Raw genomic sequence first — 56,684 nt, 5'->3', positions numbered from 1 at the left:
CGCAGCAGGTCGGGCGTGGTCGCGCGCAGCGAATGGGGCGCGATGCCGAGACGGCAGTCGGCCGGCAGGGCGGCGATCGCCCGCGCCGCCGAGGCCATCAGGCGCTCGAAGCGCGGCAGGTCGCAGCCGAAGCGGCCCTGCGCCGGCTCCAGCGGCTTTCCGCCCGCGCCACCATGGGCATAGAGCACCGGCAGATGGGTGAGGCCGATGCCGGTCTCCGCCGCCGCTTCGGCCACCCGGGCCGACATCTCGCCGATGTCGGCATAATCGGCGCCGTCGGGCGCATGGTGCAGGTAGTGGAATTCGGCGACGGCGGCATAGCCCGCCTCCAGCATCTCCATCTGGACCTGGGCGGCGATCGCTTGCACGTCGTCCGGCGTCAGATGGGCCGTGAAGCGATACATCAGGTCGCGCCAGGTCCAGAAACTGTCGCGTCCCCGGCCGCGATGTTCCGTCAGGCCGGCCATGGCGCGCTGGAACGCGTGGCTGTGCAGATTGGCGGGGGCGGGCAGCAAGATCGCGACGCGCAGGTCGCCGGGCTCGGCCCGGCCCCCGGCCTCTACCGTGCCGATCCCGCCATCCGGGCGTAGGATGATCCGAACCCCTGTCGCCCAGCCCGCGGGCAGCAGGGCCTGATCCGCGAAAATCACCGTCATCGGCCTGCCTTTTATTGACTAGACAATAATGTTGCCTCTACGATGAAAGGCAAGCGGTTTCTCCGCAGGGATTGAGGGAACCGAGTATGTCCGCCGCATCATTTGTCTTGATAAAAGCGCGCATCGCGACCATGGCCGAACCTTCCGGCTATGGCCTTCTGGACGATGGCGCCATCGTCGTCGCCGATGGTCGCATCCAATTCGTCGGCGGGCGAGGGGATCTGCCGCGGCAATTCGCGGCCTGGCCCCATATCGATCTGGGCGGCCGGCTGGTGACGCCGGCACTGATCGACTGCCACACCCATCTCGTCCATGGCGGCAGCCGGGCGCGGGAATTCGAGATGCGGCTCGAAGGCGCCAGCTATGCCGAGATCGCGGCGGCCGGCGGCGGCATCATGTCGACCGTGCGGGCCACCCGTGCCGCCGCGGCGGACCAGCTTCTGGCCGGCGCGCTCGGCCGCCTCGACGCCCTGCTGGCGGAAGGGACGGGGACGGTCGAGGTGAAATCGGGCTATGGCCTCGACCTCGAGAATGAATTGAAGATGCTGCGGGTGGCACGCGATCTGGCCCGGCACCGCAAGGTGCGGATCCGCACCACCTTTCTCGGGGCCCATGCCCTGCCGCCCGAATTCGCCGGCCGACCGGACGATTTCATCGATTTCCTGTGCCATGAGGTGCTGCCCGCCGCCCATGCCCAGGGACTGGTCGACGCGGTCGATGCCTTCTGCGAGGGGATCGCCTTCTCGGTGGCGCAGACCCGGCGCATGTTCGAGGCGGCGACGGTCCTGGGCCTGCCCGTGAAGATCCATGCCGAACAGCTCTCCAACCTCGGCGGGGCGGCGCTGGCCGCGCAGTTCGACGGTCTTTCGGCGGATCACATCGAATATCTGGACGAGGCAGGCGTGGCCGCCATGGCGCGGGCGGGCACCGTCGCCACCCTGCTGCCCGGTGCCTTCTACTGCCTGCGCGAAACCCAGATGCCGCCGATCGGGCGGCTGAAGGGGGCCGGGGTGCCGATCGCGCTTTCGACCGACTGCAACCCGGGCACTTCCCCCCTGACCTCCCTGCTGCTGACCATGAACATGGGCTGCACCCTGTTCCGCCTGACCCCGGCGGAGGCGCTGGCGGGGGTCACCGTCAATGCGGCCAGGGCGCTCGGCCTTGGCGACGAGACGGGTTCCATCGAAGTCGGCAAGGCCGCGGATCTCGCCGTCTTCGACGTGGCGGATCCGGCCGAGCTTTCCTATCGGATCGGTTTCAATCCCCTGCACGCGCGTTTCCTCGAAGGGGTCGAGGCATGACGCCGGTCGGCGTGATCCGGGGCGACGGCCCCGTCATCCTGGGCCAGCCCCATGGCGGCACCTTCGTGCCCAACGATATCGCCGCCGCCCTCAATGCGACCGGGCGGGCCTTGGCGGATACGGACTGGCATATCGACCGGCTCTATGACGGGCTCCTTCCCGGCGCCACGGTCGTGCACGCCAATTTCCATCGCTATGTGATCGACGCCAATCGCGATCCTTCCGGCCGATCGCTCTATCCCGGGCAGAACACGACGGGTCTCGTGCCCGAGACGGATTTCGACGGCCGGCCGATCTGGAAACCGGGCCAGGCGCCCGATGCCGCGGAAGTGGAGCGCCGGCGCCTTGCCTTCCACGCGCCCTATCACGCGGCGCTGGCGGCGGAGGTCGAGCGCCTGCGGACAATCCATCCCATGGTGGTGCTCTACGACTGCCATTCGATCCGCTCCGACATCCCGTTTCTGTTCGAGGGGCGTCTGCCGGTCTTCAACATCGGCAACAACGCGGGCGCCACCTGTTCGGACGAGATTCTGACGGCGGTCGCCGAGGTCGCGAAGGCGGCCGGGCGCGATGGCTTCGATCACGTGGTCAACGGCCGCTTCAAGGGCGGCTGGACCACGCGGCATTACGGCCGGCCGGAGACGGGCGTGCACGCGATCCAGATGGAACTCGGCCAGCGCGCCTATCTGAGCGCGGAAGCCGCCCCCTGGTCCTTTGATCCGGCCGTGGCCGGCCAACTTCGACCCTATCTGCGCGACATGCTTCAGGCGATCGAGGCGATCGCCCGCCGCGCCGCCTGACCCCGAGGAGTGATGAGATGAGCAACCCCCGCCACAACACCCGCGAAGTGCGGGCCCCGCGCGGCACCGAACTGAACGCCAAGAGTTGGCTGACCGAAGCGCCGCTGCGCATGCTCATGAACAATCTCGACGCCGAAGTGGCGGAGAATCCGAACGAACTGGTGGTCTATGGCGGCATCGGCCGCGCGGCGCGCACCTGGGACGATTTCGACCGCATCGTCGCCAGCCTGAAGACGCTGGAGAACGACGAGACCCTGCTGGTTCAGTCCGGCAAGCCGGTCGGCGTGTTCAAGACCCACGCCGACGCGCCCCGGGTGCTGATCGCCAATTCCAACCTGGTGCCGAACTGGGCGACCTGGGACCATTTCAACGAACTCGACCGCAAGGGCCTGATGATGTACGGCCAGATGACGGCCGGCTCGTGGATCTATATCGGCACCCAGGGCATCGTCCAGGGCACCTATGAAACCTTCGTCGAGGCGGGGCGCCAGCATTTCGACGGCAATCTGAAGGGCAAATGGATCTTGACCGGCGGCCTCGGCGGCATGGGCGGGGCGCAGCCCCTGGCGGCGACCATGGCCGGCGCCTCCTGCATCGCGGTCGAATGCGATCCCGACCATATCGATTTCCGCCTGCGCACCCGTTACGTCGACGTGAAGGCCGAGACCATCGACGAGGCCGTGGCCATCGTCGAGAAGGCCCATGCCGAGGGCAAGGCGATCTCCGTCGGTCTGCTCGGCAATGCCGCCGACGTCTTCCCCGAAATGGTGAGGCGCGGCATTCGCCCCGACATCGTCACCGACCAGACTTCCGCGCATGATCCGATCAACGGCTACCTGCCGGCGGGCTGGACCCTGGCCGAATGGAAGGCCGCGCGTGAGAGCGATCCGAAGCGGGTCGAGGCGGCGGCCAAGGCGTCGATGAAGGTCCATGTCGAGGCCATGCTGGATTTCTGGCGCATGGGCATCCCGACGCTGGACTACGGCAACAACATCCGCCAGCGCGCCTTCGACGAGGGGCTGACGGATGCCTTCGATTTCCCCGGCTTCGTGCCGGCCTATATCCGCCCGCAATTCTGCCGGGGCATCGGCCCGTTCCGCTGGGCCGCCCTCTCGGGCGATCCGGAGGACATCTACAGGACCGACGCCAAGGTGAAGGAACTGCTGCCGGACAATGCCCATCTCCACAATTGGCTGGACATGGCGCGGGAACGCATCGCCTTCCAGGGCCTGCCGGCGCGGATCTGCTGGGTTGGTCTCGGCGACCGTCATCGCCTCGGCCTCGCCTTCAACGAGATGGTGCGGAACGGCGAATTGAAGGCGCCGATCGTGATCGGCCGCGATCATCTCGACTCGGGGTCCGTCGCCTCGCCCAACCGCGAGACGGAAGCGATGAAGGACGGGTCCGACGCCGTCTCCGACTGGCCGCTGCTCAATGCCCTGCTGAATTGCGCCTCCGGCGCCACCTGGGTCTCGCTGCATCATGGCGGCGGCGTCGGCATGGGCTTCAGCCAGCATTCGGGCATGGTCGTCTGCTGCGACGGCACGGCCGAAGCGGACGCGCGCATCGGCCGCGTGCTGTGGAACGATCCGGCGACCGGCGTCATGCGCCATGCCGACGCCGGCTACGACATCGCCCTCGACTGCGCCCGCGACAAGGGCCTGCGCCTGCCCGGCATCCTGGGCAACTGAGGGCAGGGCGGATGGCGGCCCCGGTCCATCGCCTGCTGCCGGCGGCCGCCCATCGCACCATGCCCTGGGCCAATGGTGGCGGCACCACGGCGGAGATCGCGATCTTCCCGCCCGATGCCGCCATCGCCGCCCGCGATTTCGACTGGCGGATCAGCATGGCACGGGTCGCGGCGGACGGGCCTTTTTCCGCCCTTGCCGGCTACGACCGCATCCTCACCCTGACCGCCGGCGCGGGCATGACCCTGGAGGGCCCGGACGGCCTGCGCTTCGTTCTCGACCAGGTGGGGGATCAGGCGAGCTTTCCGGGCGACTGGCCGCTCGACGCGCATCTGCATGGCGGCGCGATCGAGGATCTCAACGTCATGGTTCGGCGCGGGGTTCATGCCGCCCGGGCCGACGTGCTGCGTGTCTCCGGCGTCGGCGGTTTTCCGCTGGCGGAGACGAGCGTGGTGGTCGTCCTCGCGGGCGGTTTTCGCCTTGCCGGCGGGCCGGATCTGGCGCCGCGCGACGCCGCCTCGATCACGGGGGGCATCGGGGGATGGCAGAGCCTGACGGGCAGTGGCATGCTGGTCGCCGTACAGCTTTACCGCATCCTCTCCCCGCTTGATGTCTGAACAATAGCGGGCGGCGGTTTTCGCCCTGCGTCGCGCGCTTCGACGCGCGTGCTTGCCTTTTTCCGGGCATCACCTGACCAAAAAAGCGGCACGGCGCCGGCGGCGATCGCCATCTGCCAAGGAAATATTCAATTCCTCGCCTTTATGTCTTTACAAATCACAGGGATGTGGGACGATTTTCGAAGACCGGATGGAGGCCCGCGCGGCGGGCAGGGGATGGAAGAACGAGGAGGCCGAGATGGCGTTTTCCAATGGCATAGGGCGTCGCGATTTTCTCATCGGCTCGGCTGCGGCCGCCGGTGCGATCGGTCTGATGCCGCGCAGGCTCCTGGCGGCGACGCCGAAGAAGGGCGGCACGCTGCGGGTGGGGATCGGCGATTTCGCCGCCGTCGACAGTCTCGACCCCGCGCTCTACTCCACCTATTTCCAGCTCTTCATCTTCCGCCAGCTCTACAACAACCTGATCGAATTCGGCCCCGGCGGCGTGCTGGTGCCGGAACTGGCCGAAAGCTGGGAAGGCTCCGCCGATGCGAAGACCTGGGTCTTCAAGCTGCGCCAGGGCGTCACCTTCCATGACGGCAGCGAATTCACCGCCGAGGACGCGGTCTATTCCCTGAACCGCCACCGCGAGGAAGGCACGACCTCTTCGGCCGCGCCGATCTTGAAGCCGGTCTCCGACGTGAAGGCGACGGGCAAATACGAACTGACCGTCGTGCTGAGCGACGGCAACGTCAGCTTCCCCGACATCATGACCCTCGAGACCCTGGGCATGGTGAAGAACGGCACGACCGATTTCTCGAAGGGCATCGGCACCGGCGGCTACATGCTCGTGTCGCTCGAGCCGGGCGTCAAATCGGTGGTGAAGCGCAATCCCAACTACTGGAAGGAAGGCCGCGCCCATTTCGACGCGGTCGAGATGATCTGCATCAAGGATGCGGCGGCCCGGACCTCCGCCCTCGTTTCGGGCGATATCGACGCCTATAATTTCGTCGACCTGAAGACCGCCGGCCTCCTGAAGCGGAACAAGGACGTGCAGCTCCTCTCGGTCGCGGGCAAGGCGCATTACACCTTCCCCATGCTGATGGATGCCGATCCCTTCACCAACATCGACGTCCGCACGGCGATGAAATACGCCATCGACCGCGAGGAGATGGTGAAGGTGATCGCGGGCGGTTTCGCCTCGGTCGGCAACGATCAGCCGATCACGCCGTCCTACCAGTTCTACAATCCGGACCTGAAGCCCAAGGCCTATGATCCGGACAAGGCCAAGTTCCACCTGAAGAAGGCGGGCCACGACAGCCTGTCGGTCGAGCTCTTCGTCTCCGAGACGCCGTTCACCGGCGCGACCGACGCGGCCGTGCTGTTCCGCGAGCAGGCGCTGAAGGCCGGCATCGACATCAAGGTGACGAAGACGCCGGAAGACGGCTACTGGGACAACATCTGGTTCAAGAAGCCCTTCTGCGCCGCGCGCTGGTCGGGCCGCGCGAACGAGGACGCCATGCTCTCGCTCGCCTATTCGACCGACGGCATCGCCGCCGGCTGGAACGAGACCCATATGTCCGATCCGAAGCTCGACCAGATGATGGTCGCGGCGCGGACCGAGTTCGACCTCGCGAAGCGTCGCCAGCTCTACTACGACATGCAGACCCTGATCTCCGAGACCGGCGGCCAGATCTGCCCGGTGGTGGCGAATTTCGTCGACGCCGCCTCGACCAAGGTGATGTTCGGCGAGCTCGGCTCCGACTTCTCCATGGACGGCGGCCGGTTCGCGGAACGCTGGTGGTTCGCCTGACCGCCATGACCTGAACGGTCCACATAGGGGGAGGGGTGCTTGGCGGCACCCCTCCCTTTTTCTTTGTCTTGCTTCTCATCGGTAAGGGGATTTCGGCGATGGCTGAGCGTGGAAAGATGGCGCTGGCACTTCTGGCGCAGGCCCACGGGCTGCACCCCGCGGGCTGGATGAAGGCCCCGGGCGCCACCGACGGCACCAACGATATCGACTATCACGTCGCCATGGCCCAACTCGCCGAGAAGGGGAAATTCGACCTCTTCTTCATCGCCGACACGCCGGCGGCGCGGACCGACAATCTGGACGCCTGGTCGCGCTACATCCCCTATATGAACTGCCTGGAGCCGATCACCCTGCTGACCGCGCTGGCCGGCCATACCAGCCGCATCGGCCTCGGCGGCACGGCTTCGACCAGTTTCTACGAGCCCTATAACCTCGCCCGTCTCTACGGCTCGCTCGATCATATTTCCCATGGCCGCGCGGCCTGGAACGTCGTCACCTCGGGCAACAATTACGCCGCCCGCAATTTCGGCGAGGACAAGCTGGCGCCCCACGCCCGGCGTTACGCGCGGGCGAAGGAATTCGTCGAGATCGTCAAGGCGCTGTGGGACACCTATGACGACGACGCCGTCGTCTTCGACAAGGCGCGCGGCGTCTATTTCGATCCCGCCAAATTCCACGTCCTCGACCACCAGGGCGAATTCTTCAAGATGCATTCGGCCCTGAACCTCGCCCGCTGCCCCCAGGGGCAGCCGGTGATCATCCAGGCCGGCGCGTCCGACGCGGGCAAGGAGTTGGCGGCCGAGACGGCGGAAGTGGTCTTCAATTCGGACGACACGCCGGAAGCGGCCAAGGCCTATTACGACGACGTGAAGGGCCGCATGGCGAAGTTCGGCCGCACGCCCGACGAGATCAGGGTTCTCGCCGGGCTGACGCCGACGATCGGCGAAAGCCGCTGGGAGGCAGAGGACAAGCACCGCACCCTGCAGGAGATGATCCATCCCCTGGTCGGCAAGATCCGCGTCGCCTCGGATCTCGAGGCGGATGTTTCCGACCTCGATCCGGACCAGCCCATCCCGCTCGACCGGATCCCGAAATCGGCCAATCTGCACACGCGCTATTTCCAGCAGATCGTCGCCATGATCACGGAACAGAAGCTGACGCTCCGCCAGCTCTGGCAGCGCTACGAGCGGGGCAACAAGCGCGTGATCGGCACCCCGGCGGATGTCGCCGACGCGATGGAGGAATGGTTCTCCCTCGGCGCCTGCGACGGTTACATGGTGATCTTCCCGACCCTGCCCGACGGGCTGGAAGCCTTCGTCGCCGGCGTCGTGCCGGAATTGCAGCGCCGGGGTCTCTACAAGCTCGACTACGAAGGCACGACCCTGCGTGAACACCTGGGGTTCAGGCGGCCCGAAAGCCGCTACGCGCGGGCCGGCATGAAGGCGGCCGGCTGAGCCGGAACGACGGAAGGTATCTGACGATGACGAAAAGCGGTAACCAGATGGCGCTCGCCCTGCTCGCCCATGTGACGGGGGCGCATCCGTCCTCCTGGATGGCGTCGGCGCGGACGACCAATCCCTCGAACGACGTCGATTATTTCGCCGACATGGCGGCGCTTGCCGAGGCCGGGCGCTTCGATCTCTTCTTCCTGGCCGATACGCCGGCGGCGCGGACCGAGAACCTGGACGCCTGGTCGCGCTATCCGATGTATATGAACATCCTGGAGCCGGTCACCCTGCTGACCGCGCTCGCCGGGCGGACAAGGCACATCGGCCTCGGCGGCACGGCCTCCACCAGCTTCCACGAGCCCTATAATCTGGCGCGTCTCTTCGGCTCGCTCGATCACATCAGCAAGGGCCGGGCGGCGTGGAACGTCGTCACCTCGTCCAATGATTATGCCGCGCGGAATTTCGGCCTGCACGCCATGCCGCCCCATGCCCGGCGCTACGACCGGGCGCGGGAATTCGTCGATGTGGTGAAGGCGCTGTGGGATACCTATGACGACGACGCCATCGTCTTCGACAGGGAGAACGGCGTCTATTTCGATCCCGCCAGGTTCCATCCCCTCGATCATGACGGCGAATTCATCAAGCTGCATGGCGCCCTCAATCTGGCGCGCAGCCCGCAGGGCCGGCCGGTGATCATCCAGGCCGGCTCGTCCGAAGCGGGCAAGGAACTGGCGGCGGAGACGGCGGAAGTGGTCTTCACCTCCCACGAGACGCTGGCGGCGGCCCAGGCCTTCTATCGCGACCTGAAGGGGCGCATGGCGAAATTCGGCCGCACCCCCGACCAGTTGAAGATTCTGGCCGGCCTGTCCCCGACCGTGGCCGAGAGCAAGGCGGCGGCGGAGGCCAGGCATCAGGCCCTGCAGGACATGATCCATCCCACCGTCGGCTATCAGCGGATCGGCATGGATCTGGAGGCCGATCTCTCCGACCTCGATCCCGATCAGCCCATCCCGCTGGACCGCATTCCGAAGTCGGCCAATCTGTCGACGGTCTATTTCGAACAGATCGTGCGCCTGATCCGGGACGAGCGCCTGACGCCGCGCCAGCTCTGGCAGCGCTACGAGCGCGGCAACGCCCCGGCGCGCGGCACGGCGACAGAGATCGCCGACCGGATGGAGGAATGGTTCACCCAGGGCGCCTGCGACGGCTTCATGCTGACCTTCCCGGTGCTGCCCGCCGGCCTCGCCGATTTCGTCGCCGAGGTGGTACCGGCGTTGCAGGGCCGCGGCCTCCTGCGGCGGGAATACGAGGGGGAGACGCTCCGCGATCACCTCGGCCTGAACCGGCCCGCCAGCCGCTACGCCGCGCCCGCCGTCAGGCCAGCAGGTGTCGCGCGATGATGCCGCGCTGGACTTCCGACGATCCCTCGTAGATCCGCATGATGCGCAGGTCGCGCACCCGGCGTTCCAGGGGCAGGGCGGCGGTATAGCCATAACCGCCGTGGATCTGCAGGGCGAGGTCCGCCACCCGGCCCGCCGCTTCGGAGGCGTGCAGCTTGGCCATGGCGGCGTCGAGGGAATAGCGCTCGCCCGTGCCGCGCTTCCGCGCCGCCGCCTCGGTCAGCAGGCGGGCGGCGCGAAGCTGGGTCGCCATGTCGGCGATCATCCATTGGATGCCCTGATAGTCGGACAGCATCTGTCCGCCGATCGGGCGCTGCCTGGCCCAGGCCACGGCTTCGTCGAGTGAGGCTTGCGCGATGCCGAGGCACATGGCCGCGACCTCGATCCGGCCGTTGTCCAGCACCGTCATGGCCGTCCTGAAGCCGCTGCCTTCCGGCCCGAGGCGCGCCGTGGCCGGCAGGCGGCAGTCGAAGGACAATTCGAAGACATGGCCGCCCTTCATGCCCATGGTCGGCTCCGGCGGGCCGGCGGTGAAGCCCGGCGTGCCCTTCTCTACGACGAAGGCGCTGATCCCCCGGTGGCCGGCATCGGGGTCGGTGACGGCGAAGACGACGATGAAATCGGCGACGCCACCGTTCGAGATGAAGTGCTTCACCCCGCTCAGGCGGTAACCATCGCCGTCCCGGATGGCGCGGCATTTCATGTCGGCCGGGTTGGAACCGGCGCGGGGTTCGGTCAGGGCGAAGGCGCCGAGGATATCGCCCCTCGCGGCGGCGGGCAGCCAGCGCGCGCGGGCGGGATCGTCACCGCCGATCAGGATCGCGTCACTCGCCAGGAAATGAGCGGTCAGGGCGGAGGCGGTGCCGCCGCAGGCACCCGCGACGGCCTCGACCGCCAGCGCCAGCGCAGGCGCCGAAAGCCCGGGCCCGCCCCAGGCTTCCGGCAGATTCATGCCCATGGCGCCCAGCGCCGCCAGTGCCTTCAGTTGCGCGTCGGGAAAACGGGCCTCGGCGTCGCAGGCTTGGGCCGAAGGCGCGATCGCCTCGGCGCAGAGGCGGCGGATCTGGTCGAGGGCGATGGTATCCGTCTCGGCGAGGGGCGTGGTCATGAGCGGTCTTCCCGAGTGATGGTGCCGTCGGCGGCGAGGGTGGCGATCCCTGTGTCGTCCAGCGAAAGCCAGCGCGACAGGACATCGGCATTGTCGGCGCCGAGAGCCGGTGCCGGGCGCTGGCCGCCCCGGGGCAGGCCCGCGAAATGGACCGGCTGTTCCATCGCCGGGATCGGGCCGAGCCGCGGATGCCCGGTCTCGCCGATCAGGCCCCGCGCCCGGACATGCTCGCCCTCGAACACGGCGGCGGCCTCGGCGATCGCCGCGGCGGGAACACCGGCGGCGGACAGGGCGGCGACCGCTTCCGCCACCGTCCAGCGGGCAAGCCCTGCCTCGATCCGCGCGCGCAGGATCGCCTCGTGTTCCGTGCGCCTGGCGTCGCTGGCGAAGCGGGGATCATCCGCCAGATCCGGCTGATCCAGGGTTTCCGCCAGATGGCGGAACTGGGTCTGGTTCAGCACGCAGATGACCAGATGGCCGTCGCGCGCCCGATAGGCGCCGAAGGGCGTCGACAGGGGATGGCGGTTGCCCACCCTCGTCGGCGCGCCGGCGCCGAACATCCATTGCGCCACGGCGGTCGGCAACAGGGCGACCAGGGAATCGACCATGGCGATATCGAGCCGGCGGCCCCGCCCGGTCCGCTCCCGTTCGAGGAGGGCGGCGAGGATCGACCAGGAGGCGAACAGCCCGGCGGCGAGATCACCGATCGACTCGCCGGTCTTCATGGGGCTGCCCGCCGCCTCTCCGGTCAGGGCCATGAAACCCGAGAGCGCCTGGGCGACCAGATCGAAGGCGGGCAGGGCGGCGTTCGGGCCCGACTGCCCGAAGCCCGAGATGCTGGCATAGACGAGGCGGGGATCGGCCGCCATCAGGCGTTCCGCGTCGAGACCGAGGCGGGCGGCGACGCCGGGCCGGAAATTCTCGACGACGACGTCGGCCCGCGCCGCGAGATCCCGCGCCAGGGCTTGTCCCGCCGGCTGTTTCAGGTCGATGGCGATGCCGCGCTTGTTGCGGTTCACCAGTTGGAACAGCGCGCTCTGTCCTTCGCGGAACGGGCCGACGTGACGATAGTCGTCTCCCTGAGGCGCCTCCACCTTCACCACTTCGGCGCCGAGATCGGCGAGCAGGGCGGTGCAATAGGGGCCGGAGAGCACGCGGGTGAAGTCGAGGATGCGGAGGCCGGCGAGGGGGCCGGTCGAAGGGGCGGGATCGGACTGGGTCATCGGCGGTGTTCCCGGACGGCGGGATGCCGTCGACGGGCGCCATTGTCCGCCGGCCGTGATATAACGAAAAATATCGTTTTTTCATTATGGATATAGGGAATGGCTATATCGACGACGGTGCGTCACCTGCGGACCCTGATCGCGGTGGCGGAGGCGGGCAGCACGGCGGGGGCGGCGCGGGCGCTCAACCTGTCCCAGCCCTCGGTCTCGGTCGCGCTGCGCGAACTGGAGGCGATCCTGGGACGGGATCTGTTCCAGCGCCTGCCGGCGCGCGGCCTGGTGCCGACCGAATTCGGCCTGCGCAAACTGGCGGAGGCGCGGCGCCTTTCCGCCCTGCTCGCCGGTTTCGAAGCGCCGGTGGCGACGGACGGCGGCGAGGTCGCGGGCCATGTCGCCTTCGGCTATTTCTCGACCCTTGGCCCGCAATATGTGCCGGCGGTGCTGCGCCGCATGGTGGCGCGCCATCCCGGGGTCTCGGTCTCGATCCACGAGGGCGATCTCGACGGCCTGAACCGGCGCGTCGCCGCCGGGCGGATCGAACTGGCGCTCACCTATGACGTCGAGATCGGGCCGGGCCTCGCGGCGGAGACGGTGGGCGAACTGCGGCCCTATGTCCTGCTGCCGGCTGGCCATCGGCTTGCGGCGCAGGAGGCGGTGACGGTCGGGGATCTGGCGGCGGAACCCTTCGTCCTGGTGGATCTGCCGCTGTCGCGGGAATTCCTGCTCTCGCCGTTTCGCGCGGCGGGGATCGAGCCGCGCATCGCCTATCGCGCGACCTCCCTCGAGATGGTGTTCGGGCTGGTGGCCAACGGGCTCGGCGTGTCCTTGCTGATCACGCGGCGCGAAGGGGCGCGGGCCCATGACGGGTGGCGCGTGATCCGCCGGCCGCTGGCCGGCAGCGCCATGCGTCAGGGCGTGGTGATCGTCGGCCCGGCCGATCAGCCGCGCACCGCGCCGGCCGAGGCGCTGGCCGCCTGCATCCGGGCGGAACTGGCCGGCGCCTGAGGCTCAGATATCGGCCAGGCGATCGGCCATGAAGCGGTAGAAATCGACGATCGTGCCTTCCAGATCGTCCGGCGCCAGCAAGCCCGGGACATAGGCGCGCGAGCGCAGGCCCTTGATCAGGGTTTCCAGCTTCGCCTTGTCCTCGGCGTTGAAGGCGTTGCACAGCGCGACATAGGGCGCCACTTCCGGCGCGTCGACGCTGTCGACATAGCCGGCGACACCCCAATGGATCGCCACCTCGCCCACGCCTTTCGGCCGCAGGCAGAGATAGAGCGTGAAATGGGAGGCATAGGAGACGACGAAACTGGGGAAGACGCAGAACAGCGTCGAATGGCGGCGATGCGTCTCGGGCAGTCGCGGGTGATAGGGCGTGCGCTCCGGCGTGTCCGGCGAATAATGGGATTCATAGGCCGTATAATCGACCGTGCCGGGGATCTTGCGGCACAGGCTGGTCGGCGTGATCGGGTGCAGGGTGCGGGGATGGGTGGGGGTCAGGTGGTACCCCTCCATGAAATTCTCGACCAGGCATTTCCAGTTCGTGGCCCAGACATCGTCCGTCACGAAGACGCTGATCCGGTCCTGATGCTGGAACGGATCGATATGGGGCAGCAGGCCTTCGAGCCGGGGGGCCAGGGGCGCGGCTTTCCCGTCCAGATTGACGAAGACGAAATTCTGCCAAAGCTCGGTCCGGAACGGGATCAGGCCGCAGTCCGCCTTGTCGAAGCCCGGCACCTTGTCCATCAGCGGCGCGGCGACGAGGCCGCCGTCGTCCTTGTAACTCCAGGCGTGATAGGCGCAGGAGAACAGCCTGGCATTGCCCTTGCCCTCGGCGACGACATTGCCCCGGTGGCGGCAGACGTTGGAGAGCACGCGCACCGCGCCGTCCCGGCCCCGGACCACCAGCAGCGGCTCGCCCACCAGGTCGGTGGTGAAATAGTCGCCGGGTTTCGGGATCTCGCCGGCATGGCCGAGGCAGACCCATTCCTTGCGGAACACCGCCTCTTCCTCGAGCGTGAGGAAATCGGCGTCTGTATAGAAGGGCGCCGGCATGGCGCGCGGCACGGCCGGCGGCGCCGTCGCGAAGGGTTCGAGGGCTTCGAGGATCGTCTGGACCGTGGACATGGGAACCTCGCCTCGCGTTTGATCAGGACAATGAGGGGAAGGGGATGTCGCCCACCGCGGCGATCAGGGCGCCGGAGCGGACCAGGGCGGCGGCGGCCTCGATGTCGGGCGCCATCAGGCGATCGTCCTCCAGCGCCGGTACGACGGCGCGGACCGCGGCGACGGCACCGGCCAGCGGTGTCGAGGTCTGCAACGGCGCGCGCAACTCGATGCCCTGCGCCCCGGTCAGGGCCTCGACCCCCAGGATGACGGACAGATTGGCGTTCATCTCCATCAGGCGCCGCGCGCCATGGGCGGCCATCGAGACATGGTCTTCCTGATTGGCGCTGGTCGGCGTCGAGTCGACGGAACAGGGGGCGGCGCGCTGCTTGTTCTCGGACATCAGGGCGGCGGTGGTCACTTCCGCGATCATGAAGCCGGAATTGACCCCCGGGCGCGGGCTGAGAAAAGCGGGCAGGCCGAAGTTCAGGGCGGGATCCACCAGGGTGGCGATGCGGCGCTGGGCGATGGCGCCGATCTCGGCGATGGCGAGCGCGGTCTGGTCGGCGGCGAAGGCCACGGGTTCGGCGTGGAAATTGCCGCCGGAAACGATGACGCCGGCTTCCGTCAGCACCAGGGGATTGTCGGTGACCGCATTCGCCTCGGTCTCCAGGGTGGCGCCGACCTGGCGCAGCAGGTCGATGCAGGCGCCGGTCACCTGGGGCTGGCAGCGCATGCAATAGGGATCCTGCACGCGGGTGTCGCCGGTGAGATGCGAGACGCAGATGCTCGAGGTGGAGACCAGGGCATGCAGCGTGGCACCGGCATCGATCTGGCCCCGATGGCCGCGCAGGGCATGGATCTCCGCCCGGAACGGCGCCATGGAGGCCATGGCGGCATCGACGCTGAGGGCGCCGGTGACGAGGGCCGACTGCGCCAGCACGAAGGCGTCGAACAGGCCGGCCAGCGCCATGGCCGTCGACACCTGGGTGCCGTTGATCATGGCGAGGCCTTCCTTAGGCCCGAGCACCACGGGCGACAGCCCGGCGGCGGCCAGTGCCGCGCCGCCGGTCGTGCGCGTGCCGTCGAAGAAGGCTTCGCCCTCGCCGATCATGACGGCGGTCATATGGGCGAGCGGCGCGAGATCGCCCGACGCCCCGACCGAGCCCTGGCCCGGCACCACCGGGGTCACACCCTTGGCCAGCATGGCCTCGAGCAGTTCGATCAGCTCGAAACGGACACCCGAGGCGCCGCGCCCCAGCGAGACCAGCTTCAGCGCCAGCATCAGGCGCACCACGGGCTCGGGCAGGGGGGCGCCGACGCCGGAGGAATGGGACAGGATCAGGTTGCGCTGGAGCGTGGCGGTCTCGGCCGGGGCGATGCGCGTGCTGGCCAGCTTGCCGAAGCCCGTATTGACGCCATAGACCGCGGGGCCATCGGCCGCGGCGGCGACCATGGCGGCGGCGGCGTCGATCGCCGGACGCATGGCCCGGTCGAGGACGGCGGTACAGTCGCCCCGGTAGATCCGCCGCAGATCGTCCAGGGTGACGGAGCCGGGGGTCAGGGTGATCGCGGACATGACGGGTCTCCAGAACTGCCGGCGCCGGCGGCATCGTCCATCAGCCTCTCGCAGACGTTTGGTTTTGTACAGACAAAAATAAGCGCGAAGAGAACCTTTGTTGATGGAGGCGGCGAATGAGGGGCTTTATGTCGGCTCATTATCGAAACCCCATGGCTTCGCCGAGCAGCCAGTCGAGAAAATCGCGGGCCCCGGGCTTGCGGATCGTGGCATCGTTCCAGGCGACGAAATAGGGCACGGGCATGGGCAGTTCCAGGTCCGACAGGATGGCGAGGCGCCCGCTCGCCACGTCGTCGGCGATGAAGCAGCGCTGGCCGAGGGCGACGCCCTCGCCCCGGACGGCGGCATCCAGGGCGACGCCCGACAGGGAATAGAGCCGTTCCGGTGCCGGCAAGCGCGGCGCGATGCCGGCGGCGGCGAACCAGTCGTCCCAGGTCGGGCCGTTCGGATGGTCCGGGCGCCAGTCGATATGGATCAGGGGCAGACGGGCGATCGCCGCCGGGGACGAGAGTTCCGCCGCCAGGCGCGGGCTCGCCACCGGTACCACGCGGTCGACGAAGAGCTCGGCGGAACGGTGGTGCAGCACGACGCGCGAGCCATAGGTCAGGCGGAAATCCACCGTGCCGTTCTCCAGCCCGTCCTCCCGGTGGTGGCCTTCGAGGCGCAGATCGATGAAGTCGCGCGACTGCTGCCAGCCGTAGACCCGGGGCGCCAGCCATTTCACCATCAGGGAGGGCAGCGCGCTGACGGCGAGCCCGGCGATGCCTCGCTCCAGCAGCTTCTGGGCGTCGCGCAGGCGCTCGAAGCCTTCGAACACCAGTTCGAAATAGGGCTTGCCGGCGGCCGTCAGTTCCAGCCGGCGGCCGGTGCGGCGGAACAGGGCACGGCCCACGTGATCCTCGAGCAGGCGGAGCTGCTGGCTGACCGCGCCGGGCGAGACGCCCAATTCCTCCGCCGCGCGGGCGACGCCGCCGTGGCGGCAGATCGCCTCGAAGGTCTCGAGGGCGCGGAGCGGGGGCAGGCGGCGGGCCACGGCATGTTCCTGACTTTAGTCGATCTAAAGTAATTTAGCATGATTTCTCTATTTTCTGCGGGTTTCGCATTAGCCATCATGAATTTGAAACCGTGATCGCCCAGGCCATGGCCGTCCGATGACGAGGCCGGCCCAACCGTTTCGAGGTTCGACATGTATTTGCGCAATCACACCTGGTACGTCGCGGATTGGGGCCATGCGGTCACGCGGGACCTGCGCCAGATCGAGATCATGGGCGAGAAGATCGTGATCTATCGGACGGAGTCCGGGGCACCCGCGGCGCTGGAGGATGCCTGTCCGCACCGCAAGCTGCCGCTGTCCATGGGCCGGCTGAAGGGCGACCAGGTGGAATGCGGCTATCACGGCCTGACCTTCGATTGCGCCGGCACCTGTGTGCGCGTGCCCGGCCAGTCCCTGATCCCGGCCAAGGCCCATATCCGGTCCTATCCGGTCGTGGAGCGTTATGATCTGGTCTGGATCTGGATGGGCGATCCGGCGCTCGCCGATCCGGACAAGATCCTGGAGATCGAGCATTGGGGCGATCCCGCCTGGGGTTTCAATACCGGGCCGGTGATGGATCTCGACTGCAATTATCTGCTGGTTACCGACAATCTGCTCGACCCCTCCCATGTCTCATGGGTGCATCAGTCGTCCTTCGCGCAATCGGCCTGCGAGGAGACGCCGCTCGACATCGACATCGCGGGCGACGGCGTCACCGTCTCGCGCTGGATGAATGACGTCGAGGTCGCTCCCCTCTATCAGCCGCTGGTGCCGTTCGAGGGCCATTGCGACCGGCTTCAGCACTATGAGGTGCGCTTCCCCAGCCTCGCCGTGATCAAGGCGCTGTTCACGCCGGCCGGCAAGGGCGGCCGGAACAGGCCGGTGCCGGACGATGCCTTCATCATGGAATCCTACAACCTGATGACGCCGGTGAACGAAAAGCGGACGCGCTACTACTGGTTCCAGCTCCGCAACGTGAAGCCCGAATGCGCCGAAACCTCCGCCTTCATGTCGAAAAGCATCAAGGCCGCCTTCGACGAGGACAAGGAGATCCTGAACGCGGTGCAGAAGGGCCTGGATACGGCGCGGACCCGCCCGATCGACCTCGCCATCGACGGCGGCCCGCTGCGCTTCCGCCGTCTGCTGGACCGGATGATCGCGGCGGAGAACGATCCCCCCGGCGCCACCGGCCAGGCGGCGGAGTGAGGGGGCGGCTCGGCTCAGCTTTCCGGGCGGTCGAGGCTGAAGCGGCCCTTGATCGAGAAGCGGTCGCCCGGATAGGTCAGATGCACCACCGTGATGGGCAGGCCACGATGGAATGTCTGGCGATCCACGACCAGAAGCGCCGCGCCGACCTTGACACCCAGCTTGTTGGCGAGATCGGCGCTGGCGTTGGTGGCGCGCACCGTATGCTCGACCTCGGACCAGGGGATGTTGTCCAGCAGCCATTTGCTGGGCGGGACGTCCTGGAATTGCTCGTGTTCCACATGGGGGAAGGCATCGAAATTGATGTAGCGGGTCTCGAGCTGGACCGGCAGATTGTCGGCGAGGTGGATCGCCTCGATGAACAGCAGGCGGGCGCCCGCGGGCAGTGCCGGCCAGGTGACGCCGCCCTTGCCGTTGCGGATCACGCGCCGTTCGAGAATGCGGTATTCGTAGAGCTGCTTGGTCCGCTCGATCTCGTCCGAGACGTCGCGCAGCGGCAGCACGAAGCGTTCCTGGAACTGCCAGGAGACGACGGTGCCGGCGCGCCGGTTGCGTTCGACGAGACCGCTCTTCGCCAGTTCGGTGATCGCCTTGTTCACGGTCTGGCGCGAGGTGTTGAAGATCTCCGTCAGTTCGGCTTCCGACGGCAGTTTCTCACCCTGCTTGTAGCGGCCCTTCAGGATCTGTTCGGTGACCGCGCGCCCGATCTGCTTGAACAGGGGGCCCTGACCGTCGAGGGCGAAGCTGGGCGTTTTCGGCATTTCACAGTTCATGGGCTCGCGTTTTTCCTTCGGCGGCGACGGTTTCATGGTGCCGTTCCCGCGTCTCGACAGAATGGATTGGGTTTCGGGCCCGGATCAAGTCGCGCAAGCGGTTCCGGCTTCAAAGAGGCGGCATGATGATTTCCTTCGGACCGGTACACACGACGCTCGATTTCTCGGCGGCGGGGATCAACGCCGGCAATCTCTACCTCGATCATTCCGACGATCGGCACGCGGCCAGCCTGATCCCCGTGCCCGTGATCGTGCTGCGCCGGGGCGAGGGGCCCACGGTGCTGCTGACCGCCGGCATCCATGGCGACGAATACGAAGGTCAGATCGCGCTGCGCCGGCTGGTCCACGACCTGCCGCTGGCCGAACTGACGGGGCGGATCATCCTGCTGCCCGCCTTCAACGCGCCGGCCGTCCGCGCCGCGCGGCGGGTCTCGCCGCTCGACGGGGTCAATCTCAACCGCGCCTTTCCCGGCGCGCCCGACCGGGGGCCGACGGCGGCGATCGCCGGTTTCGTGATGGAGCATCTGGTGCCCATGGCCGATTTCGTGCTGGACCTTCATTCCGGCGGCACCACGGGCCTCTATGCGGATCAGGCCTTCCTCAGCCTGCCGGCGGAGCCGCGTCTCCGCGCCAAGGGGATCGAGGCGGCGGCCTGGCTGGGCGCGCCGCTGACGGTCACGATCCCGCTCGAGCCCGATTTCGGCGATTTCGACGGTGCCGTCCTGGCGCACGGCGTGCCCTTCCTGTCCTCGGAATTCGGCGGCGGTGCCCTGGTCTCGCCCGGCTCGCTCGCCCGGGCGGTGGCCGGGGTGCGGCGGGTCCTGCATTGGACCGGGGTCTGGCGTGGAGACTGCGCGGCGCCCGGCACGCGCTATGTCGTGCCGGCGCCGGGTGGGCGGCTGCTGGCGCCCCGCGCCGGCCTGTTCGAGCCGGCTTTCGATGTCGGGCAGGAGGTCGCGGCGGATCAGATCGCCGGCCGCCTCCATGATGTCGACGAACCGCTGCGGCCGCCGCTGGACCTGCGCTTCGGTGCTGCCGGCGTCGTCGTCAACCGCTATCGCGCGGCCCTGGTGCCGGCGGGCGCGATCCTTGCCACGGTGGCCGGGACGGTGGCGCCCGAGACGCTCTGACGCGATCCGGCCGGCGGCGCCCGCCACCGCCTCATGCCTCGGCCATGACGGCGTCGAGCGCGGCGAGGAAGGCCTCGTTGTCCGCGCGGGTGCCGATGGAGACGCGGATGAAGCCGGTATAGCCGGGCTCCAGCCAGGGTTTGACCAGAACACCCCGGCGGCGCAGGGCTTCGGCCACGGCGGCGCCGTCGCGCCCGGTGTCGAAGAACAGGGAATTGGCCTCGCTCGGCGCGACCGCGTAACCGCGCAGCGCCAGGGCGCCGCGCAGGGCGGCGCGCAGGGCGCGGATCTCGGCGGTCACCCGGTCCAGATGGGCGGTGTCGGCATAGGCCGCCTCGGCCGCTGCCAGCGCCGCGGCATTGACCGAGAAGGGCGAGCGCACCTTATAGAGATTGCGGACGAAATCCGCGTCATGGGCGATGCCATAGCCGATACGGAGGCCGGCGAGGCCATAAGCCTTGGAAAAGGTCCGCAGCACGACCCAGGGACCATGATGCGCGGCCAGCATGGCGAGCGTGTCGACCCGTGCCTCGGGCGAGACGAATTCGACATAGGCTTCGTCGAGGATCAGCAACGTTTCCGGGCCGCAGGCAGCGAGGATGCGGCCGATGTCCTGCCCGGTCAGCACCGCGCCCACCGGATTGGACGGGGTGGCGAGAATCAGCACCCTCGGCTTTTCGGCCAGCGCCGCCTCGATCGCGGCGACGGGAAAGCGCCATCCCGCCTCGAACGGCAGGAGGCGGGCATGGGCGCCCAGGACGTCGGCCCAGATCTTGTGCAGGCCGAAGCTCGGCATCGTGGTGACGGCGCATTCGCCGGGCCGCATGACCATGCGGTAGATGATGCCGATCAGATCCTCCGAACCGTCGCCGAAGGCGAGGCGGTCGGCATCGACGCCGAGCCGTGCCGCGATCAGGCCGCGCAGCACCGTCTCGTCGCGGTCGGGATAGCGGAACAGGTCGTTCGCGGCGGCGCGCACGGCCTCGATGGCGGCGGGCGAGGGGCCGAGGGGGTTCTCGTTGCTGTCCAGCTTCACGATCCGCTCCAGGCCGAGCTGGCGGCGCAGCTTTTCCGGATGAAGGCCCGCGTTGTAGGTCGGCAGCGACGTCACCTCGTCGCGGATCAGGGGGGTGGATGCGGCCATGGCTTCGATCCTTCGGGACAACGCTGGACGGTTTCATTGTACGGACAATAAATCCGTTGTCGACGGGCTCATGACCCAATTATGAGCCTGTGAGCCTTCAAGTGCGATTTTTATGTGTTTACAAATAAAAAGCACTGGCCGAAGATTTTCCCGATCATGCCGATCGGGGCGTCGACGCCGCCGGGATTGAACCGGCGCGGGTGGCGGTGCGAAGATCGGCCGTGGCCGCCAAAGGCGGCGGGTGTTTCAGGCGGGGTTCGAACGGTCACCATGACGGACGACAGGCAATCGGCGCTCCAGGCGCTCGCGGCGCGCTTCGGGGACCGGGTCAGCACCGCCCGGGCAATCCGGGACCAGCATGGTCACGGCGAATCCTGGCATCCGACGGCGCTGCCCGACGCGGTCTTCTTCGCCGAAAGCGAGGCGGATGTGGTCGAGGCGGTGAAGATCTGCGCCGCGCACGGCATGCCCATCGTACCCTTCGGCGCCGGCACCTCTGTCGAGGGCCAGGTGCAGGCGGTCAGGGGCGGCGTCTCCATCGACCTGTCGCGCATGAAGCGGATCGTCGCCGTCCGTCCGGACGACATGGACTGCACGGTGGAGCCGGGCGTCACCCGGGGCGAGTTGAACGACTACATCCGCGACATGGGGCTGTTCTTTCCCGTCGATCCGGCGGGGGAGGCGACTTTCGGCGGCATGGCCTCCACCCGCGCCTCGGGCACCAATGCGGTGCGTTACGGCACCATGAAGGACATGGTGCTGTCGCTCCGGGCGGTGCTGGCCGACGGTTCGATCCTGCGCACGGGCCAGCGCGCCAAGAAGACCTCGGCGGGCTATGATCTCACCCGTCTCTTCGTCGGCGCCGAAGGCACCCTCGGCATCATCACGGAACTCAATCTGAAGCTGGCGGGGATCCCGGAACAGGTATCGGCCGCCACCTGCTCCTTCCCCGACATGGAACACGCGGTGCGTACCGTGGTCGAGGTCCTGCAATGCGGCATCGCCATGTCGCGGATCGAGGTCGCCGACGAGGTCCAGCTCAAGGCGATCAACCTCTACTGCAAGACCGATTTTCCCGAGCAACCCATGCTGTTCCTCGAATTCGCCGGCAATCCCAAGGGCGTCGCGGCCGAGATCGAGATCGTGCGCGACCTCGCTCAGGCGAACGGCGGCAGCGATTTCCGCTGGGCCGCGAACGAGGAGGAGCGACGCGCCCTCTGGCATGCGCGCTACATGGCGGTGGCGTCGTCGAAACTGCTGAAGCCCGGGGCGCGGGGCATGTCGACCGACGTCTGCGTGCCGATCTCGCGGCTCGTCGAATGCATCACCGAGACCAAGGCCGATCTCGAATGCTGCTCGCTGCCGGCGCCGCTGGTCGGCCATGTCGGCGACGGCAATTTCCACCTCTACATCCTGTTCGATCCCGACGATCCGACCGAGAGCGCCGAAGCCATGCGCATCAGCGAGGATCTGGCGGCGCGCGCCATCGCCATGGAAGGCACCTGTACGGGTGAACACGGCGTCGGCCTCGGCAAGCGGAAGTTCATGGTGGAGGAATTGGGCGATCCCGCCGTCGCTGCGATGCGCGCCATCAAGACCGCCCTCGATCCCCACGGCCTGATGAATCCGGGGAAAATGCTGCCGTGAGCGCGGCCGAGGACGGCAAGGCGGGCGCCGAGACCCGCCGGGCGTTCCGCATGCCGCCGATCCTCGTCATGGTGGCGCGGCGCCTCGCGATCGGCGTCGTCACCCTGTTCGTGGTCTCGCTCATCATCTTCTTCGGGGTCGAACTGCTGCCGGGCGATTTCGCCGCCGCCGTGCTCGGCCAGTCGGGCACGCCCGAGACGGTGGCGGCGCTGCGCAGCCGCCTCGGCCTCGACGTGCCGGCCCATATCCGCTACCTCAACTGGCTCGGCGGGCTCCTGCAGGGCGATCTCGGCTATTCCCTCTCGGGCGAGATCCGTATCGCCGACATTCTCGGCACGCGCCTGTTCAACACCATGTTCCTGGCCGGTTACGCGGCGGTGATCGCGGTGCCCCTGGCGGTCGGCCTCGGCATCGTCGCGGCACTCTATCGCAACAGCATTCTCGACCGGGTGATCAGCACCGCGACCCTCGGCGCGATCTCCTTTCCCGAATTCTTCGTTTCCTATGTCCTCGTTCTCGTCTTCGCGATCGAACTCGGCTGGTTCCCCAGCCTGTCCCAGGTCTCGGCCGGCATGGGGTTCGGCGAAAGGCTCTATGTCCTGTTCCTGCCGGCGATCACCCTCACCATGTGCACGACCGCGCATATGATGCGGATGACGCGGGCGGCGATCATCAATCTCCTGTCGACGCCCTATATCGAGATGGTGCGCCTGAAGGGCATCACGCCCTGGCGCGTCGTCGTGCAGCACGCGCTGCCCAACGCGCTGGCGCCGATCATCAACGTGATCGCGGTGAACATCGCCTATCTCATCGTCGGCGTCGTGCTGGTCGAGGTGGTCTTCGTCTATCCGGGCCTCGGCCAGTTGCTGGTCGATTCCGTCTCCAAGCGGGATCTGCCGGTGGTGCAGGTGGCCAGCATGATCTTCGCGGCCGCCTATATCCTGCTCAATCTGCTGGCGGACGTGCTGTCGATCGTCAGCAACCCCCGCCTGCTGCATCCGCGCTGAGGGGGAGAGAGCCTTGTCCCGCGCCCTTCGCCAGTTCTTCCGCATCCCGCCGACGGCGCTGCTCGGCATGGCGGTGGTTCTCGGCTATGCCGTCGTCGCGCTCTTCGCCCACTGGATCGCCCCCTTCGGCGAATCCGAGATCGTCTCCAGCCAGTATGATCCCTGGGGCGGCGCCTTCCTGCTCGGGACCGACAATATCGGCCGCGACATGTTCAGCCGCCTGATCTACGGCGCGCGCAACACCATCGGCATCGCCCTGCTGATCACGGCGCTGTCCTTTTCCGTCGGCGGCCTGCTGGGCCTGTTCGCGGCGGTGCGCGGCGGCTGGGTCGACATGGTGCTGTCCTGGATCGTCGACATCCTGATGGCGATCCCCCAGCTCATCTACGCGCTTCTGCTGCTCACCATCTTCGGCACCTCGATCCCGGTCCTGATCGCGGTGGTGGCGGTGCTGGATTCGACGCGCGTCTTCCGCCTCGCGCGCTCGGTCGGGATGAATGTCGTCGTGCTCGATTTCGTCGAGGCGGCACGGCTTCGGGGCGAGAGCCTGTGGTGGATCGTCCGGCGCGAGGTGCTGCCCAACGTCCTGCCGCCCCTGATCGCGGAATTCGGCGTGCGCTTCTGCTTCGTCTTCCTCTTCATCTCCGCGCTCTCCTTCCTCGGCATCGGCATCCAGCCGCCGCTGGCCGACTGGGGCTCGATGGTGCGCGACAACGCGACCCTGATCACCTTCGGCGACGTCACGCCCGTGCTGCCGGGGCTCGCCATCGCCATCCTGACGGTGGCGGTGAATTTCGTGGTCGACTGGGTGCTGGGCAAGGCGAGCGGGGCGAAGTCATGACCGATACGGCGCGGCGGAAGGGCGATCGCCTGCTCGAGATCCGGGGGCTGCGCATCGAGGCGCGGAATGCCGCCGGCGACTGGGGCGAGATCGTCCACGGCGTCGATCTCGATCTGAACCGGGGCGAGGTCCTGGGCCTGATCGGCGAGTCCGGGGCCGGCAAATCCACCATCGGGCTGGCCGCCATGGGGTATGCCCGCGAAGGCTGCCGCATCGCCGGCGGCAGCATAATGTTCGACGGCATCGATCTCGCCACCGCGAGCGAGGCGGAGAAGCGCGGCCTGCGCGGGGCCCGCATCGCCTATGTCGCGCAGAGCGCCGCCGCCGCCTTCGATCCCGCCCACCGCCTGATCGACCAATATGCCGAGGCGCCGGTGCGCCACGGCGTGAAGTCCAGGGCCGAGGCCCATGAGGAGGCCAAGGCGCTCTACCGCCGCATGCAGCTGCCGGATCCCGACCGCATCGGCTTTCGCTATCCCCATCAGGTCTCGGGCGGGCAGTTGCAGCGCGCGATGACGGCCATGGCCATGGCCTGTCGGCCCGACCTGATCATCTTCGACGAACCGACCACGGCCCTCGACGTCACCACCCAGATCGAGGTCCTGGCGGCGATCAAGGACGTGGTGCGGCAATATCGGACGGCGGCGATCTACATCACCCACGACCTCGCCGTGGTCGCCCAGATGGCCGACCGCATCAAGGTCCTGCAATACGGCCGCGAGGTCGAGGAGGCGCCGGCGGACGAGATGATGGCCGCCCCGCGCGAGGACTACACGCGCTCGCTCTGGGCCGTGCGCCACATGGAAAAGCCCGAGGCGCCGGCGCCCGCGCTCGATCCCGTGCTGTCGGTGCGGAAGGTCTCGGCCGCCTATGGCCGGGGCATGACCGTGCTCGACGACGTCAGCGTCGATCTCCACCGCGGCCGCACGGTCGCGGTGGTCGGCGAGTCCGGTTCCGGCAAATCGACCCTGGCCCGGGTCATCGCCGGCCTGCTGCCGCCGGTTTCGGGCGACGTGCTGATCGACGGCGGGCCGCTGTCGCCGACGCTCGCCGGGCGCAGCCGCGAGGATCGCCAGCGCATCCAGATGATCTATCAGATGGCCGATACCGCGCTCAATCCGCGCCAGAAGGTCCGCGACATCATCGGCCGGCCCATGCGCTTCTATCTCGGCCTCGACCGTGCCGAGGTGGCGCGCCGGGTCGCCGAGATGCTGGACATGATCGAACTGCCGAAGGCTTTCGCCGACCGCTATCCGGGCGAATTATCGGGCGGCCAGAAGCAGCGCATCGGCATCGCCCGCGCGCTTGCCGCCGAACCCGAGGTGGTGATCTGCGACGAGGTCACCTCCGCCCTCGACCAGCTCGTCGCCGAGGGCATCCTGAAGCTCCTCATGCGGCTCCAGCGCGAGATGCGGCTGTCCTATTTCTTCATCACCCACGAACTGGCGACCGTGAAGGCGATCGCGGACGACGTCGTCGTCATGCGCCACGGCCGGGTGGTGGACCGGGGCACGCGGGCGGAAGTCCTGTTCCCGCCGCGCAAGGACTACACGAAGGTGCTGCTCTCCTCCGTGCCGGAAATGAACACCGGCTGGCTGGACGGCCTGTTGGCCGCGCGGCTCTGACCCGCGCGGCGCCGCGCCTCAAGCCGCCAGATCGGGGAATTCCGGCCCTTCCAGTGCATCGCCGGTCTTCAGGCCGAGGTGGCGGAACGGGGGCGAACCCTTACCGCCGCGGTCGATGAAGACCGCGCCGTCGCCCACCCAGCGGGCGGAGAACACGCGGCGCCGGTTCTGTTTCGAGAGATTGGCGGGCGCGCCGTGGACGGTGGCGAAATGGAAGCAGACCGCATCGCCCGGCTCCACCGCCCAGCCGAGGATGTCGTAGTCCGCGCGGTGGCCGTCGATGTCGGGCATGACCGGCGCCTTGTCGCCGGCATAAAGCTCGGTCCCGTCGAAGCGCATGGGCTTGTAGCTGTGACCCCAGCGGTGCGAGCCGCCGACCAGTTCCAGGGTGATCTCGCGCGGCACCGGATCCAGGGGGATCCACATGGAAACGCTCTTCTCGCCGCTGCAGCAGTAGTACGGCAGGTCCTGATGCCAGGGCGTGACGATGGAATTGCCCGGCTCCTTGACCAGGATGTGGTCGTGGAAGAAGCGCGCGCTGCGCGACTGCATCAGGGCGGCGGCGATGCGTCCGGCGCCCGAGTCCTCGACGAAGCGGCGATATTCGGGAATGCGCTGCCAGTTGCACAGATCCTGGAAGAAGGGCGCGCTGCCGTCGGCCGGCTGATAGGACCGCTCCAGCGGGCTGGGCGCCTGCATCAGCTTCGCCGTGCCTTGGCGCAGGTCCTCCACCCAATCCTTGAACACGCCGCGCAGGATGATTGCGCCGTCGCGCTCGAAACGGTCGACCACGTCTTGGGTTGGCAGGGAAACGGCGGTTTGTGCCACGATGCGGCTCCTCGGGTTGGCGGCTTTCGATTGCCTTCGATCCGATCATGTATATACATGTCATGTCAAGTAGTGGACGAGAGCCGAGGCGATGAATCAACCCCTGCCGCATTATCAGCGCCTGAAGGCTTTCGTGACCGGGGAGATCGAGGCGGGGCGCCTGCGCCCGGGCGACCGCATTCCCTCGGAACTGGACCTGATCAAGCGTTTCGGCGTCTCGCGCATGACCGCCAACCGGGCGCTCCGCGAACTCGAGCAGGCGGGCGCGGTCACCCGAGTCCAGGGCGTCGGCTCCTTCGTCGCCAGCCGCAAGACCGAACAGGCGATGTTCGAGATCAACAATATCGCCGAGGCGGTACGTGCTGGCGGCCAGGCCTATGGCTGCCGCGTCATCCGCCTCGCGGCCGAGGCGGACCCGGCCATGGCGGCCTTCATGGGCCTCGCCCCCGGGGAGCGTTACGGCCGCGCCGTCCTGCTGCATCTGGCCGACGGCGTGCCGGTGCAGCACGAGGACCGCTGCGCCAATCTCGCCTTCGCACCCGATTTCCTGACCCAGGATTTCACCCGCGTGACGCCTTACGACCATCTGATGTCGCTCGGCCCCCTGCAGGCGGCGGAGCAGGTGTTCGAGGCGGATCTGCCGGGGGCGGATCTCGCCCGTCTGCTGCAGGTGACGGCCAGCCTGCCGTGCATCGTGCTGCGCCGGCGTACCTGGTCCTTGAACATGGTCGCCTCGGCCGCGCGGATCACGGCGCCCAGCAGCCGCTACCGCTTTTCGGGCGTGACCGGCACCGTGCCGCCCGCCGGCCTCGGCCTGCCGCGGCTCTGAGACCCCGTGCCCGCCGATACCCGTGGCCTGTCAGTGGCGGGGACGGTTGCCGGCCATATGGTCGTAGAAGGCGCGGACGCGGGCGGTGGTGAGCAGTTCGCGCGGAGTCAGCAGCCAGACGTCCTGACGCAATTCGGGCAGGAGAGGCGACAGGCGTTCCAGGCTGGGGCAGCCGTCGCCCAGCACGGTCGGCAGCACGGCGACGCCGATGCCCGCCTGGACAGCGCGCAGCATGATCAGGGTGGTGTCGACCTGGGCCGCGATCTTGGCGTTCGGCAGATTGTCCTGCATCCAGGCATCGATCATGCGGGTCGGCTGGCGTGTCGCATAGGTGATCCAGGGCAGGTCGACATAGTGGCGTCCGGCCTTCGCCCGATCGGCCATGTCATGGGTGCCGTAGACCGCATGGTCGAGCCTGTTGATGCGCCGCCCGACCAGACTGTCCTGGGGCGTATTGGTCACCCGGATCGCGATGTCCGCCTCGCGCCGTGACAGGTTCAGGACTTCGTTGCCGGCGATGATCTCGAGTTCGATGAGGGGATAGCGGTCGCCGAAGCTGCGGAAGGCGTCGGCATAGAGCCAGGCAAAGGCGTCGCAGGTGGCGAGACGCAGCACGCCGGCAAGGCGGGTGTCGTTGCCCGAGACGACACGCTCGAGATCCAGCAGTTGATCCTCGATGCGCAGCGCCGTCTCGAGCACGGTCTCGCCGGCGGCGGTGAGCGCGATGCCGCCGCGCGCCGGATCGACCAGTTGTGAACCATAGAGGCGCTCCAGCCCCTTGATCCGGCGCGCCACCGTCGTATGGGTGACGCCCAGGGCCTTGGCGGCGGCGCTGAAGGTGCCGTGCCGATGAACGGCGATGATGAAGGGAAGATCGCCCCAATACATTCACGCTTCCATCCCGTTGCCTGCTTCCATCCGTTGATTGAATTTTTTTGCACAGGTTAACCACAAACTATCGCATTCCGTCTTCACCCGTACACACCCATTCTGGTCGGTGGCATGGGGGGAAAGACATGAGTGTGCGGACGGTGATGTGGCGTGTGGCGGCCCTGGGTACGGTTCTCTGTGCCGGGGCGGGTTCTGCGTGGGGCGCCAGCGGCGGCCTGGTCCTGACCGGGACCAGCGCCAAGGACAGGGGCATGGGCGGCGCCGGCATGGCCATAGCGCGGGATGCGGTGGCCGCCATCAACAATCCGGCGGCGACGGTCGTGGTCGGCGATCAACTCACCATCGGCCTGACGATTCTCTATCAGGCCGCGGATCTCGAGGTCTCGGGCGCCGGCGCGGGGCCGTTCCCGCTCGAGCCCGGCCGGTCGGACAACAAGGAGCGCTTCTTCGAGGTGCCCTTCGCCTCGGCCACCCATCGCATCGACGAGCGCTGGGCGGTCGGGATTTCCGCCTATGGGCTGTTCGGCCTGGGCGTGGCCTTTCCCGGCCACCCGCGCAGCAATTGCCCGTTCGGCATGCCCTCGGGCCCCTTGTGCGGCGGCGAGAGCACGCTCGACACCAGTGCCCTCTTCGTGACGCCGACCATCGCCTATCGCCTGAGCCCGGCGCTGTCCGTCGGGGTGTCGCCGGCCCTGGTCTATTCCCGCTTCAAGGCCAAGGGTTTCACCGCCCTGGCCCCGGCCTCCGTCGATCCCGCGAACATCGGCGACAACGGCATCGACGAAGCCTTCGGCTATGCCGCCAAGATCGGCATCCACTACGAGGGAGAGGATGTCGCGATCGGCCTGACCTATCAGACCGAGGCGAACATGGAGCGTTACGAGCGATACGGCGGCCTTTTGCCGGAAGGCGGCAATTTCGACCTGCCGGCGATCCTGGCCCTGGGGATCGCCTATGATCCCGTCGCGGATGTGACGCTCGCCGCCGATGTCCAGGGCGTGTTCTATGCCGATGTGCCGGTGCTGGGAAATCGCTTCGTCAATCCGCTGGTGCCGGGAAATCCCATGCTGGGCAGCGACGGGGGCGCGGGCTTCGGCTGGAAGGATCAATGGATCCTGCACCTCGGGGCCGAGCATCGCGTCAGCGAGAGCCTGGCGCTGCGTGCCGGCTATGCCTATGCCACCAAGCTCTACGGCGGTCGCGACGCGCTGCTGAACGCCATGGCGCCGGCGATCATGCGCCACAACGTCGCCGCGGGCTTCAGTCAGGCCCTGTTCGACGATGTAACCCTGGACGTCGGCATCACCTATGCCCTGCCGCTGTCGCAAGACGGCTTCAATCCGCTGTCGCCCGACCAGCGGATCAGTTCCACCCACGGCATCGTCGAGGGGGCGGTCGCGATCAATTACGCCTGGTGAGACGGGCAGGGGGCCGTCAGCCGACGGCGGGCTTTCGTTCGTCTTCGTCCATCTCCAGTTCCACCACCTCGCCGACGCGGGACATGAACTCCATGCCGGTGTGGATCTGGACGTCCGTCAGGTGCTGAACGATTGCATTGATGAAGCGTTCGCCGTTGGCGATCATCTCGGAAATGAACTGGACGCCCTTGTCGGTCAGGGAAATCACCTTCTCCCGGCCCGACTCGGCGCTCTCCTCGATGGTCAGGAATTCGAGCGGCGGCTGGCTCAATTTGCGCAGCGCCTTCGAAATGGCCGGGCTGCTCAACTCGTACCATTCGATGATCAACTGCTCGATCACCTTGCGGTGAAGAACACGCCCCTCATGACCGCGCGAATGGATCAGCCACATGATGACGGTCTGGTGGCGATCGAGGATGCCGCTGCTCAAATTCTTCTCCACGGCCATGCCGACCGTGTAGTGATAGGGAAAAAAGAGCTTGAGGAAATTGAGCGCGGCATTCTCGCGGGTAATGGGATAGATGAGGTTATACTTCGACATCACGCGCGTGTCCGGAAACAGAGCTGGCCTCGACTTGGTTACGGCCGACGGAAGCCGCCACGGTAGCGTGATCAAAACCTGTTCACAAGAAACTATTTTTCACGCCGATGCGCCATGGCGGCGGCGCAGTTCGGTCTTCAGGATCTTGCCCGTGGCGCCCAGGGGAAAGGCGTCGACGAAGACGATGCGCCGCGGCACCTGCCACTTCGCCAGGCTGCCGGAAAGATGGGCGACGATCGCCGAGTCCGTCACGGCCGCGCCCACCTCGGTCTTCACGATCAGCATGGGCCGCTCGCCCCAGGTCGCGTCCGGCACGGCGATCGCGGCGGCGCTCTCGACACCGTCGACCTGCATTGCCAGCTCCTCCAGCCAGGCGGAACTGATCCATTCACCGCCCGATTTGATCAGATCCTTGGCGCGATCGGTCAGCAGCAGGCGGTTGCCCGGCTCGATCTGGGCGATGTCGCCGGTGGCGAGCCAGCGGCTCTGAAAATCCGAGCCGTCCCGATTGTAGTAGCCACTGGCGATCCAGGCGCCGTGCACCAGCAGTTCGCCGGGGGTGAGGCCCGGCGCCTCGGTGCCGTCGGCGATCTTCAGCCTTACGCCATAGAGCGGTCGCCCCTGCCTGAGTTTCAGCGCGGCCTTTTCGCCCTGGGGCAGGGCGGCTTCGGCCGGGCGCAGGGTGCCGATGGTGCAGACGGGGCTGGTTTCGGTCATGCCCCAGCCCTGCAGGATCTCGATCCCGTGGCGTTCCTCGAAATGGGCGATCAGATTCCGCGACAGGGCGGCTCCGCCCACCATCAGGCGTTCCAGGCGGGGCAGGGTGGTGCCGCTGGCGCGCATGAATTCCGCAAGCCCGAGCCAGATCGTCGGCACGCCGACCGACAGGGTCACGCCTTCCTCGTTGAACAGGGCGGCGAGGCTGGCGCCGTCCAGCCGGTTGCGCGGCAGGACCAGCCGTGCGCCCGCCAGCATGCAGAGATAGGGCAGGCCCCAGGCATTGACGTGGAACATGGGAACCACCGGCACCACGGCGTCGGTCTCGCGGATGTTCAGATTGCCGGGCAGGCCGCACACCAGGGCATGCAGCACCGTCGAGCGGTGACTGTAGAGAACGCCCTTGGGATTGCCGGTGGTGCCGGACGTGTAGCAGAGCCCGGACGCCTGATCCTCGGCGACCGCGGGCCAGGCCGAAAGCGGCGGCGCGACGGCGACGGCATCGTCGAAATGAAGCAGATCCGGCCAATCGGCCACGGGATGCGCGTCGGCGCCGCCGAGCAGGACGAAGTGGCGCAGCGACGGCACCTGATCGCGCAGCGCACGGGCCAGGTCCAGGAAATCGGCGTCGAAGAACAACGCGACATCGCCCGCCTCGGCCGCGATATGGACGATCGTCTTCGGATCGAGGCGCGGGTTGATGGTGTGACACACGGCGCCGATGCCGGGCACGGCATAATAGAGCGCCAGGTGACGGTGCGTGTTCCACGCCAGCGTCGCCACCCGCGCCCCGGGGGCAATGCCGAGGTCGAGCATGAACCGCCCGGCGCGCGCGGCACAGAGCGCGAGATCGGCGAAATTCAGGCGCGTGCGGCTGCCGTCCGCCTCGACCGAGACGATCTCCTGATCCGGCGTATTGGCCGCCGCGTGCTCGAGGATCGAGGGGATGGTCAGGGGGAAATTCATCATCTGGCCGCGCATTGCCTGTCGTTCCTCGTGTCGTTGCGGATTGGGCGGGCGGGCGCCGTCGATCAGATTGTCGATTGACGCATCGTCTCGCCCTCGCCATATTATTTCCGGAGGAAACAATGTCGATAAGAAAGTGAATAACATGACAATGGGTAAACCCGCCGCGAAGGCCTTCACGGTCGAGATGCTGAACAGCCCGGAAGTGGTGCGCAATCCCTTTCCCTATTACGACGAACTGCGGGCGGCGGCGCCGCTCTATGGCTATCGCGACTATCCGCCCGGCACGGTTCCGGGCGTCGACCTGCCGGAGCCGTCCTGGGTGGTGCTGTCCCATGCCGACGTTTCGCGCGTCGCCTTCGATCACGACACGTTCTCGTCCCGCGACGGCCTGCAGGAACAATCGACCGCGCCGACCCTGATGCTGGTCAATCACGACCGGCCGGAACACACCCGGTTGCGGAAGATCGCCTCCAAGGCGTTTTCGCCGGCGGCGATCCAGTCCCTGGGCCCGGCGGTGCGCGAATTGGCGCGCGATACCATGGAAACCTTCTTCGACCAGGCGGCGCCCGGCGGCGCGGTCGACGTGATGGCGGATTATTGCGCCCTGCTGCCGGCGCGGGTGATCGCGCTGGTGATGGGGGTGCCGCAGGAACGCGACCGCGACATCCGGCGCTGGGCCACCGCCTTCATGCTGTCCGCCGATCTGTCGGCCGAGGAGCGCCAGGCGTGCAATCTGGAAGTTTCGGAATTCTATACGACGCATGTGCGGGAGCAGATGGCGGCACGGGCGCGGGGCGAGGCCTCGCCCGGCGACCTGCTGAACGCCTTCATCGAGACGGAAGTCGACGGCGAACGCCTGACGGAGGAAGAGATCATCCGCTTCTGCGTGACCGCGACCGTGGCCGGGGCCGAAACCACCAGTTTCCTTCTCGGCAACATGTTCGCGGTGCTGGCCGACGAACCCGGCGTCTGGGAAGCGTTGCAGGAGGACCGGTCGCGCTTCAATGCGGTCTATGAGGAGACGCTGCGCTATCACGGGCCGCCGCAACGCCTGTTCCGGGTGGCGACGCGCGACGTCGAGATCGGCCATGCCCGGATCAAGCGCGGCGATTGGGTCGCCTGTTTCTTCGGCGCCGCCAATTACGATCCCGACGTCTTTCCCGACCCCTATGCGTTCAAGATGGACCGTCCGAACGGCAACCGCCAGATGAGCTTCGGCCACGGCATCCACCGCTGCCTGGGCGCGCCCCTGGCCCGCCTGGAGGCGGAGATGACGGTGCTGGAGCTGCTGGACCGCTATGCGGCCGTGCGCCGCGCCGCGCCCATCCGCTGGCAGGGCGTCAGCCTGCTGAACCATGGGCCGGAGCATAATTCGCTCCAATTCGTGCCGAAGGCGCGCTGATCCCCATCCAGGCCCCGGCCGTCAGGGTCGGGGCGGATCTCTCTCTTCCCGCCGGCCGGCTTCGGCCGGCGGCCTCGGAGCAATCGGAATGTCGTCAATCACCGTCACCTTCATCCAGATGGACGGGGTGCATCGCACCCTCGACGCGCCCTGCGGCCAGACGCTGATGGAAATCGGTCGGGCCTGCGACGTGCGCGGCATCCTGGGGGAATGCGGCGGGGCCGGTTCCTGCGGCACCTGCCGCGTGGTGGTCGAGGACGCCGCCTTCCGGGCCCTGGTCGGCGAGGCCGAGGGACTCGAGGTCGATCTCCTGTCCTTCTTCGACGACAACCCGCCCGGAACCCGTCTCGCCTGCCAGATCACCCTGGATCCGGCATTGAACCATCTCACGGTCCGGGTGCCCCAGGAATGAACCAGAGTGGGCGGATTAATCGATCGCAGATACCAAAGATGTTTGACGTAAATAGTTTCTAAAGTGCAGAATTAGAACGAGCCAAAAAATTGGCCATAAAGGAGGGGGGGCATATGTCCAGAGCGACGATGACGGGTCGAAGACCCGAGGGGACCGGGGCCTAGCCCTTTGTGCCGGGTGGCGAGCGCTCGGCGCCCGACAGCACGAAAATCCGAGAGTTTCGAGGACACCTGATGAGAACGAAGCAGGTCGAAGGCGGCGCTTTGCCCGGCGCCGGCCCCGAGGATGAATTGCGCCTGTGTCTCGACCGGTTACGGTCGGGCGCCGCCGGCGAACCCTATCCGACGGCGGCGCGCCGCATCGATCGCCTGAACCGCTGCATCGCTCTCCTCGTCGACAATCGCGCGCGGATCGCCGAGGCGGTGGCCGCCGACTACGGCCACCGGTCCTGGCATCAGACCATGATCGCCGAGATCTTCACCACGATCGAGGCGCTGAAGCACGCGCGCGGCCGGACCAGGGCCTGGATGCGGCCCGAGCGCCGGCCACTGCCCCTGCATCTGTCGCTTCTGGGCGCCAGCGCGCGGGTCCTTCATCAGCCGGTGGGCGTGGTCGGGGTGATGGGGCCGTGGAACTTCCCGGTCAATCTGCTGGTGGCGCCTTTGGCCGGCATCCTGGCGGCCGGCAATCGCGCGATGCTGAAGCCGTCGGAACATACGCCTCATACGGCCTCGCTGCTGTCCGACCTGTTCGCCGAACGCTTCGATGCCGACGAGATCGGGGTGGCGACCGGCGGCCGCGCCGTGAGCGAGGCTTTCAGCAAGCTGCCGTTCGATCACCTGATCTACACCGGGGGCGGCGAGGTGGCGAAGCTGATCATGCGCGCCGCCGCCGACAATCTGGTGCCCGTGACGCTGGAACTGGGCGGGAAATCGCCCGTGGTCATCGGCCGTGGCGCGGATCTCGCCATGGCGGCGCGCCGCATCATCGGCGGCAAGATGCTGAACATGGGTCAGGTCTGCCTCGCCCCCGATTACATCCTGGTGCCGGCGGCCGCGCGTCAGGGGCTCGCCGACGCCCTCGTCGCGGAAATCGGGCGCATGGCGCCCGGCGGCACCGACAGCCCCGATGTCTCGGCCGTCATCAACACCGCCCACTACACGCGCCTCGCCGGGCAATTGAGCGACGCGGAGGAGCGGGGCGCCGCCATCCTGAGGGCGCCGGGACACAGGCCCCAGCCGGCGGGCCGGCGCATGCCGATCACCGTCGTGGTCGATCCGCCGGACGATGCGCGCATCATGCAGGAAGAGATCTTCGGCCCGCTGATCGTGCTGAAGTCCTGCACCGATTTCGATGCGGCGGTCGCGGCGGTCAACGCCCGGCCGCGCCCCCTGGCGCTCTATTACTTCGGCACCGACCGGGCCGAGACGCGGCGCCTGTCGCGCGAGACGACGTCGGGCGGCGTGGTGATCAACGACGTCATCATGCACTACACGATCGAAAGCCTGCCCTTCGGCGGGACCGGGCCCAGCGGCATGGGCGCCTATCACGGCGCCGACGGCTTTCGCCGCTTTTCGACGCCGCGCGCGATCTATCGCCAGACCTTCATCGATTCGAGCGCCCTGGTGCGTCCGCCCTTCGGGCCGGGCCGCCAGCGCCTGCTCGACCTCCTGATCAGGAAGTGACCATGACGGATCGCGACAGCGGCTTTCGCGTGACCATGGCGATGCCGGGAGTGGCCGTGCTGACCCTGAACCGGCCGGACCGGCGGAACAGCCTGCCGTGGCGCTTCTGGCGCGACTTCGGGCGCGCGCTCCGCGATCTCGATGAGGCGGGCACGGTCCGGGCCGCGGTCGTCGAAGCCGAGGGGCCGCATTTCAGCGCCGGCATGGCCTTCGATTTCTTCCGCTGCAGCGAATGTCCCCCCGGCATGGACGCCGGGCGTTTCAGCGAGAGCCTGCGCCACGTCGTCCTCGATCTGCAGCAGGCCGTCGCGACGCTCGAACAGGTGCGCTTTCCGGTGATCGCCGCCATCCAGGGCGGCTGCATCGGCGCCGGCCTGGATCTCGTCTGTGCCGCGACCCTGCGCCTGTGCGCGGACGACGGCTATTTCCAGGCAGCGGAGGTCGAGATGGGGCTGGCCCCGGACATGGGCACCTTGCAGCGCCTGCCCCTGCTGATCCCGCCCGGGCTCGCCGCCGAACTGGCGCTGACCGGGCGCCCGATGCCGGCGAAAGAGGCGCTGCGCCACGGCTTCGTCACCGAAATCGCGCCCGATGCGGCGGCGCTGCGCCAGGCGGCGCTGGCGCTGGCCGGGCGGCTGGCGGCCAAGTCGCCGCTGGCGGTCGCGGGCATCAAGGCGGGCCTTCTGTTCGCCCGCGATCACGGCGTCGGCGCCGGCCTCGGCCTCAGCGCCGCCTGGAACGCCGGCATGTTCGTAACCGGTGACGTTGCCGCCTCTGTCGCGGCCCGGCGCGACCGGTCCCAGCCGGCCTATGCCGACCTCAACCCGCGCACCGCCGACTGGCTGCTCGAAGCCGGGGCGCCGAAACCCTGAACCGGATGGCCCAAGGCCGCCACAGCATCAAGACACAGGAGGAAACCATGACCATGCAACCGATCGACGTCACCAAGGCCCTGTTCGAAGCCTTCGGGCGCGGCGACGTGGACCAGATCCTGACCCTGCTGCACGACGAAGTGCGGATCGAATTCTACGGCCCCGGCATCATTCCCTATGCCGGTTTCTATGCCGGGCTCGACGAGGCGCGGCGCTTCTTCGAGACGGTGCTGGCCTCGGTCGACATCCATCAGTTCGACGCCGAGGACTTCATCTGCGAAGGCGACAAGGTGGTGGTCACCGGCCATCTGAACCTGACCGCGCGCGTCACCGGCGGCACCATCGACAGCGACTTCGTCCATGTCATCACGGTGGCGGACGGCAAATGGCTACGTTTCCGCGATTTCATGAACACGGCGGTCGCCGTCGCCGCCTTCGGCATGGCCAAGGCCAGCTGAACGATGGTGACGACGGAACCCGTCACGATGCCGGCGGAAAGCGCCGGGGGCGTGCTGCGCCAGGTGGCGATGGCCGATCTGGTGATCCTGGCGCCCTTCGCCGTGCCCTTCCTGGCCGAGCGCTATCTGGCGCTGTGGTTCTGGCTGAACGGCCGGATCGGCCATGACGCGGTGGTGCCCGACCTCGGCGCCACCGGCTGGCTGCTGGTCAATCTGATGGGGTTCTTCGCCGTCTGGGCAGCCGTCCTGCGGCTGCGCGCCCGGGGGGCGGTCGCGGTCCGCCTGACGCTCGCGGCCAAAGCCGTCGCCGTCGTCCTGATCGCCATCGGCCTTGTCCGCGGCGCGGCCCCGATCCTCGCGGTCGCCCTGGTGGCCGATGCGGTGGCGTGCCTGCGCATCGGCCTGGCCGGGCGACAGCCGTGACATCCGCCATGACAGCCGCCCGCGCCCCCCAACCGTCCCGTCAGTAGAGGCTTCGAGACGTGCAGAATACCCCCTTCAGAATTGCCCGGTGGATCATGGCGAACCGCCTGGTCACGCTCGGCGCGGCGATCGCGCTGACGGTCTTCTTCGGTCTCGGCCTGCGCAACGTCGAGCTGCGGACAATCTTCTCCGACCTGCTGCCGGCCGATCATCCCTATGTCCAGACCTTCAAGGACCATCCGAACTTCGGCAACCCGCTGACCGTCACCGTGATGATCAAGCGCAAGGACGGCGACATCTACAATATCGAGACCCTGAACAAGGTCTGGAACATGACGCGGGACGTCGACCTGGCGCCCGCCGTCGATCACGACCAGGTGCTCTCGATCACCACGGAAAAGGCGCGCTATGCCGAGGCGACGCCCGAAGGCATCGACGTCCAGCCGATCATGGGCGATCACCCGCCGCGCGATCGGGCCGATGTCGACGAATTCCGCCGCCGGGTGGAAATGTCGCCCAACGCCCGGGCCTTCCTGATCTCCCACGACGGCACCGCCACCATCATCACCGCAACCTTCATCGAGCGCCTGCTCGATTACGGCGAAGTCTTTCAATACATGCAGGCCCTCGTGGAGCGCGAGCGCGACGCCGATCACGAAGTCTATATGGCGGGCCAGCCGGCCCTGACCGGCTGGGTCTATCACTACCAGCACCAGATGCTCTGGATCTTCGGCATCACGCTGCTGGCCCTCGTGCTGTCGCTCGCGGTCTACATGCGGAATGTGATCGGCGTCGTCGTGCCGCTGGCCGCCAGCGCCGTGGCCGCAGTCTGGGGCTTCGGCTTCGTCGGCTGGCTGGGCCTGCCGATCGAGCCGCTGATCATGGTGGTGCCGCTGCTTCACGTGGCGCGCTCGTTCAGCCATTGCGTGCAGTTCATCGAGCGCTATTGCGAGGTCCTGCATCACGTCAAGGACCGGCGCAAGGCGGCCGAGATCTCGCTCGGCGTGATGATGGTGCCGGGCACCCTCGGCATCGTCACCGATGCGATCGGCCTCTGCCTCATCGCCGTCGCCCCCATCCCGGTGATGGAACGCCTCGCGATCTTCTGCGGCTTCTGGGCCTTCATGCTGGTCCCGGCCAATGTCTTCCTGGCGCCCCTGCTGCTGTCCTGGCTGCCGGTGCCGCGGAACATTCTGAAGATCACGGGGCGCGCGGGCGATCACGGCGTCCACGTCATGATCCGCGACATGCTGCGCGGCCTCTCGACCTGGACCTTCGGCCGCCGGGCGCGCTTCACCACGGCCGCGGTCGTCCTGGTCGCCGCCTTCAGCCTCTATCAGACCATGCACATCAAGATCGGCAACCCGGTCGAGGGCAGCAATCTTCTCTACGACACGTCCGAATTCAACGTCGCCGTCGCCAAGATCAACGACCATTTCCCCGGTCTGAACACCCTCGAGATCGTGCTCGAGGCCAAGGATCCGGTGAACCCCAAGCGTGTCGCCCGTCAGGCCCACACGATCGAGACCATGGCCCGGATCGAGTATTTCCTCGAAAAGCAGCCGGTGCCACCGGTCGCCACCCTGTCCTTCGCCGACTATCTGCCCGAGGCCAACCGCCTGTTCGCGGGCGGCAATCCGAAGTGGCTGCCGCTGGAACGCGACGATGCCTCGGTCGGGGCGGCGGTCGGGGCGCTGATGTTCGGCACCAGCCCGAAGGCCTTCCTCCACGTCACCGATTTCGAGCAGCAGAACGGCACGATCTCGCTCTGGTACAAGGACAACACCCAGGCGACGGTCGATCAGGCGATCGCCCAGGCCAGGGCCGCGGTCGATCTCGTCGGGGCGGATCATCCGGATTTCCGCGTCCGTCTCGCGACCGGCACCATCGCCCTGCAGCAGTCGATCAACGATGCCGTGGAACATTACCACTGGATCATCCTCGGCCTTCTCAACCTCGCCATGTTCGTCTGCTGCGCGCTGGCCTACAGGTCGATCGTGGCGGGGCTTCTGCTGCTGATCCCGGTGAACCTGTCCAATTACTTCCTGTCGGCGGTAATGGTCGAGATGGGCATCGGGCTCGACGTCAACAGCCTGCCCATCACCGCGATCGGCATCGGCGTCGGCATCGACTACGGCATCTATCTGCTGTCGCGCATCTGCGAGGAATTCCAGGGCCACAGGCAATACGACAGCGCGATCCTGGCGTCGGTCGCGACCACCGGCAAGGCGATCTTCTTCACCGCCTCGATCATGCTGCTCGGCATCCTGCCCTGGTACTTCCTGTCCGAACTGAAGTTCCTCGCGGACATGGGGCTGCTGCTGGTCATGGTCATGCTCATCAACATGATCATCGCGCTGATCGTGGTGCCCCTGCTGGTCTGGCTCGTGAAACCCCGCTTCATGGCGCGCGACGACCTGATCGTCGGCGAGAGCGTCGACCTGTCCGCCTATGTGACGGACGACAACGAACTGAAGGCGCTGGCGGCGCACTGAACTTCAGTCGGCACACAATCGAACGAAGGGAGAGATCGGATGCATATCAGGAAATATGATGCGGGTTACAGCCGGCGCCAGTTCATGGAGCGGACCGCCAAGGGCGTGGTCGCCGCCGGCGTGCTGCAGCCGTTGTGGCCGCTGATCGCCAACGCCCAGGACACGGCCAAGGCCTATCCCGAGGAATTGCGCTCGCTCGAGGCCTATACCAAGGGCAAGGTCAAGGAAGGCGACGTCATCGACGCCAGCAACGTCGACATCGTCAAGGACCTGTTCGATCCCATCGCCTATATCCAGATCAAGGAGATGGGCCGGCGTGTCCGCGTCGCGCCGGTCACCACCGACATCACCAAGCTCTACAACACCAAATATCTGGAGGCGACGGTCCGCAACGCCGGCAAGGCGAAGTTCGACGCGACGGGCAATGTCGTCACCCAGGACGGCAATCGCTGGATCGGCGGCAATCCCTTCCCCGAGGCCAGGACCGGGATCGAGGTCTACGCCAATCTGACCCTGTCGTGGGGCCGCAACGACCAGGCCTTCTACGCGGTCCGGGACTGGGATATCTCGCCCTCGGGCAATGTCGCCTATCAATACGACTTCTGCTGGGTCGAGGAGAACATCAGCGGCCTGGTGAACGATCCGAACAAGCCCTATGTCGAGGACGGCTTCGAGGACATGCTGCGCTTCCAGTCGGTGTTCTTCACCGCGCCGAACGACGTGAAGGGCACCTCCTTCCTGTCGAACTGGATGTACGACCAGACCAAATTCCCCGACCTCTTCGGCTATCTGCCCGCCTTCAAGCGCGAACGCCGCTTCCCCACCAACCAGCGTTTCGAGCCGCTGGTGCCCGGCATCACCCTGTTCCTGTCGGACGCCTGGCATGCCGGCGATCCCATGCTGACCTGGGGCAACTACAAGGTGATCGAGACCAAGCCGCACCTTGGCGTGACGGGCGGCAACTGGCACGGCGATCGGCCGAATTGGGAGCCGGAGGTCCACGGCGGCCCGAAGGGCCAGACCTTCTACGAATACAACGTCGAATTCATTCCCGAAGTGATCGTCGTCGAAAGCGAGCCGACGGGTTACCCGCGCGCGCCGGTCGGCAAGCGCAGGACCTATGTCGACGTCCGCAACATGATGTCGGTCGGCTGCAATACCTATGACCGGCGCGGCCAATTGTGGAAGACCGTCGATGCCGCCTTCGGCCGTTACGAGAAGGGCGACCTCAGCGTGAAGGACGGCAATGGCGAAGTGGTGTGGTCGGTGCAGGCGGTCATGTGCCACGACATCCAGACCAACCGCATGAGCCGCTTCTATCTCGCCGACGAGATCCCGGGCGGTTACCGCTGCGAATGGAACGAGGGCAGCCTCTACGAACGCTATCTCACCATCCAGGCGATCCGCCGCCTGGGCAGCACCTGATCGGGCCGCGGGGGAGAGCATCGATGAGACCCTTCTTCTTCAGGCTCGCCCTTGCGGCGGGGGCGGCCGGCTGCGTGTCGGCCGCCGCCCTGGCCGCGCCGGCCGGCTTCGAGATCCTTCACCAGGGCACGGCCCATGAAGCCCTGTTCTGCATGGCGTCCGACGGCGACGATCTCATCGCGGTCGGGGCACCGGGGCTGTTGTTCGAAAGCGCGGACGGCGGCGCCACCTGGGCAGCCGGGACGGATGTCACGCCCGACGGTGCCCTGCTGGGCTGCCGCCTGAAACGGGGCCTCGGCCTCGTGGTCGGGCAGCGCGGCGCGATCTTCCGGAAAGACGGCGCGGGCTGGACCCGGATCCCGCCCGTCACCGACGCGCGGCTGTTCGCCGTCGACATGAATGCGGCGGGCCTCGCCGTCGCCGTCGGGGCCTTCGGCACGCTTCTGGTCTCGGACGACGCGGGCAAGTCCTGGTCGCCCGTCACCTACGACTGGTCGTCGACCAATGGGGAAGGGTTCCAGCCCCACGTCTACGGCGTCTCCGTCGCGGGCGACGGCACCATCACCATCGTCGCGGAATTCGAGGCGATCCTGCAATCGACCGACGGCGGCCGGCGCTGGACCGTCGTCCACAAGGGCAATGCCTCGCTGTTCGATGTCGCCATCGGCGACGACGGCATCGGCTATGCCGTCGGCCAGGACGGGCGCGTGCTGCGCACCAGGGACGGCGGGACGACCTGGGATCCGGTGGCCAGCGGCATCAAGGCCAATCTGCTGGGTGTCAGTCGCGGCGCCGCCGGCAGCGTCCTGGTCACCGGCCTGCGCAGCATGCTGGTCGGCAGCGACGCGGCCGATCGCTTCACCTCGGTCACGCCCGGCGACGTCGCCACGGGCTGGTATCAGGCCGTCGTCAGCATCGATGCGAAACGCTGGCTCGCCGCCGGTAACGCCGGGCGTGTCGTCCGGCTGGCCGCCGGCGCGGACCGGTAGAACCACTTCCCGGATGCGGAAAAAAGCAACAACAGGGGGCAGGGAATGAAAAGGGAATTTTCGGAGAAGCGGTTGGTCGCCGCCCTGATGGGGGGCACCGCGCTGCTGGGCATGGCGGTGCCGTCCTTCGGTATCGACTTCCAGATCTCCGGCTTCATCCAGCATCAGATGGCGTGGAAACTGTCGGACAAGGAGAACCCGAACAATCAGTCGGGCGACCCGTTCAACGGGCAGGAAATTCCGCTGGAACCTTTGGGCCTCGATCTCGGTGCCCTGAATGCCGTCAATCGGGTGCTGGCCGGATTGTCGCTGCCGGTATTGGACGATCTGACCGGGCCGCTGTTCGGCTCCGCCGTCACCCTGCCGCCGACCGGCTATCGCGACGTGCCGTCGACCAGCAACGACCTGAACCTGATGATCAGCCGGCTCGAACTCAACATGAAGGCCGCGATCAACGCGAATTGGAGCGCCTCGGCGACCCTGCGCGCCGTCTATGACTGGAACCCCTACAACGACGTCACCGACGTCGATTTCTTCCAGACCCAGATGCGCGAGGGCGGCGGCGGCACGCCGCTCGAATTCGCGCAGAAGAACTACATGATCGACCTGCCGGTCGCGACCCTCAACTATGTGAACGGCCCGTTCTTCGCCCGTCTCGGCAATCAGCAGATCGCCTGGGGCGAGGCGGTGTTCTTCCGTGTGCTGGACGTGCCGAACGGGCTGGACCTGCGGCGTCACCTGATCCTGGATCCCGGGCTGGAGGAATATTCCGACAAGCGGGTGCCGGGGCTCGGGCTGCGAGCGTCCTATCAGGTCTCGGCCGATTGGGAGGTCGAAGGCTTCATCCAGAAGTTCGAGCCGACGATCTATCCCAATCCCTCGACCCCCTACAACATCATCCCCGATCAATTCACCCTGCACGACCGCTACGACGGCTATGCCGACAATCTGTGGAACGTCGGCGGCCGCATCAGGGGCCAGCTCGACAGTCTCGGCCTGCAGTTCATCGCCATGAGCCGGCATAATCCGGACGGTGTCATCCGCTGGACCAAATCCGGCCATTCCGCCGATATTCCCCTGCTGCCGGGCTCCGGCGCCACCCTGGCCGAGACGCCGTTCGAGGTCGACCAGGCACGCGGCGTGAAGAGCCAGGAGGAATGGTTCTATTATGCCGGTGCCGTCCGCCTCGACGGCGTGCAGGCGCTCAATGCGGCGGTGGACGATTTCCAGCCGGCGACCGGCGCGCTGACCGCCTATAACGTCGGCGACAGCCCGAGCCTGGCGGCGGCGGAACTCGACACGTTCTTCTGGCTGTCGGGCGGCCTGCGCGGCCATATCGAGCGGGTCTTCCCTTACGAGAACATCTTCGGCGCCAGCGCCAATTATGTCTTCGAAGGCAGCCCCGGCTCGTTCTTCGAGCAGCTCATCGCCCGCGTCGAGCTGACCTATACGCCCGACAAGGTGTTCACCGCGCCGTCCCTGACCAAGGACTTCCAGATCAAGGACGAATGGGCCTTCGCCGCCGTGGTCGAGAAATGGTACCGCTGGAGCGCGGATTTCCCGGCCGCCTATCTGGTCGGGCAATATATCTACAAATCCGCCAGCGACCTGTTCGGCCGCAGCCTCGACGGGTACGGCGGCAACGAGACCGGCCTGCACGGCGGCATCGATTCCTATCACGCCGTGGCCTTCGCCGGGTTCCAGCCTTCGCCGTCGCTGGAATGGCGCTTCGAATGGGCCGTCCTCTACGATCTGCAGGGCGGCTTCTACATCCAGCCGGGCGTGCGCTGGAAGCCCGACGACAAATGGCAGGTCGACCTTCACGCCACCATCATCGCGGGCAAGAACGACAACAAGAACGCCGTCTCGACCCTCGATTTCGCCGACGAGATCGCACTCCGCGTAACCTATCAGTTCTAGCTGCCGGCTTCCCCCGGCTCGACTGGGGGAAGGGGGACGGGCTCCTCCCGTTCGTCCGCCTTCCCCCGTTTTTTTCGGGTGCGGCCGGGTATCGCCAGGGATGAATCCAAGGAAGAAGAAGATGAACAGAACGGTCATGGGGGCGATGATGGGGGCTGCGCTGGCCGCCGCCCCAGCGGTATCGGCGGCGCAGGCGCCGGTCGCGGTCGCCGGCAGCAGTTTCCAGATCGACGTCTTCGGGGGCGGCGACGAGGGCGGCACGCTCTATGGCGCGGCACCCAGCGTGACCCTGCCCATCGGCGACAGTCTCGGCCTGCAGGTCGACGGCATCGCGGGCATGGTCGCGGACGAACTCGGTGTCTACGGCGGGGCCGTGCAGCTCTTCTTCCGGCAACCGGAGCATCATCTGCTCGGCATCGCTGCCTCGGGGCTCGTGGTCGATGGCGAGACCCAGGTCTCGGTCGCGGCCATCGGCGAATACTACCTGGAGCGTATGACGCTCGAAGCCCTTGCCGGCTATCAGTCGGGCGACATCGGCGACGGCTTCGTCGGCCGGCTGGGGTTGTCCTTCTACGGCGGCGACGGCTTCCGCATGGGTATCGGCGCCAGCTATGGCGACATCGGCAAATTCGGCGCCGATGCCGAACTGGAGTATATGGCCTTCCCGGAAAACGGCCTCGCGCTCTTCGCGTCCGGCGGTTTCGACGATGGCGGGGCATTGGGGCTGGTCGGCCTCAGGCTCTATGCCGGGGGCGAGGATGCGCCCTCGCTGCTCGTCCGGCACCGCACGTTGGGGCGGCGCAACCTCTATCTGGCGGCGCCCACGGTGACGGGCACGCGCTTCATTTCGCGGGCCGGCGGGGCCATGGCCGGCGGCTCCGGCTTCGGCGACATCGCGCCCGTCGCGGTACCGGTCGAGGAACCTTCCGTGCTGGCCGGCTCGGCGGTCGGGGACCTGCTGGGCGATCTGGTCGCCACCGGTACCGGCCAGGCCCCCTTGGGTGGCCTGCTCGGGGGCATCCTGCCCGGCGGCACCACGGGTACGCCGATCGATTCCGTTCCCATCGTCGGCGATCTGGTCGGCAGCCTGGCGGCGCTCGTCTCGGGCGAGACGCTGCGCGTCGGCGACCTGCCGACGGGTCCGGGCTCGCTGGCGTCCCTGCCGCTGGTCGGCGATATCCTCGGCCTGCTGCCGGCGGAAGGTGTGACCGCCCTGGTCGGCAGCCTGAAGCCGGGGCCGGTGCTGACCCGTCTCGTGCCCGACCTCCTCTCCGGCCTCCTCGGCAATCTGGCGGGCGGGCTGGCGGGCGCCAATCCCGTGCCCTGACCGTCGGCCCGTGCAATCGGTGGCAATCGGCCTCGTTCTCGTTAAAATCTTGTTGTTCGCCTGACAAAGTCTTGCATAACAAATGCCGGGCGCGCCGACCGCCGCGCCCGTCGATCCAGGGAGGACAGGCAGGATGACGATCACTCTCGGCACGCCGCTGGCGTTGGGCAACGGCATTCAGCTGCCCAACCGGATCGCCAAATCCGCCATGAGCGAGGCGCTGGGCACCTTCGACAATCGCGTCACGCCCGAATTGGTGCGCCTGTACCGGCGCTGGGGCGCGGGCGGCACCGGCCTGCTGATCACCGGCAATATCATGATCGACCGCCGCGCCCTGGGCGAGCCGGGAAATGTGGTGATCGAGGACGAGCGCGACATGGATCTGCTGCGCGAATGGGCGGCTGCCGGCAAGGCCGGGGGCGCGCATATCTGGGCCCAGATCAACCACCCCGGCCGCCAGGCGCCGAAGGGGCTGAACGTCGAAACCGTCTCGCCCTCCGCCGTGCCCTTCAGCGACTCCATGAAGGCGTTCTTCGAGACCCCGCGCGCCCTGACCGGCGACGAGATCGAGGACATCATCGCCCGCTTCGGCCGCGCCGCGGGCATCTGCCACAAGGCGGGTTTCACGGGTGTGCAGATCCATGGGGCGCACGGCTATCTGGTCAGCCAGTTCCTCTCGCCGCTGACCAATCAGCGCAGCGACGAATGGGGCGGCACGCCTGAGAACCGGCGGCGCTTCGTGCTCCGTGTGCTCGAGGCCATGCGCGCGGCGACGGCACCGGATTTTCCCATCGGCATCAAGCTGAATTCGGCGGATTTCCAGCGCGGCGGCTTCACAGAGGAAGAGGCGCTCGACGTCATGGCCGCGCTGTCGGAAGCCGGCATAGACCTGATCGAAATCTCGGGCGGAACCTATGAGGCGCCGGCCATGACCGGGGTCAGGGCCTCGACCCGGGCGCGCGAAGCCTATTTCCTCGACTTCGCCGACAAGGTCCGAGCGCGCATCCCCCATGTGCCGCTGATGGTCACGGGCGGCTTCCGCACCGCCGCCGGCATGAACGGTGCGCTGGAATCCGGTTCCCTGGACCTCTGCGGCATCGCCCGCCTGCTCGCGGTCGAGCCCGAGGTCTCGCAGCGCCTGCTCGAGGGCAAGGACCCGAAGGAAAAGGTCTCGCCGCTCAAGACCGGCATCGGCATGGTCGACCGCATGGCCCTGATGGAGGTCACTTGGTACACGCGGCAACTGCGCCGCATCGGCCGCGGCCGGGATCCGAAGCCCCGTGAATCGGCGCTGAAAGTGTTCCTGGTCAGCACGGTCGAAACCATCATCGGCGTCCGCAAGACCCGCCGCCTGCGCGCCAGCTGATCCGGGCGCGCAGGGGAAGCTCCCGAGCCTCAGGACTTCATCGCGCGGCCCAGCAGTTTCCAGTAGTTGACGGGGAACAGGCGCTCGATGAAGCCGGCGGCCTTGGCGTCGTTGCCGACGAGGACGCGGGGTTTCCGCTTCTCGACCGCCTTCACGATGATTTCGCCCGCCTGTTCCGGCGGCATGCGCAGGAAGGCCTGGAAGTCTTTCCGCTGTTTCTCGACGTCGACCGCGTTCATGCCCTGGGGTACGCGCGCGTTCTTGGCGATCGAGGTGGCGATGCCGCCCGGATGGACGACGGTGACGCCGATGTGGGCACCTTCCATCTCGAGTTCGTGGCGGAGCGCGTTGGAAAAGCCGCGCACCGCGAATTTCGAGGCGGCGTAGGCGGTCTGGCCCGGCGGCGCGATCAGGCCGAACAGGCTGGACAGATTGACGATGCGCGCTTCCGAGCTGGCCCGCAGCAGGGGCATGAAGGCGCGCGTCATGCGCACCACGCCGAATAGGTTGATCGACAGCAGCCAGTCGAAATCGGCTTCGGAGACCTGCTCGAAAGTGCCGCCGATGGCCACGCCCGCATTGTTGAAGACGAGGTCGACCCCCTTGTGGTCGGCCAGCACGCGGGCCGGGAAGGCGGCGATCTGCTCCGCATCGGAAACGTCGAGGCGGTAGTGGGTGACCTTCACGCCATGGGCGGCCATTTCGGCGGCGGTCTTTTCCAGGGCCGCCTCGTCGATGTCGGAGAGGGCAAGGTTGCAGCCCCGCTTGGCGAGCGCGAGGGCAATGCCCCGGCCGATGCCGCCCGCCGCGCCGGTGATCACGGCGACCCGATCCTTCAGATTGAACATGCCACTCCCCATCTTCTTATTTGCGCGACGGCGCCCTGGCCCCCGGTTGCAATCCGGCGAACGATCATCATGGGATAACTGACATGCTTGTCATTTTCCACAAATGTTTGGGCCGTGGCGGTCCTGAGCGGATCAGCGGTCGCGCAGGTGATGGCCGCTGATCTCGCTGCCGGCATCGGGGGCGAGGCGGCGGTTCCAGATCACGGCGAGCAGCGAGATGCCCGTCACCACCAGGAAGGCGGCCGTGAAATCGCCGCGTGCAGGCGTGTCGCGCTCGCCCAGTGTCATGGCGACATGCAGCACCGTCGCGGCGGCGCAGACCCCGGCCGACAGCATCAATTGCTGGAAGGTCGTATAGAAGCTGGTGGCGGCGCTCATGCGCGCCGGGCCGATCTCGTCATAGGCGACGGTGTTCAGCGCCGTGAACTGCAGGGACATGGAGAGCCCGCTGGCGACCAGCACCGCGAAGATCGCCCATTCCGGCCAACTCGGGCTGAAAAAGGCACAGACCGCATAGAACAGGGCGCAGAGCACGCCGTTCACGGTCAGCGCCGTCCGAAAGCCGAGCGCCCGCAGGAGCGCGGGCGCCAGCGCCTTCATCAGCATGGCCCCCAGCGCCGTCGCCAGGATCATGGTGCCGGCCCTGGCCGCCGTCAGCCCGAAGGAAAGCTGGAACATCAGGGGCAGCAGGAAGGGATGCGCGCCCTGGGTGATCCGGGTCAGCGAACCCGAGATCATGGAAAGCCGGAAGGTCGGCACAAGCATCAGGCCGACGTCCAGGATCGGGGAGGGGTGGCGCCGGGCGTGCCGGAGATAGAGCCAGCCGAAACCGGCGCCGATCAGGCCGAGGGCGATGGCGATCCGCCCCTCGCCCTCGCGGCTGGCGAGTTCGGCCGCGAAGAACAGCCCGCCCAGGGCGATGCCCGACAGTGCCATGCCGGTCGCGTCGAAGCGCTGGCCGGGCGCCGGGGCCTCGCGCAGGTTGGGAATGAAGCGCGACGACAGCACGAGGCCGAGAAGCCCGATCGGCACATTGATGTAGAAGATCCAGCGCCAGTCCAGATAGGTGACGAAGAAGCCGCCCAGCGGCGGCCCGATGATGGGCCCGACCAGCGCCGGCACCAGCAGCCACGACATGGCCGCGACCATGTCCCGCTTGTCGACGGTGCGCAGCAGGATGAGACGCCCGACCGGCATCATCATGGCCCCGCCCAGCCCTTGCAGCAGCCGCGCGCCGACGATCGCCGCCAGACTGTCCGCCAGCGAACAGAGGGCGGACCCCAGAATGAAGACGACGATGGCGGCCCGGAACACGTTCCGCGCCCCGAAGCGGTCCGCCACCAGGCCCGAGGCCGGAATGAAGATCGCCAGCGACAGCAGATAGGACGTCATCGCCAGGCTGAGGTTCGGCGCCGAGGTGCCGAAATCGCGCGCCATGGCGGGCAGCGCGGTAGCCAGGATGGTGATGTCCAGCTGCTCCATGAACATCGCCGTCGCGATGATCAGGGCGGTGGTGCGGAAACCGGGACGGGGGGCGACGTCGCGCGCCGATGCGGGCATGAAGAGTCTCGACAGGAACACGCCCCTTTATGCCGCGTGGGGGCCCTTGCCGGTAAGCGGGGCGGCGCCATGCCTGTCATGCGATTTCGAACGGTTCCAAGGGAAGGCGGCATGGGGGATAGGCCCTTGGCGCTCGATATGGATCCTATAGGCTGTATCCAGGCAGAAAAGAAAACCGGGCGACGATGAGACGGCGGGATTTCACGACAGGGGCACTCTCCCTCGCCGCGCTTGGTGGAGTTACGGGACGAGATGCAATGGCTGCGCCTTCCAATGCCTCCGGGCTCGTTTCGCCACGCTTCGAAATCGTAAAGGCAGATGCTTCGGAAGCATTGCGGGTCTGGAAGGATCTGGCTTCGGCTGGCCGAGGTTACCCATTGCTGCTGGGGCCGAAGGACGGGGCGCAACGTGTCCTCGAAGATGCGGAATCCCCTTGGGTTCCCGATATGCCGACCACGGAACAAATTCTGGAGACCGCGAAACACCTCACGTACCCCGCAAGTCTCATGGACGAGCGGCGCGGTGCAATAGACGAAGAGGTGTTTTCGGAAGCTCCGTTGCCGGATGGCAGCTGGCCGACAGAGCCTTACATCATGCGAACCTGGGCCTACGGCTATTCTTGGGCGCAGGAGGAGCCGGAAGTCTTCATCGCTATTTTGCCGCTGAAAGATGGGGCCGAAGCCCCGGCTTTGCTACGCTGGGGAGGTTGGAACGACTGCCCGGTACCAGCGCAACATGTCGCCGCCTTGCGATCGTGGTTCGATCGTTTCGGGGCCATACTGCTCTCCCTCGGGAGCGATACACTGGACGTATTCGTCTCCCGCCCACCAACGGATCGCGTTGCTGCGCTCGCACTTGCACGGGAGCTCTACATTTATTGCCCCGATCTCGTAGACCAGGGGTTTCAGTCGCTTGGAGAGTTGGCGGCGAGCCTGATGGAAAGCCAGTTCTGGAATTTCTGGTGGGATTGAGGACGTGCTCGCCCCTCAGAAATGGCTGAGGTAGCCGCCGTCGACCGCAAGCGTCTGGCCCGAGACATAGGCGGCGGCGGGGGAGGCGAGGAAGACGACGGCGCCGGCGATTTCTTCCGGCCGGCCCCAGCGGCCGAGGGAGGTGCGGCGCGACAGCCAGTCGGCGATGCCCGGATCCGCCACCATGGCCGCATTGGCCTCCGTCGCGAAATAGCCGGGCGCCACGGCATTGACCGTGATGCCGCGCGGGCCGAGTTCGGCTGACAGGGCGCGGGTGAGAGCGTCCAGCCCGCCCTTGGCCGCGGTATAGGCGGCATCGCCGGCGCGGGCGATGGGCCCGGCGATCGAGGTGACGTTCACGATCCGCCCGCCGGCACCCATATGGGCGGCGAGGCGGCGGCAGAGGTCGAAGGGCGCCACCAGATCGATTTCGAGAAGCGCGCGGACGGCGGCGCGGTCGAGATCCTGAAGCGGGCGGCGGTCGCGAGCGCCCGCATTGTTGACCAGGATGGCGATCGGCCCGAAATCGCGGCGCGCCGTCTCCAGCGCCTCGTCGCAGGCCGTCTCGTCGCCGAGGTCGAAGGTGAGGGGGGCGGCCTTGCCCCCCGCCTGTTCGATCGCCGCGACGACGGGGCCGAGACTGGCGGCGTCGCGGCCATGGACCAGCACCAGGGCGCCGGCCCGCGCCAGGCCCAGGGCGATTTCCCGCCCCAGGCCCCGCGCCGCCCCGGTGACGAGGGCGATGTTTCCGTCGAGATCGAAGGTCATGGTGGTTTCCGACGCCGTTGCAACAGGGGGGCGAGCCTATACGATGAGGCGCCGAACCGCAGGGGGCTTCATGCTCGACCGTCTCCACCATGTCGCCGTGATCTGCGCCGACTACCAACGCTCGCGGCATTTCTATGCCGAAGTCCTGGGCCTTGCCGTGATCCGGGAAGTCTGGCGGGCGGAACGGCAATCGTGGAAATGCGATCTGGCCATCGGCCCCCACGCCATGATCGAACTCTTCTCCTTCCCCGACCCGCCGCCGAGGGTCAGCCGGCCCGAGGCCCGGGGGCTCCGCCATCTGGCCTTTGCCGTCGCCGCCCTCGATCCGGTGATCAAGCGCCTGACGGCGGCGGGGATCGCGGTGGAGCCGGTTCGGGTGGACGAATACACGGGCCGGCGCTTCACCTTCTTCGCCGACCCGGACGACCTGCCCCTCGAACTCTATGAAGATTGATAGGGCCGGAAGCGCAGCAGGCGCAGCGCGTTCAATGTGACCAGCACGGTCGCCCCCGTATCCGCCAGCACCGCGATCCACATGCCGGTGACACCGAGCACGGTGGTGACCAGGAACAACGCCTTGGAGCCGAGGGCCAGCGCCACATTGGTGTGGACATTGGCCATGGTCGCCCGCGACAGCGCCACCAGATCCGCGACCCCGCCGAGGCGGTCGTGCAGCAGGGCGGCATCGGCGGCTTCCAGCGCGACCTCGGCCCCCGTGCCCATGGCGATGCCGACCTGGGCGGCGGCCAGCGCCGGCGCGTCGTTGATGCCGTCGCCGACCTTGCCGACCGGGCCCCTGCCATCGCCCGCCAATTCGCCGACGATGCGGGCCTTGTCGGCCGGCAGCAGCTCGGCCCGGACCTCGATCCCCAGGTCGCGGCCGACGGCTTCGGCCGCGCGCCTGTTATCGCCGGTCAGCATGACCCCCGAAATGCCGAGCCGCTTCAGCGCGGCGATCCCGTCGCGGGCATCGGCGCGGGGCTCGTCGCGCAGCGCGATCAGGCCCAGGACCGCGTTCCCCTCGGTCAGCACCGCGACCGTCTTGCCCTCGGCCTCCAGCGCCGCCGTCGCTTCGAGATCGAGGGGGGCACGATCGGCGGCCGCCCGTGGACTGCCGAGGAAGAGGGCGCGGCCGTCGACGGTGCCGGTCACCCCTTCGCCGGCAATGGCGCCGAGGTCGGCGGCGGCGGGCGGCGTGGCGCCATGGGCCGCGACCACGGCCCGGGCGATCGGGTGGCTGGAGCCGGCTTCGAGACCGGCGGCGAGGCGCAGAACCTCCTCGACGGACAGGGCGCCGGGCAGGACGTCGGTCACCCGGGGCCGGCCTTCGGTCAAGGTCCCGGTCTTGTCGAAGGCGATGGTCTTCAGGCCGCCCAGGGTTTCGAGCACGGCACCGCCCTTGATCAGCAGGCCCCGGCGCGCGCCGGCCGACAGCCCGGCCGCGATCGCCGCCGGCGTCGAGATCACCAGGGCGCAGGGGCAGGCGACCAGCAACAGGGCGAGGGCACGGTAGATCCAGGTGTCCCAGTCGCCGGCGAAGGCGAGCGGCGGCACCAGGGCGACCAGCAGCGCCGCCGCGACCACGGCGGGCATGTAGAGCCGGGCGAAACGGTCGATGAAGCGCGCCACCGGCGCCTTTGCTTCCTGCGCCTCTTCGACCAGGCGGATGATGCGGGCGATCGTATTGTCCTCGGCGCCCTTGGTGACTTCCACGGTCAGGGCGGCGTCGAGGGCGATGGTACCGGCGAAGACTTCGTCGCCCGGGACCTTCAGACGGGGAATACTCTCGCCGTTGATCGGGGATTCGTCGATTTCCGCGCGGCCCTCGCGGATCACGCCGTCGGACGGCAGGCGGTCGCCCGGGCGGACCAGGACGCGATCGCCCGGCCGGACCTCTTCCGCCGCGACCTCGCGGGTGATCCCGCCGTCGATCAACAGGGCCGTGCGCGGGCGAAGCGCGGCCAGGGCGGCGATGCCCCGGCGGGCGCTGCCGGCGGCATGGCCTTCCAGCACCTCGCCCACGGCGAAGAGGAAGACCACCACCGCCGCTTCCTCCGCCGCCCCGATGAAGAGCGCGCCGATGGCGGCCACGGTCATCAGCATCTCGATCGTGAACAGGCTGCCGGCGGTCGCCGCCGCGAAGGCCCGGCGCGCCACGGGCACCAGGGCGACGACGGTGGCGGCCAGGAACGGCCAGGTGCCGGCGGCCGGGACCGCCAGGGTGACGGCATAGGCCAGCCCCAGCAGGAGGCCGGAGCCGATCACCAGCCGCCCCTTGGCGGTGCGCCACCAGGGCTTGTCGCGCTCGGACGGATCGTCGTGGGCGTGGGCGTGGTCGTGATGGTCATGCCCATGCCCATGCACGTCGTTGGCGATTCCGAAGCCGAGCCGGCGGATCGCCGCAGCCATGTCGGGCAGGGACGGGGCGACCGCGCCTTCGGTAACGGTCACCGTGCCGCCGGTCACATTCACCGCCACGTCACCGACGCCGGGCAGGCGCTTCAGGGCGGTCTCGATCTTCAGGGCACAGCTTGCGCAATCCATGCCCTCCACCGTCAGCCGATGGCTGACGGGCGCTTCGGTCATGACGGCCTGCTTGCTCATTCCGCTTGTCCTTCCCATCTATCGAAGACCACGATGGGAGCTAAAGCGACTGTAGCTTCAAGGAGAAAATGCGGGATGACGAAAGCCACTGAAATCAAGGACTTGTCCATCGGCGACCTGGCCCGCCGGACGGAGACAAAAGTCCAGACCATCCGCTATTACGAAGAGATCGGCCTGTTGCCGGCGCCGACGCGGACGGGCGGCAACCAGCGTGTCTATGGCGAGGGCAGCCTGCGCCGGCTCGCCTTCATCCGCCATGCCCGCGACCTCGGCTTCGGGATCGACGCGGTGCGCGATCTGCTGCGCCTGTCGGACCATCCGGAACAGGCCTGCGACGATGCGGACGAGATCGCGCGCCGCCATCTGGTGGAGGTGGAGGACCGGCTGAAGCGCCTGCGCTCGCTGCGCAACGAGTTGAAGCGCATGGTCGACTGCCATCACGGCGGTTCCATCGCCGACTGCCGGGTGATCGAGGTCCTGTCGGACCACGGGCTCTGCGCCCACCGGCAGCATTGAGCACTATTCGAGGCGGCGATAGGTCGCCTGCACCAGGCCGGTGGCGAAATGGCGCGACCCCAGCAATTGCCAGCGCCCGTGGGGCACGCCGTCGCCGAACAGGGGCAGGCCCCGGCCCAGCATGACCGGGACATGGGACAGGGTCATGTCGTCCACCAGATCCTCCGCCAGGGCCTGGCGGATGGTCTCGCCACCGTCGATATAGACGCGGGCGGCACCGTCCTCGCCGAGCCGCACGATCAGATCGGCGATCGGACCTTCGTAACGCGTCACGCCGTCCGGTACCGTGTCGAGCGCGCGGTGGCTCAGCACGATCACGCGCTTGCCGTCATAGGGCCAGGGATCGAAGCCGGCGACCATGTCGAAGGTGTTCCGCCCCATCACCACCGTGTCGCAGTCGGCGAAGAATTCGCCATAGCCGTAATCCTCCCCGTGCTCGTCCTCGACCACCGTCAGCCAGTCGATGCCGCCGTCGGTGCGGGCGATGAAGCCGTCGAGGCTCGTGGCGATGAAGACGGAAAGGCGGGGGCGGGGCATGGGCGGCGTCACTCGTGGTTGGGGGCTCCGGTTCTAGCGGAAGGGGCGGGCGACGGGAAGTTTGACTTGTCCCTTCGCATCTGCGATAAGCGACGCAGCCGGAAAGCCGGCTTCTTGCGCTCCAGCCGCGTAGGGGACATTGGCCTTTGCCCACGTCCTTCCTGTCGAGCGCAGCGATCTTCCCAACATCCGGTCACCCAGGCACGCGGGGCGAGACCAGGACCCCGTGCCGTAGCGGCGCCCTTCGCATCCTGCAGGGGCGTGGCGCGGCCCTTTTGAAAGTGTGTCTGTGACCCAATTCACGGAACTCGGCCTCGCCGAACCCCTGCTGCGCGCCCTGGCCGACCAGGGCTATGAGAACCCCACCCCGATCCAGCAGCGCGCCATTCCCGCCCTGCTCGAAGGCCGCGACATGCTGGGCATCGCCCAGACCGGCACCGGCAAGACGGCGGCCTTCGCCCTGCCCATCCTGAACCGTCTGCTGGCCCATCCCCAGCGCCCGACGCCCAAGACCACCCGTGTCCTCGTCATGGCGCCGACGCGTGAACTGGCGGCCCAGATCGCCGAGAGCTTCCGCGCCTATGGCCGCCACACCAAACTCGCGGTCGCCGTGATCTTCGGCGGCGTGCCCCACGGCGGGCAGATCCGCGCCCTGTCGCGCGGGCTGGACGTCCTTGTGGCGACGCCGGGCCGCCTGCTCGATCATGTCGAAAGCGGCCATTGCCGGCTCGACCATACCGAGGTCGTGGTGCTGGACGAGGCCGATCACATGCTCGACCTCGGCTTCGTCGTGCCGATCCGCAAGATCGTCGGCCGCCTGCCGATGCGCCGGCAAAGCCTGTTCTTCTCGGCGACCATGCCGAAGGAGATCGCGACGCTGGCGGGCGACATGCTGCGCGATCCCGTGAAGGTCGAGGTGACGCCGGTCGCCACCACGGCGGAACGGGTGACCCAGCAGGTCTATCTGATCGAGCACGCGGGCAAGCGCGCCCTGCTCCTCGAACTGCTCTCGGCGCGCGATGTGGAACGTCCCATCGTCTTCACCCGCACCAAGCGCGGTGCCGACCGGGTCGCGGAATATCTCGAGACCTACGGCATGACCGCCGCCGCCATCCACGGCAACAAGAGCCAGGGCCAGCGCGAACGGGCCTTGGCCGGCTTCAAGTCGGGCAAGGTGAAGGTGCTGGTCGCGACCGATATCGCGGCGCGCGGCATCGACATCGACGGCATCAGCCATGTCGTCAATTTCGAACTGCCCAACGTGCCGGAGCAATATGTCCACCGCATCGGGCGGACGGCGCGCGCCGGCAACGACGGCGTCGCCATCTCCTTCTGCGACCGGGACGAGATGCCCTATCTCCGCGATATCGAGAAGGTCACGCGCCAGAAACTCCCGGCGATCGACCGCCGGGCCAATCCGAATGCCCCGGTCGAGAGCGACGAGAAGCGCCAGCCCGCCGGCCGCCGGCCCCAGGGCCCCGCGCGGCGCCCGAACGGCCAGCGCCCGCGTAACGGCCAGCCTCAGGGTCAGAAGAGTCAGGGCCAGAGGCCACAGGGCCAGAAGCTTCAGGGCGAAAGCCGAGGCGGCCAATCCCGCAACGGCCGTCCGCCCCGCAAGGCGCAGGGCTGAGGTTGGAACGAGAAAGGGGGCGCTTGCGCCCCCTTTTTCGTCAGATGAGACCTTTTTCGGCGAGGTTCTTGACGATGGCGTCGGCGGCCTGTTCGACGGACTGGGTGGTGGTGTCGATGCGGATCTCGGGGTTTTCCGGCGGTTCGTAGGGGCTGTCGA

The 56,684-nt window shown here is 67.6% G+C and carries 49 protein-coding genes (1 of these 49 running past the window's edge); 32 read left to right on the top strand and 17 right to left on the bottom strand.

Features of this window, described 5'->3' with window-relative positions; translation table 11 throughout:
* Positions 1-656, bottom strand: the start of a protein-coding gene (locus L2U69_RS16890; protein ID WP_236108307.1) for a formimidoylglutamate deiminase. 709 nt of this gene lie to the left of the window's left edge; the window shows 656 of its 1,365 coding nt (coding positions 1-656); it begins with the start codon at positions 654-656; its stop codon lies off the left edge, out of view.
* A gap of 86 nt (positions 657-742) precedes the next feature.
* Here L2U69_RS16890 and hutI point away from each other — a divergent pair, with 86 nt between their 5' ends.
* The 7 genes from hutI to L2U69_RS16855 all read left to right on the top strand — a co-directional run bounded on the left by hutI (position 743) and on the right by L2U69_RS16855 (position 9,702).
* Positions 743-1,957, top strand: coding sequence for an imidazolonepropionase (gene hutI, locus L2U69_RS16885; RefSeq protein WP_236108306.1), 1,215 nt, complete (start codon positions 743-745; stop codon positions 1,955-1,957).
* On the top strand, positions 1,954-2,757 hold the full coding sequence (hutG, locus tag L2U69_RS16880; protein ID WP_236108305.1) for an N-formylglutamate deformylase: 804 nt from the start codon (positions 1,954-1,956) through the stop codon (positions 2,755-2,757). Before hutI ends, hutG begins: the two co-directional genes overlap by 4 nt.
* Positions 2,758-2,774: 17 nt before the next feature.
* Complete coding sequence (gene hutU / locus L2U69_RS16875) at positions 2,775-4,448, top strand: urocanate hydratase (protein ID WP_236108304.1); 1,674 nt, start codon at positions 2,775-2,777, stop codon at positions 4,446-4,448.
* An 11-nt stretch (positions 4,449-4,459) separates the two neighbouring features.
* Positions 4,460-5,062 carry a HutD/Ves family protein gene (locus L2U69_RS16870; protein WP_236108303.1) on the top strand — a complete coding sequence of 201 codons (603 nt, stop codon included), beginning with the start codon at positions 4,460-4,462 and terminating at the stop codon, positions 5,060-5,062.
* A 313-nt stretch (positions 5,063-5,375) separates the two neighbouring features.
* Positions 5,376-6,854 carry an ABC transporter substrate-binding protein gene (locus L2U69_RS16865; RefSeq protein ID WP_236108302.1) on the top strand — a complete coding sequence of 493 codons (1,479 nt, stop codon included), beginning with the start codon at positions 5,376-5,378 and terminating at the stop codon, positions 6,852-6,854.
* 98 nt (positions 6,855-6,952) lie between these two features.
* Positions 6,953-8,308, top strand: a complete 1,356-nt coding sequence (locus tag L2U69_RS16860; protein ID WP_236108301.1) for an LLM class flavin-dependent oxidoreductase — start codon at positions 6,953-6,955, stop codon at positions 8,306-8,308.
* Positions 8,309-8,334: 26 nt separating this feature from the next.
* Complete coding sequence (locus L2U69_RS16855; protein ID WP_236108300.1) at positions 8,335-9,702, top strand: LLM class flavin-dependent oxidoreductase; 1,368 nt, start codon at positions 8,335-8,337, stop codon at positions 9,700-9,702.
* Here the strand turns inward: L2U69_RS16855 and L2U69_RS16850 are convergent.
* Entirely contained in the window at positions 9,677-10,810 is a 1,134-nt protein-coding gene (locus L2U69_RS16850) for an acyl-CoA dehydrogenase family protein (protein WP_236108299.1), read from the bottom strand. The two genes, L2U69_RS16855 and L2U69_RS16850, sit on opposite strands and share 26 nt — an antisense overlap.
* A complete protein-coding gene (locus L2U69_RS16845) occupies positions 10,807-12,033 on the bottom strand; it encodes a CaiB/BaiF CoA transferase family protein (protein WP_236108298.1) in 1,227 nt (408 codons plus the stop codon). The genes L2U69_RS16850 and L2U69_RS16845 overlap by 4 nt, the downstream gene beginning before the upstream one ends.
* Positions 12,034-12,132: 99 nt before the next feature.
* Between L2U69_RS16845 and L2U69_RS16840 the strand changes: the two genes are divergently transcribed.
* A complete protein-coding gene (locus L2U69_RS16840; protein WP_236108297.1) occupies positions 12,133-13,038 on the top strand; it encodes a LysR family transcriptional regulator in 906 nt (301 codons plus the stop codon).
* Between the two features lie 3 nt (positions 13,039-13,041).
* Here the strand turns inward: L2U69_RS16840 and L2U69_RS16835 are convergent, their stop codons facing one another.
* The 3 genes from L2U69_RS16835 to L2U69_RS16825 form a co-directional block, all read right to left on the bottom strand.
* Positions 13,042-14,160, bottom strand: coding sequence for an aromatic ring-hydroxylating oxygenase subunit alpha (locus tag L2U69_RS16835; RefSeq protein WP_236108296.1), 1,119 nt, complete (start codon positions 14,158-14,160; stop codon positions 13,042-13,044).
* Between the two features lie 22 nt (positions 14,161-14,182).
* Positions 14,183-15,718 carry a histidine ammonia-lyase gene (gene hutH, locus L2U69_RS16830; protein ID WP_268967437.1) on the bottom strand — a complete coding sequence of 512 codons (1,536 nt, stop codon included), beginning with the start codon at positions 15,716-15,718 and terminating at the stop codon, positions 14,183-14,185.
* A 139-nt stretch (positions 15,719-15,857) separates the two neighbouring features.
* Positions 15,858-16,751, bottom strand: a complete 894-nt coding sequence (locus L2U69_RS16825; protein WP_236108295.1) for a LysR substrate-binding domain-containing protein — start codon at positions 16,749-16,751, stop codon at positions 15,858-15,860.
* A gap of 153 nt (positions 16,752-16,904) precedes the next feature.
* On the opposite strand from L2U69_RS16825, the gene L2U69_RS16820 reads away from it, so the two are divergent.
* Positions 16,905-17,957, top strand: a complete 1,053-nt coding sequence (locus tag L2U69_RS16820) for an aromatic ring-hydroxylating dioxygenase subunit alpha (protein WP_236108294.1) — start codon at positions 16,905-16,907, stop codon at positions 17,955-17,957.
* A 14-nt stretch (positions 17,958-17,971) separates the two neighbouring features.
* Here the strand turns inward: L2U69_RS16820 and L2U69_RS16815 are convergent, their stop codons facing one another.
* On the bottom strand, positions 17,972-18,718 hold the full coding sequence (locus L2U69_RS16815; protein WP_236108293.1) for a GntR family transcriptional regulator: 747 nt from the start codon (positions 18,716-18,718) through the stop codon (positions 17,972-17,974).
* A 134-nt stretch (positions 18,719-18,852) separates the two neighbouring features.
* Between L2U69_RS16815 and L2U69_RS16810 the strand changes: the two genes are divergently transcribed.
* Positions 18,853-19,860, top strand: a complete 1,008-nt coding sequence (locus tag L2U69_RS16810; RefSeq protein WP_236108292.1) for a succinylglutamate desuccinylase/aspartoacylase family protein — start codon at positions 18,853-18,855, stop codon at positions 19,858-19,860.
* Positions 19,861-19,891: 31 nt separating this feature from the next.
* On the opposite strand, the gene hisC is transcribed toward L2U69_RS16810, so the two are convergent.
* Positions 19,892-21,004 (bottom strand): histidinol-phosphate transaminase, encoded by a 1,113-nt coding sequence (gene hisC / locus L2U69_RS16805; protein WP_236108291.1) that lies wholly within the window; start codon positions 21,002-21,004, stop codon positions 19,892-19,894.
* Between the two features lie 270 nt (positions 21,005-21,274).
* On the opposite strand from hisC, the gene L2U69_RS16800 reads away from it, so the two are divergent.
* Genes L2U69_RS16800 through L2U69_RS16785 form a run of 4 tightly spaced genes read left to right on the top strand, consistent with a single transcriptional unit; the run spans position 21,275 to position 26,124 of the window.
* A complete protein-coding gene (locus L2U69_RS16800) occupies positions 21,275-22,651 on the top strand; it encodes an FAD-binding oxidoreductase (RefSeq protein ID WP_236108290.1) in 1,377 nt (458 codons plus the stop codon).
* Positions 22,648-23,658 (top strand): ABC transporter permease, encoded by a 1,011-nt coding sequence (locus L2U69_RS16795; protein WP_236108289.1) that lies wholly within the window; start codon positions 22,648-22,650, stop codon positions 23,656-23,658. Before L2U69_RS16800 ends, L2U69_RS16795 begins: the two co-directional genes overlap by 4 nt.
* Positions 23,659-23,671: 13 nt before the next feature.
* The gene (locus L2U69_RS16790) at positions 23,672-24,499 is read left to right on the top strand and encodes an ABC transporter permease (RefSeq protein ID WP_236108288.1); all 828 of its coding nucleotides are present in this window, start codon (positions 23,672-23,674) and stop codon (positions 24,497-24,499) included.
* Positions 24,496-26,124 (top strand): ABC transporter ATP-binding protein, encoded by a 1,629-nt coding sequence (locus L2U69_RS16785; RefSeq protein WP_236108287.1) that lies wholly within the window; start codon positions 24,496-24,498, stop codon positions 26,122-26,124. Before L2U69_RS16790 ends, L2U69_RS16785 begins: the two co-directional genes overlap by 4 nt.
* Positions 26,125-26,142: 18 nt before the next feature.
* Here the strand turns inward: L2U69_RS16785 and L2U69_RS16780 are convergent, their stop codons facing one another.
* Positions 26,143-26,952 (bottom strand): phytanoyl-CoA dioxygenase family protein, encoded by an 810-nt coding sequence (locus L2U69_RS16780; protein WP_236108286.1) that lies wholly within the window; start codon positions 26,950-26,952, stop codon positions 26,143-26,145.
* Positions 26,953-27,043: 91 nt separating this feature from the next.
* Here L2U69_RS16780 and L2U69_RS16775 point away from each other — a divergent pair, with 91 nt between their 5' ends.
* Positions 27,044-27,781: a UTRA domain-containing protein gene (locus tag L2U69_RS16775; RefSeq protein WP_236108285.1), complete on the top strand. Its 738-nt coding sequence runs from the start codon at positions 27,044-27,046 to the stop codon at positions 27,779-27,781.
* Positions 27,782-27,811: 30 nt separating this feature from the next.
* Here the strand turns inward: L2U69_RS16775 and L2U69_RS16770 are convergent, their stop codons facing one another.
* On the bottom strand, positions 27,812-28,669 hold the full coding sequence (locus L2U69_RS16770; protein WP_236108284.1) for a LysR family transcriptional regulator: 858 nt from the start codon (positions 28,667-28,669) through the stop codon (positions 27,812-27,814).
* 128 nt (positions 28,670-28,797) lie between these two features.
* Between L2U69_RS16770 and L2U69_RS16765 the strand changes: the two genes are divergently transcribed.
* On the top strand, positions 28,798-30,090 hold the full coding sequence (locus tag L2U69_RS16765; RefSeq protein WP_236108283.1) for an OmpP1/FadL family transporter: 1,293 nt from the start codon (positions 28,798-28,800) through the stop codon (positions 30,088-30,090).
* A 16-nt stretch (positions 30,091-30,106) separates the two neighbouring features.
* Here L2U69_RS16765 and L2U69_RS16760 read toward each other — a convergent pair whose 3' ends face one another.
* Together L2U69_RS16760 and L2U69_RS16755 are read right to left on the bottom strand one after the other, a co-directional pair.
* Positions 30,107-30,631, bottom strand: a complete 525-nt coding sequence (locus L2U69_RS16760; RefSeq protein WP_236108282.1) for a winged helix DNA-binding protein — start codon at positions 30,629-30,631, stop codon at positions 30,107-30,109.
* Between the two features lie 99 nt (positions 30,632-30,730).
* Positions 30,731-32,329: a long-chain-fatty-acid--CoA ligase gene (locus L2U69_RS16755; protein WP_236108281.1), complete on the bottom strand. Its 1,599-nt coding sequence runs from the start codon at positions 32,327-32,329 to the stop codon at positions 30,731-30,733.
* A gap of 136 nt (positions 32,330-32,465) precedes the next feature.
* Here L2U69_RS16755 and L2U69_RS16750 point away from each other — a divergent pair, with 136 nt between their 5' ends.
* From L2U69_RS16750 to L2U69_RS16695, 12 genes are all read left to right on the top strand, one after another.
* A complete protein-coding gene (locus L2U69_RS16750) occupies positions 32,466-33,719 on the top strand; it encodes a cytochrome P450 (protein ID WP_236108280.1) in 1,254 nt (417 codons plus the stop codon).
* Positions 33,720-33,807: 88 nt separating this feature from the next.
* Entirely contained in the window at positions 33,808-34,131 is a 324-nt protein-coding gene (locus L2U69_RS16745) for a 2Fe-2S iron-sulfur cluster-binding protein (RefSeq protein WP_236108279.1), read from the top strand.
* A gap of 233 nt (positions 34,132-34,364) precedes the next feature.
* Positions 34,365-35,816 (top strand): coniferyl aldehyde dehydrogenase, encoded by a 1,452-nt coding sequence (locus L2U69_RS16740; RefSeq protein WP_236108278.1) that lies wholly within the window; start codon positions 34,365-34,367, stop codon positions 35,814-35,816.
* 2 nt (positions 35,817-35,818) lie between these two features.
* On the top strand, positions 35,819-36,688 hold the full coding sequence (locus L2U69_RS16735; protein WP_236108277.1) for an enoyl-CoA hydratase-related protein: 870 nt from the start codon (positions 35,819-35,821) through the stop codon (positions 36,686-36,688).
* A gap of 47 nt (positions 36,689-36,735) precedes the next feature.
* On the top strand, positions 36,736-37,146 hold the full coding sequence (locus L2U69_RS16730; protein ID WP_236108276.1) for a nuclear transport factor 2 family protein: 411 nt from the start codon (positions 36,736-36,738) through the stop codon (positions 37,144-37,146).
* Positions 37,147-37,173: 27 nt separating this feature from the next.
* The gene (locus L2U69_RS16725) at positions 37,174-37,569 is read left to right on the top strand and encodes a hypothetical protein (RefSeq protein WP_236108275.1); all 396 of its coding nucleotides are present in this window, start codon (positions 37,174-37,176) and stop codon (positions 37,567-37,569) included.
* A 95-nt stretch (positions 37,570-37,664) separates the two neighbouring features.
* A complete protein-coding gene (locus L2U69_RS16720) occupies positions 37,665-40,064 on the top strand; it encodes an efflux RND transporter permease subunit (protein ID WP_236108274.1) in 2,400 nt (799 codons plus the stop codon).
* Between the two features lie 39 nt (positions 40,065-40,103).
* Positions 40,104-41,489: a DUF1329 domain-containing protein gene (locus L2U69_RS16715; RefSeq protein WP_236108273.1), complete on the top strand. Its 1,386-nt coding sequence runs from the start codon at positions 40,104-40,106 to the stop codon at positions 41,487-41,489.
* Positions 41,490-41,512: 23 nt separating this feature from the next.
* A complete protein-coding gene (locus tag L2U69_RS16710; protein WP_236108272.1) occupies positions 41,513-42,478 on the top strand; it encodes a sialidase family protein in 966 nt (321 codons plus the stop codon).
* 45 nt (positions 42,479-42,523) lie between these two features.
* Positions 42,524-44,398, top strand: coding sequence for a DUF1302 family protein (locus L2U69_RS16705; RefSeq protein WP_236108271.1), 1,875 nt, complete (start codon positions 42,524-42,526; stop codon positions 44,396-44,398).
* Positions 44,399-44,519: 121 nt separating this feature from the next.
* On the top strand, positions 44,520-45,725 hold the full coding sequence (locus tag L2U69_RS16700; protein ID WP_236108270.1) for a hypothetical protein: 1,206 nt from the start codon (positions 44,520-44,522) through the stop codon (positions 45,723-45,725).
* Between the two features lie 133 nt (positions 45,726-45,858).
* Positions 45,859-47,091, top strand: coding sequence for an NADH:flavin oxidoreductase/NADH oxidase family protein (locus L2U69_RS16695; protein ID WP_236108269.1), 1,233 nt, complete (start codon positions 45,859-45,861; stop codon positions 47,089-47,091).
* A 29-nt stretch (positions 47,092-47,120) separates the two neighbouring features.
* On the opposite strand, the gene L2U69_RS16690 is transcribed toward L2U69_RS16695, so the two are convergent.
* Both L2U69_RS16690 and L2U69_RS16685 read right to left on the bottom strand, forming a co-directional pair.
* Positions 47,121-47,939 carry an SDR family NAD(P)-dependent oxidoreductase gene (locus tag L2U69_RS16690; protein ID WP_236108268.1) on the bottom strand — a complete coding sequence of 273 codons (819 nt, stop codon included), beginning with the start codon at positions 47,937-47,939 and terminating at the stop codon, positions 47,121-47,123.
* Between the two features lie 132 nt (positions 47,940-48,071).
* Entirely contained in the window at positions 48,072-49,499 is a 1,428-nt protein-coding gene (locus L2U69_RS16685; RefSeq protein WP_236108267.1) for a DHA2 family efflux MFS transporter permease subunit, read from the bottom strand.
* 257 nt (positions 49,500-49,756) lie between these two features.
* Here L2U69_RS16685 and L2U69_RS16680 point away from each other — a divergent pair, with 257 nt between their 5' ends.
* Positions 49,757-50,470, top strand: coding sequence for a DUF4253 domain-containing protein (locus L2U69_RS16680; RefSeq protein WP_236108266.1), 714 nt, complete (start codon positions 49,757-49,759; stop codon positions 50,468-50,470).
* A gap of 15 nt (positions 50,471-50,485) precedes the next feature.
* Here L2U69_RS16680 and L2U69_RS16675 read toward each other — a convergent pair whose 3' ends face one another.
* Complete coding sequence (locus tag L2U69_RS16675) at positions 50,486-51,238, bottom strand: SDR family oxidoreductase (RefSeq protein ID WP_236108265.1); 753 nt, start codon at positions 51,236-51,238, stop codon at positions 50,486-50,488.
* A gap of 70 nt (positions 51,239-51,308) precedes the next feature.
* On the opposite strand from L2U69_RS16675, the gene gloA2 reads away from it, so the two are divergent.
* On the top strand, positions 51,309-51,692 hold the full coding sequence (gene gloA2 / locus L2U69_RS16670; RefSeq protein ID WP_236108264.1) for an SMU1112c/YaeR family gloxylase I-like metalloprotein: 384 nt from the start codon (positions 51,309-51,311) through the stop codon (positions 51,690-51,692).
* Here gloA2 and L2U69_RS16665 read toward each other — a convergent pair.
* Positions 51,680-53,842: a heavy metal translocating P-type ATPase gene (locus tag L2U69_RS16665; RefSeq protein WP_236108263.1), complete on the bottom strand. Its 2,163-nt coding sequence runs from the start codon at positions 53,840-53,842 to the stop codon at positions 51,680-51,682. The two genes, gloA2 and L2U69_RS16665, sit on opposite strands and share 13 nt — an antisense overlap.
* 75 nt (positions 53,843-53,917) lie before the next feature.
* On the opposite strand from L2U69_RS16665, the gene L2U69_RS16660 reads away from it, so the two are divergent.
* Positions 53,918-54,358 carry a MerR family transcriptional regulator gene (locus L2U69_RS16660; RefSeq protein WP_236108262.1) on the top strand — a complete coding sequence of 147 codons (441 nt, stop codon included), beginning with the start codon at positions 53,918-53,920 and terminating at the stop codon, positions 54,356-54,358.
* Positions 54,359-54,361: 3 nt separating this feature from the next.
* Here the strand turns inward: L2U69_RS16660 and L2U69_RS16655 are convergent, their stop codons facing one another.
* On the bottom strand, positions 54,362-54,895 hold the full coding sequence (locus L2U69_RS16655) for a dihydrofolate reductase family protein (RefSeq protein ID WP_236108261.1): 534 nt from the start codon (positions 54,893-54,895) through the stop codon (positions 54,362-54,364).
* Between the two features lie 289 nt (positions 54,896-55,184).
* Between L2U69_RS16655 and L2U69_RS16650 the strand changes: the two genes are divergently transcribed.
* Complete coding sequence (locus tag L2U69_RS16650) at positions 55,185-56,525, top strand: DEAD/DEAH box helicase (protein ID WP_236108260.1); 1,341 nt, start codon at positions 55,185-55,187, stop codon at positions 56,523-56,525.
* Positions 56,526-56,684 lie beyond the last annotated feature (159 nt).

The sequence above is a fragment of the Zavarzinia marina genome (genome assembly GCF_021568905.1).
In the GTDB taxonomy this organism is placed as follows: domain Bacteria; phylum Pseudomonadota; class Alphaproteobacteria; order Zavarziniales; family Zavarziniaceae; genus Zavarzinia; species Zavarzinia marina.
Note: the sequence above shows the minus strand (reverse complement) of the source record. Positions and strands in the feature narration are given on the sequence as shown.

Excerpts from the sequence above, each read along its gene's own strand:
- hutI (WP_236108306.1), top strand. The coding sequence starts at position 743 with ATGTCCGCCGCATCATTTGTCTTGATAAAAGCGCGCATCGCGACCATG.
- hutG (WP_236108305.1), top strand. The coding sequence starts at position 1,954 with ATGACGCCGGTCGGCGTGATCCGGGGCGACGGCCCCGTCATCCTGGGC.
- hutU (WP_236108304.1), top strand. The coding sequence starts at position 2,775 with ATGAGCAACCCCCGCCACAACACCCGCGAAGTGCGGGCCCCGCGCGGC.
- L2U69_RS16870 (WP_236108303.1), top strand. The coding sequence starts at position 4,460 with ATGGCGGCCCCGGTCCATCGCCTGCTGCCGGCGGCCGCCCATCGCACC.
- L2U69_RS16865 (WP_236108302.1), top strand. The coding sequence starts at position 5,376 with ATGCCGCGCAGGCTCCTGGCGGCGACGCCGAAGAAGGGCGGCACGCTG.
- L2U69_RS16860 (WP_236108301.1), top strand. The coding sequence starts at position 6,953 with ATGGCTGAGCGTGGAAAGATGGCGCTGGCACTTCTGGCGCAGGCCCAC.
- L2U69_RS16855 (WP_236108300.1), top strand. The coding sequence starts at position 8,335 with ATGACGAAAAGCGGTAACCAGATGGCGCTCGCCCTGCTCGCCCATGTG.
- L2U69_RS16850 (WP_236108299.1), bottom strand. The coding sequence starts at position 10,810 with ATGACCACGCCCCTCGCCGAGACGGATACCATCGCCCTCGACCAGATC.
- L2U69_RS16845 (WP_236108298.1), bottom strand. The coding sequence starts at position 12,033 with ATGACCCAGTCCGATCCCGCCCCTTCGACCGGCCCCCTCGCCGGCCTC.
- L2U69_RS16840 (WP_236108297.1), top strand. The coding sequence starts at position 12,133 with ATGGCTATATCGACGACGGTGCGTCACCTGCGGACCCTGATCGCGGTG.
- L2U69_RS16835 (WP_236108296.1), bottom strand. The coding sequence starts at position 14,160 with ATGTCCACGGTCCAGACGATCCTCGAAGCCCTCGAACCCTTCGCGACG.
- hutH (WP_268967437.1), bottom strand. The coding sequence starts at position 15,718 with ATGTCCGCGATCACCCTGACCCCCGGCTCCGTCACCCTGGACGATCTG.
- L2U69_RS16820 (WP_236108294.1), top strand. The coding sequence starts at position 16,905 with ATGTATTTGCGCAATCACACCTGGTACGTCGCGGATTGGGGCCATGCG.
- L2U69_RS16815 (WP_236108293.1), bottom strand. The coding sequence starts at position 18,718 with ATGCCGAAAACGCCCAGCTTCGCCCTCGACGGTCAGGGCCCCCTGTTC.
- L2U69_RS16810 (WP_236108292.1), top strand. The coding sequence starts at position 18,853 with ATGATGATTTCCTTCGGACCGGTACACACGACGCTCGATTTCTCGGCG.
- hisC (WP_236108291.1), bottom strand. The coding sequence starts at position 21,004 with ATGGCCGCATCCACCCCCCTGATCCGCGACGAGGTGACGTCGCTGCCG.
- L2U69_RS16800 (WP_236108290.1), top strand. The coding sequence starts at position 21,275 with ATGACGGACGACAGGCAATCGGCGCTCCAGGCGCTCGCGGCGCGCTTC.
- L2U69_RS16785 (WP_236108287.1), top strand. The coding sequence starts at position 24,496 with ATGACCGATACGGCGCGGCGGAAGGGCGATCGCCTGCTCGAGATCCGG.
- L2U69_RS16775 (WP_236108285.1), top strand. The coding sequence starts at position 27,044 with ATGAATCAACCCCTGCCGCATTATCAGCGCCTGAAGGCTTTCGTGACC.
- L2U69_RS16770 (WP_236108284.1), bottom strand. The coding sequence starts at position 28,669 with ATGTATTGGGGCGATCTTCCCTTCATCATCGCCGTTCATCGGCACGGC.
- L2U69_RS16765 (WP_236108283.1), top strand. The coding sequence starts at position 28,798 with ATGAGTGTGCGGACGGTGATGTGGCGTGTGGCGGCCCTGGGTACGGTT.
- L2U69_RS16760 (WP_236108282.1), bottom strand. The coding sequence starts at position 30,631 with ATGTCGAAGTATAACCTCATCTATCCCATTACCCGCGAGAATGCCGCG.
- L2U69_RS16755 (WP_236108281.1), bottom strand. The coding sequence starts at position 32,329 with ATGCGCGGCCAGATGATGAATTTCCCCCTGACCATCCCCTCGATCCTC.
- L2U69_RS16750 (WP_236108280.1), top strand. The coding sequence starts at position 32,466 with ATGGGTAAACCCGCCGCGAAGGCCTTCACGGTCGAGATGCTGAACAGC.
- L2U69_RS16745 (WP_236108279.1), top strand. The coding sequence starts at position 33,808 with ATGTCGTCAATCACCGTCACCTTCATCCAGATGGACGGGGTGCATCGC.
- L2U69_RS16740 (WP_236108278.1), top strand. The coding sequence starts at position 34,365 with ATGAGAACGAAGCAGGTCGAAGGCGGCGCTTTGCCCGGCGCCGGCCCC.
- L2U69_RS16735 (WP_236108277.1), top strand. The coding sequence starts at position 35,819 with ATGACGGATCGCGACAGCGGCTTTCGCGTGACCATGGCGATGCCGGGA.
- L2U69_RS16730 (WP_236108276.1), top strand. The coding sequence starts at position 36,736 with ATGACCATGCAACCGATCGACGTCACCAAGGCCCTGTTCGAAGCCTTC.
- L2U69_RS16725 (WP_236108275.1), top strand. The coding sequence starts at position 37,174 with ATGCCGGCGGAAAGCGCCGGGGGCGTGCTGCGCCAGGTGGCGATGGCC.
- L2U69_RS16720 (WP_236108274.1), top strand. The coding sequence starts at position 37,665 with ATGGCGAACCGCCTGGTCACGCTCGGCGCGGCGATCGCGCTGACGGTC.
- L2U69_RS16715 (WP_236108273.1), top strand. The coding sequence starts at position 40,104 with ATGCATATCAGGAAATATGATGCGGGTTACAGCCGGCGCCAGTTCATG.
- L2U69_RS16710 (WP_236108272.1), top strand. The coding sequence starts at position 41,513 with ATGAGACCCTTCTTCTTCAGGCTCGCCCTTGCGGCGGGGGCGGCCGGC.
- L2U69_RS16705 (WP_236108271.1), top strand. The coding sequence starts at position 42,524 with ATGAAAAGGGAATTTTCGGAGAAGCGGTTGGTCGCCGCCCTGATGGGG.
- L2U69_RS16700 (WP_236108270.1), top strand. The coding sequence starts at position 44,520 with ATGAACAGAACGGTCATGGGGGCGATGATGGGGGCTGCGCTGGCCGCC.
- L2U69_RS16695 (WP_236108269.1), top strand. The coding sequence starts at position 45,859 with ATGACGATCACTCTCGGCACGCCGCTGGCGTTGGGCAACGGCATTCAG.
- L2U69_RS16690 (WP_236108268.1), bottom strand. The coding sequence starts at position 47,939 with ATGTTCAATCTGAAGGATCGGGTCGCCGTGATCACCGGCGCGGCGGGC.
- L2U69_RS16685 (WP_236108267.1), bottom strand. The coding sequence starts at position 49,499 with ATGCCCGCATCGGCGCGCGACGTCGCCCCCCGTCCCGGTTTCCGCACC.
- L2U69_RS16680 (WP_236108266.1), top strand. The coding sequence starts at position 49,757 with ATGGCTGCGCCTTCCAATGCCTCCGGGCTCGTTTCGCCACGCTTCGAA.
- L2U69_RS16675 (WP_236108265.1), bottom strand. The coding sequence starts at position 51,238 with ATGACCTTCGATCTCGACGGAAACATCGCCCTCGTCACCGGGGCGGCG.
- gloA2 (WP_236108264.1), top strand. The coding sequence starts at position 51,309 with ATGCTCGACCGTCTCCACCATGTCGCCGTGATCTGCGCCGACTACCAA.
- L2U69_RS16665 (WP_236108263.1), bottom strand. The coding sequence starts at position 53,842 with ATGAGCAAGCAGGCCGTCATGACCGAAGCGCCCGTCAGCCATCGGCTG.
- L2U69_RS16660 (WP_236108262.1), top strand. The coding sequence starts at position 53,918 with ATGACGAAAGCCACTGAAATCAAGGACTTGTCCATCGGCGACCTGGCC.
- L2U69_RS16655 (WP_236108261.1), bottom strand. The coding sequence starts at position 54,895 with ATGCCCCGCCCCCGCCTTTCCGTCTTCATCGCCACGAGCCTCGACGGC.